The organism is Streptomyces sp. NPDC004721, from assembly GCF_053601495.1.
Genome location: NZ_JBSGBZ010000009.1, coordinates 128,596 through 185,237 on the forward strand (window position 1 = coordinate 128,596; position 56,642 = coordinate 185,237).

Annotated in this window: 50 protein-coding genes and 1 pseudogene (2 of these 51 only partly in view); 12 read left to right on the forward strand and 39 right to left on the reverse strand. The window is 71.9% G+C overall.

Annotated elements, in window-relative coordinates; all coding sequences use genetic code 11:
- The 6 genes from ACWEK3_RS10790 to ureA form a co-directional block, all read right to left on the reverse strand.
- Nucleotides 1–424: the 5' portion of a TolB family protein gene (locus tag ACWEK3_RS10790; RefSeq protein WP_453249508.1), read on the reverse strand. The gene continues 662 nt to the left of window position 1, outside the view; the window shows 424 of its 1,086 coding nt (coding positions 1–424); the start codon lies at nt 422–424; its stop codon lies beyond the left edge, outside the window.
- Nucleotides 425–539: 115 nt separating this feature from the next.
- Nucleotides 540–1,166, reverse strand: a complete 627-nt coding sequence (locus ACWEK3_RS10795; RefSeq protein WP_453249509.1) for a TetR/AcrR family transcriptional regulator — start codon at nt 1,164–1,166, stop codon at nt 540–542.
- Complete coding sequence (locus ACWEK3_RS10800; protein WP_453249510.1) at nt 1,163–1,657, reverse strand: hypothetical protein; 495 nt, start codon at nt 1,655–1,657, stop codon at nt 1,163–1,165. The genes ACWEK3_RS10795 and ACWEK3_RS10800 overlap by 4 nt, the downstream gene beginning before the upstream one ends.
- A gap of 9 nt (nt 1,658–1,666) precedes the next feature.
- Nucleotides 1,667–2,731: an agmatine deiminase family protein gene (locus ACWEK3_RS10805; protein WP_453249511.1), complete on the reverse strand. Its 1,065-nt coding sequence runs from the start codon at nt 2,729–2,731 to the stop codon at nt 1,667–1,669.
- A gap of 29 nt (nt 2,732–2,760) precedes the next feature.
- On the reverse strand, nt 2,761–4,449 hold the full coding sequence (locus ACWEK3_RS10810) for an urease subunit alpha (RefSeq protein WP_365422070.1): 1,689 nt from the start codon (nt 4,447–4,449) through the stop codon (nt 2,761–2,763).
- Nucleotides 4,446–5,129 carry an urease subunit gamma gene (gene ureA / locus ACWEK3_RS10815; protein WP_450544155.1) on the reverse strand — a complete coding sequence of 228 codons (684 nt, stop codon included), beginning with the start codon at nt 5,127–5,129 and terminating at the stop codon, nt 4,446–4,448. Before ureA ends, ACWEK3_RS10810 begins: the two co-directional genes overlap by 4 nt.
- A 142-nt stretch (nt 5,130–5,271) precedes the next feature.
- Between ureA and ACWEK3_RS10820 the strand changes: the two genes are divergently transcribed.
- Nucleotides 5,272–6,708 (forward strand): cytosine permease, encoded by a 1,437-nt coding sequence (locus tag ACWEK3_RS10820; RefSeq protein WP_450544153.1) that lies wholly within the window; start codon nt 5,272–5,274, stop codon nt 6,706–6,708.
- Between the two features lie 139 nt (nt 6,709–6,847).
- On the opposite strand, the gene ACWEK3_RS10825 is transcribed toward ACWEK3_RS10820, so the two are convergent.
- The 5 genes from ACWEK3_RS10825 to ACWEK3_RS10845 all read right to left on the reverse strand — a co-directional run bounded on the left by ACWEK3_RS10825 (nt 6,848) and on the right by ACWEK3_RS10845 (nt 12,419).
- On the reverse strand, nt 6,848–7,936 hold the full coding sequence (locus ACWEK3_RS10825; protein WP_390723579.1) for a branched-chain amino acid aminotransferase: 1,089 nt from the start codon (nt 7,934–7,936) through the stop codon (nt 6,848–6,850).
- Nucleotides 7,937–8,187: 251 nt separating this feature from the next.
- Nucleotides 8,188–9,231 (reverse strand): 3-isopropylmalate dehydrogenase, encoded by a 1,044-nt coding sequence (locus ACWEK3_RS10830; RefSeq protein WP_450544151.1) that lies wholly within the window; start codon nt 9,229–9,231, stop codon nt 8,188–8,190.
- A 77-nt stretch (nt 9,232–9,308) separates the two neighbouring features.
- Nucleotides 9,309–9,440 (reverse strand): hypothetical protein, encoded by a 132-nt coding sequence (locus ACWEK3_RS10835; protein ID WP_141358068.1) that lies wholly within the window; start codon nt 9,438–9,440, stop codon nt 9,309–9,311.
- A 361-nt stretch (nt 9,441–9,801) separates the two neighbouring features.
- Entirely contained in the window at nt 9,802–11,442 is a 1,641-nt protein-coding gene (gene pruA, locus ACWEK3_RS10840) for an L-glutamate gamma-semialdehyde dehydrogenase (RefSeq protein WP_453249512.1), read from the reverse strand.
- Between the two features lie 50 nt (nt 11,443–11,492).
- The gene (locus ACWEK3_RS10845) at nt 11,493–12,419 is read right to left on the reverse strand and encodes a proline dehydrogenase family protein (protein WP_365422088.1); all 927 of its coding nucleotides are present in this window, start codon (nt 12,417–12,419) and stop codon (nt 11,493–11,495) included.
- Nucleotides 12,420–12,584: 165 nt separating this feature from the next.
- On the opposite strand from ACWEK3_RS10845, the gene ACWEK3_RS10850 reads away from it, so the two are divergent.
- Nucleotides 12,585–13,883 (forward strand): PucR family transcriptional regulator, encoded by a 1,299-nt coding sequence (locus ACWEK3_RS10850; protein ID WP_453249513.1) that lies wholly within the window; start codon nt 12,585–12,587, stop codon nt 13,881–13,883.
- Here the strand turns inward: ACWEK3_RS10850 and ACWEK3_RS10855 are convergent.
- Nucleotides 13,880–14,473 (reverse strand): TetR/AcrR family transcriptional regulator, encoded by a 594-nt coding sequence (locus ACWEK3_RS10855; RefSeq protein WP_450544146.1) that lies wholly within the window; start codon nt 14,471–14,473, stop codon nt 13,880–13,882. The genes ACWEK3_RS10850 and ACWEK3_RS10855 overlap by 4 nt on opposite strands.
- A gap of 97 nt (nt 14,474–14,570) precedes the next feature.
- On the opposite strand from ACWEK3_RS10855, the gene ACWEK3_RS10860 reads away from it, so the two are divergent.
- Nucleotides 14,571–16,139: an MFS transporter gene (locus ACWEK3_RS10860; RefSeq protein WP_450544145.1), complete on the forward strand. Its 1,569-nt coding sequence runs from the start codon at nt 14,571–14,573 to the stop codon at nt 16,137–16,139.
- A 151-nt stretch (nt 16,140–16,290) separates the two neighbouring features.
- On the opposite strand, the gene serA is transcribed toward ACWEK3_RS10860, so the two are convergent.
- The 6 genes from serA to ACWEK3_RS10890 all read right to left on the reverse strand — a co-directional run bounded on the left by serA (nt 16,291) and on the right by ACWEK3_RS10890 (nt 26,388).
- Nucleotides 16,291–17,880, reverse strand: a complete 1,590-nt coding sequence (gene serA / locus ACWEK3_RS10865; RefSeq protein ID WP_450544143.1) for a phosphoglycerate dehydrogenase — start codon at nt 17,878–17,880, stop codon at nt 16,291–16,293.
- 316 nt (nt 17,881–18,196) lie between these two features.
- Nucleotides 18,197–19,195, reverse strand: a complete 999-nt coding sequence (ilvC, locus tag ACWEK3_RS10870; protein ID WP_453249514.1) for a ketol-acid reductoisomerase — start codon at nt 19,193–19,195, stop codon at nt 18,197–18,199.
- Between the two features lie 118 nt (nt 19,196–19,313).
- Complete coding sequence (ilvN, locus tag ACWEK3_RS10875) at nt 19,314–19,838, reverse strand: acetolactate synthase small subunit (RefSeq protein ID WP_361416262.1); 525 nt, start codon at nt 19,836–19,838, stop codon at nt 19,314–19,316.
- A 20-nt stretch (nt 19,839–19,858) separates the two neighbouring features.
- Nucleotides 19,859–21,706: an acetolactate synthase large subunit gene (locus tag ACWEK3_RS10880; protein WP_453249515.1), complete on the reverse strand. Its 1,848-nt coding sequence runs from the start codon at nt 21,704–21,706 to the stop codon at nt 19,859–19,861.
- A 242-nt stretch (nt 21,707–21,948) separates the two neighbouring features.
- On the reverse strand, nt 21,949–25,047 hold the full coding sequence (locus tag ACWEK3_RS10885; protein ID WP_453249546.1) for a putative bifunctional diguanylate cyclase/phosphodiesterase: 3,099 nt from the start codon (nt 25,045–25,047) through the stop codon (nt 21,949–21,951).
- Between the two features lie 390 nt (nt 25,048–25,437).
- The gene (locus ACWEK3_RS10890) at nt 25,438–26,388 is read right to left on the reverse strand and encodes a 2-hydroxyacid dehydrogenase (RefSeq protein WP_450543559.1); all 951 of its coding nucleotides are present in this window, start codon (nt 26,386–26,388) and stop codon (nt 25,438–25,440) included.
- 78 nt (nt 26,389–26,466) lie between these two features.
- On the opposite strand from ACWEK3_RS10890, the gene ACWEK3_RS10895 reads away from it, so the two are divergent.
- Both ACWEK3_RS10895 and ACWEK3_RS10900 read left to right on the forward strand, forming a co-directional pair.
- Nucleotides 26,467–27,465, forward strand: a complete 999-nt coding sequence (locus ACWEK3_RS10895; protein ID WP_453249516.1) for an aldo/keto reductase — start codon at nt 26,467–26,469, stop codon at nt 27,463–27,465.
- 1,098 nt (nt 27,466–28,563) lie between these two features.
- Nucleotides 28,564–29,721, forward strand: coding sequence for a PQQ-dependent sugar dehydrogenase (locus ACWEK3_RS10900; RefSeq protein WP_453249517.1), 1,158 nt, complete (start codon nt 28,564–28,566; stop codon nt 29,719–29,721).
- A 10-nt stretch (nt 29,722–29,731) separates the two neighbouring features.
- On the opposite strand, the gene ACWEK3_RS10905 is transcribed toward ACWEK3_RS10900, so the two are convergent.
- From ACWEK3_RS10905 to ACWEK3_RS10960, 12 genes and pseudogenes are all read right to left on the reverse strand, one after another.
- Nucleotides 29,732–29,926: a DUF6191 domain-containing protein gene (locus ACWEK3_RS10905; protein ID WP_453249518.1), complete on the reverse strand. Its 195-nt coding sequence runs from the start codon at nt 29,924–29,926 to the stop codon at nt 29,732–29,734.
- Nucleotides 29,927–29,953: 27 nt separating this feature from the next.
- Nucleotides 29,954–33,007, reverse strand: a complete 3,054-nt coding sequence (locus tag ACWEK3_RS10910) for a helix-turn-helix transcriptional regulator (RefSeq protein ID WP_450543553.1) — start codon at nt 33,005–33,007, stop codon at nt 29,954–29,956.
- Between the two features lie 125 nt (nt 33,008–33,132).
- Nucleotides 33,133–33,318, reverse strand: a complete 186-nt coding sequence (locus ACWEK3_RS10915; protein ID WP_450543551.1) for a hypothetical protein — start codon at nt 33,316–33,318, stop codon at nt 33,133–33,135.
- A gap of 241 nt (nt 33,319–33,559) precedes the next feature.
- The gene (locus ACWEK3_RS10920) at nt 33,560–34,126 is read right to left on the reverse strand and encodes a GNAT family N-acetyltransferase (RefSeq protein ID WP_450543549.1); all 567 of its coding nucleotides are present in this window, start codon (nt 34,124–34,126) and stop codon (nt 33,560–33,562) included.
- Nucleotides 34,104–36,341, reverse strand: coding sequence for an MMPL family transporter (locus tag ACWEK3_RS10925; RefSeq protein ID WP_453249519.1), 2,238 nt, complete (start codon nt 36,339–36,341; stop codon nt 34,104–34,106). Before ACWEK3_RS10925 ends, ACWEK3_RS10920 begins: the two co-directional genes overlap by 23 nt.
- A gap of 212 nt (nt 36,342–36,553) precedes the next feature.
- The gene (locus ACWEK3_RS10930) at nt 36,554–36,958 is read right to left on the reverse strand and encodes a hypothetical protein (protein ID WP_450543545.1); all 405 of its coding nucleotides are present in this window, start codon (nt 36,956–36,958) and stop codon (nt 36,554–36,556) included.
- Nucleotides 36,959–37,079: 121 nt separating this feature from the next.
- Complete coding sequence (gene gatB, locus ACWEK3_RS10935) at nt 37,080–38,591, reverse strand: Asp-tRNA(Asn)/Glu-tRNA(Gln) amidotransferase subunit GatB (protein ID WP_453249520.1); 1,512 nt, start codon at nt 38,589–38,591, stop codon at nt 37,080–37,082.
- A gap of 16 nt (nt 38,592–38,607) precedes the next feature.
- Nucleotides 38,608–38,850, reverse strand: a complete 243-nt coding sequence (locus ACWEK3_RS10940) for a hypothetical protein (protein WP_225079584.1) — start codon at nt 38,848–38,850, stop codon at nt 38,608–38,610.
- Nucleotides 38,847–40,349: an Asp-tRNA(Asn)/Glu-tRNA(Gln) amidotransferase subunit GatA gene (gene gatA / locus ACWEK3_RS10945; protein WP_453249521.1), complete on the reverse strand. Its 1,503-nt coding sequence runs from the start codon at nt 40,347–40,349 to the stop codon at nt 38,847–38,849. The genes ACWEK3_RS10940 and gatA overlap by 4 nt, the downstream gene beginning before the upstream one ends.
- Before the next feature lie 5 nt (nt 40,350–40,354).
- Nucleotides 40,355–40,651, reverse strand: a complete 297-nt coding sequence (gene gatC / locus ACWEK3_RS10950; RefSeq protein WP_100572135.1) for an Asp-tRNA(Asn)/Glu-tRNA(Gln) amidotransferase subunit GatC — start codon at nt 40,649–40,651, stop codon at nt 40,355–40,357.
- A 104-nt stretch (nt 40,652–40,755) separates the two neighbouring features.
- Nucleotides 40,756–41,285, reverse strand: a pseudogene (locus tag ACWEK3_RS10955) (cupin domain-containing protein).
- 34 nt (nt 41,286–41,319) lie between these two features.
- Nucleotides 41,320–41,691, reverse strand: coding sequence for a DUF4267 domain-containing protein (locus tag ACWEK3_RS10960; RefSeq protein WP_453249522.1), 372 nt, complete (start codon nt 41,689–41,691; stop codon nt 41,320–41,322).
- An 89-nt stretch (nt 41,692–41,780) separates the two neighbouring features.
- Here ACWEK3_RS10960 and ACWEK3_RS10965 point away from each other — a divergent pair, with 89 nt between their 5' ends.
- The gene (locus ACWEK3_RS10965) at nt 41,781–42,368 is read left to right on the forward strand and encodes a TetR/AcrR family transcriptional regulator (RefSeq protein WP_450543538.1); all 588 of its coding nucleotides are present in this window, start codon (nt 41,781–41,783) and stop codon (nt 42,366–42,368) included.
- Nucleotides 42,369–42,416: 48 nt separating this feature from the next.
- On the opposite strand, the gene ACWEK3_RS10970 is transcribed toward ACWEK3_RS10965, so the two are convergent.
- The 5 genes from ACWEK3_RS10970 to ACWEK3_RS10990 all read right to left on the reverse strand — a co-directional run bounded on the left by ACWEK3_RS10970 (nt 42,417) and on the right by ACWEK3_RS10990 (nt 49,478).
- Nucleotides 42,417–44,666 (reverse strand): putative bifunctional diguanylate cyclase/phosphodiesterase, encoded by a 2,250-nt coding sequence (locus tag ACWEK3_RS10970; RefSeq protein ID WP_453249523.1) that lies wholly within the window; start codon nt 44,664–44,666, stop codon nt 42,417–42,419.
- A 260-nt stretch (nt 44,667–44,926) separates the two neighbouring features.
- Nucleotides 44,927–47,122 carry an NAD-dependent DNA ligase LigA gene (ligA, locus tag ACWEK3_RS10975; protein WP_453249524.1) on the reverse strand — a complete coding sequence of 732 codons (2,196 nt, stop codon included), beginning with the start codon at nt 47,120–47,122 and terminating at the stop codon, nt 44,927–44,929.
- Between the two features lie 15 nt (nt 47,123–47,137).
- On the reverse strand, nt 47,138–48,145 hold the full coding sequence (locus tag ACWEK3_RS10980) for a methionine synthase (protein ID WP_450543532.1): 1,008 nt from the start codon (nt 48,143–48,145) through the stop codon (nt 47,138–47,140).
- A gap of 79 nt (nt 48,146–48,224) precedes the next feature.
- On the reverse strand, nt 48,225–48,923 hold the full coding sequence (locus ACWEK3_RS10985; protein ID WP_365418432.1) for an SDR family oxidoreductase: 699 nt from the start codon (nt 48,921–48,923) through the stop codon (nt 48,225–48,227).
- Nucleotides 48,924–48,938: 15 nt separating this feature from the next.
- A complete protein-coding gene (locus tag ACWEK3_RS10990; RefSeq protein WP_365418429.1) occupies nt 48,939–49,478 on the reverse strand; it encodes an LOG family protein in 540 nt (179 codons plus the stop codon).
- A gap of 74 nt (nt 49,479–49,552) precedes the next feature.
- On the opposite strand from ACWEK3_RS10990, the gene ACWEK3_RS10995 reads away from it, so the two are divergent.
- From ACWEK3_RS10995 to ACWEK3_RS11010, 4 genes are all read left to right on the forward strand, one after another.
- On the forward strand, nt 49,553–49,876 hold the full coding sequence (locus ACWEK3_RS10995) for a DUF427 domain-containing protein (RefSeq protein WP_384087435.1): 324 nt from the start codon (nt 49,553–49,555) through the stop codon (nt 49,874–49,876).
- Between the two features lie 56 nt (nt 49,877–49,932).
- On the forward strand, nt 49,933–50,712 hold the full coding sequence (locus ACWEK3_RS11000) for an alpha/beta fold hydrolase (protein WP_453249547.1): 780 nt from the start codon (nt 49,933–49,935) through the stop codon (nt 50,710–50,712).
- 309 nt (nt 50,713–51,021) lie between these two features.
- Nucleotides 51,022–51,960 (forward strand): ketopantoate reductase family protein, encoded by a 939-nt coding sequence (locus ACWEK3_RS11005; protein WP_453249525.1) that lies wholly within the window; start codon nt 51,022–51,024, stop codon nt 51,958–51,960.
- Nucleotides 51,961–52,047: 87 nt separating this feature from the next.
- Nucleotides 52,048–52,581 carry an SRPBCC family protein gene (locus tag ACWEK3_RS11010; protein WP_453249526.1) on the forward strand — a complete coding sequence of 178 codons (534 nt, stop codon included), beginning with the start codon at nt 52,048–52,050 and terminating at the stop codon, nt 52,579–52,581.
- A 15-nt stretch (nt 52,582–52,596) separates the two neighbouring features.
- Here the strand turns inward: ACWEK3_RS11010 and mnmA are convergent, their stop codons facing one another.
- Nucleotides 52,597–53,730, reverse strand: coding sequence for a tRNA 2-thiouridine(34) synthase MnmA (gene mnmA, locus ACWEK3_RS11015; protein WP_453249527.1), 1,134 nt, complete (start codon nt 53,728–53,730; stop codon nt 52,597–52,599).
- Between the two features lie 59 nt (nt 53,731–53,789).
- Here mnmA and ACWEK3_RS11020 point away from each other — a divergent pair, with 59 nt between their 5' ends.
- Nucleotides 53,790–54,494: an N-acetylmuramoyl-L-alanine amidase gene (locus ACWEK3_RS11020; RefSeq protein WP_450543524.1), complete on the forward strand. Its 705-nt coding sequence runs from the start codon at nt 53,790–53,792 to the stop codon at nt 54,492–54,494.
- A gap of 213 nt (nt 54,495–54,707) precedes the next feature.
- Here ACWEK3_RS11020 and ACWEK3_RS11025 read toward each other — a convergent pair whose 3' ends face one another.
- Genes ACWEK3_RS11025 through ACWEK3_RS11035 form a run of 3 tightly spaced genes read right to left on the reverse strand, consistent with a single transcriptional unit; the run spans nt 54,708 to nt 56,416 of the window.
- On the reverse strand, nt 54,708–55,877 hold the full coding sequence (locus ACWEK3_RS11025; RefSeq protein ID WP_450543522.1) for a cysteine desulfurase family protein: 1,170 nt from the start codon (nt 55,875–55,877) through the stop codon (nt 54,708–54,710).
- Between the two features lie 58 nt (nt 55,878–55,935).
- Nucleotides 55,936–56,202, reverse strand: coding sequence for a DUF4190 domain-containing protein (locus tag ACWEK3_RS11030; RefSeq protein ID WP_365418411.1), 267 nt, complete (start codon nt 56,200–56,202; stop codon nt 55,936–55,938).
- Nucleotides 56,203–56,251: 49 nt separating this feature from the next.
- Complete coding sequence (locus ACWEK3_RS11035) at nt 56,252–56,416, reverse strand: hypothetical protein (protein ID WP_453249528.1); 165 nt, start codon at nt 56,414–56,416, stop codon at nt 56,252–56,254.
- A gap of 113 nt (nt 56,417–56,529) precedes the next feature.
- Between ACWEK3_RS11035 and ACWEK3_RS11040 the strand changes: the two genes are divergently transcribed.
- A protein-coding gene (locus tag ACWEK3_RS11040) for a TetR family transcriptional regulator (protein ID WP_450543520.1) crosses the window boundary here: on the forward strand, nt 56,530–56,642 show its 5' end (the start). 514 nt of this gene lie beyond the right edge of the window; only the first 113 of its 627 coding nucleotides appear in the window; its start codon is at nt 56,530–56,532; its stop codon lies off the right edge, out of view.

Here is a 56,642-nt window from a genome sequence, read left to right on the forward strand (position 1 = left end):
TGTCCTGCGGCGGCTCCTCGGGCCACAGCAGCTCCGTGCGTCCCGTGACCCGGTCGTACACGTACGGCTTGGGGTAGCGGTTGCCGTTGGAGTAGGCGACGTAGCGGCCGTCGCCGCTGAGCATCGGTCCCGTGGTGTAGATCAGGTCCTCCGGGACCTGGGTGAGCCTGCCGGTGCGCAGGTCCTTGAGGTACAGGCGGGTGTCGATGCCGCCCTCGGGGTCCGCCGAGGAGAAGACGGCGTACCGGCCGTCGCCGCTGATGACGCCGCCGCCCGACGCCGCGGTCAGCTCGCTCCCGTCGGTGGCGGTGCTGATCCGCTCGACGCGGGGCGCAGGGGGCGCGGCGACGGCGGCCGGGCCGAGCGCGAGCAGCAGGGCCGCCGCCGATACGGTGCCGGAGACTCTGCGGACGTGTGCGGCCATCGCCATGGTTCCCCCCGAACCCGGTCCCCCGGTCCCGCACCGAGGACTCCCCGGAGTCAAACGCACCGGCCGGTCCGCGGCAATGCGCCGGTATACGTACAACCCCTGCGGCTGGTCAGACGTCCGCGAGCCCCGGCCGGTTCAGCGCGTCGTCGAGGAAGTCCCTTACATGGCATATGACTTGGGACCGGTCGGTGCCGCGCAGCCCGATCGCCACGTGGATGGAGAAGCCGTCGAGGAGAGCGCGCAGCCGGGCCGCGAAGCGGTCCGCGTCGACCGGGTGGAACTCGCCGCGCGAGACGCCCTCGGCGACCAGCGCGGCCAGGTCCCGGTGCCAGGCGCCCTCGATGGCGGCCTGCCGGTCGCGGGCGTCCTCGCCGGCGTTCAGCGAGCGGTTCCAGACCTCCAGCCACAGCGTCCAGTGCGGGTCGCGGTGACCGTCCGGCACGTACAGGTCGACGTAGGCGTCGAGGCGTTCGCGGACCGGGGCGGCACGGGTGAGCAGCCGGCCTCGCTCGGCCCCGAGCCGGCTCTCGCTCCACTCCAGCGTCTGCAGCAGCAGTTCGTCCTTGGAGCGGAAGTAGTACAGCAGATGGCCGCTGCTCATCCCGACCTCGCGGCCGAGCGCCGCCATGGTGAGCTGCTCCAGACCGCGCTCGGCGATCATCTCCATGGCGGCGGCGAGGACCTCCTCGCGCGGCGGCGCGGGGGTACGCCTGCGGGGCGCCGGGGCGGTGCTCATGCCGGCACCGTCCGTACGGCGCCGGGCAGGAAGTGGGTCTCGTAGGGGCCGTAGCACTCGCCGAACAGCGTCGCCACCACCGCTCCGCACCCGCCGCACACCTGGTTCGGGCCCTCCTGTCCGGTGGCCCCGCAGCACCCGTACCCCTGGCAGGCGGGGTTGTACGACAGGAAACCGGCCGTGTCCTCGGGGCCGACCACCAGGGTGTCGCGCGGCCCGGCCGACATCAGGCATCCCGGACCGTCCGGGTCTCCCACGCACACGCCGGGGACGGCGGCCCCCGCCCACTCCGGGTCCGGGTGCGGCACGAACGGCGCCCCGCACGGCTCGGGATCCACGGCGTACGTGCCCGGCAGCACGGTCGGCGGGGCGTGCCGCGAGCCGTCCGGGTTCTTCCGGCCGTCGTACTCCGGGCGGGGCGCCAGTTCGGGCAGCGGACGCAGCGGTTGGGTGAGGTGTCGGGCGCAGGCCGCGCAGACCAGTACGTTCACTCGTACGTTCTACCTGACTGCCCGCCGACTGACGACCGACTTCGGCTGCTGCTGGGTGATGCAGTGGATGCCACCGCCGCCGGCGAAGATGGCGCGGGCGTCGACCGGGGTCACCGTGCGGTCGGGGAAGAGCCGGCGGAAGATGCCGGCCGCCTGCTCGTCGCGCGGGTCGTCGAAGGCGCACAGGACGACGCCGCCGTTGCAGAGGTAGTGGTTGATGTAGGAGTAGTCGGCCCAGTGCCCGTCGGCCTCCAGGACGGTGGGGGCGGGGACTTCGACGACCTCCAAGGGGCGGCCGTCGGCGTCGGTGGCCGACTTCAGGATGCCGATGATCTCCTTGGTGACCTCGTGGTCGGGGTGGGCCGGGTCCGGCTGGTGGTGGGCGACGACGACGCCGGGGCGGGCGAAGGCGGCCACGATGTCGACGTGGCCGAGGGTGCCGTAGCCGTAGGGAGGGTAGTCGCCGGTCAGGCCGCGCGGCAGCCAGATCGCCTTGCGGGTGCCGAGGTGGGCGTGGATCTCCGCCTCGACCTGCTCCTTCGTCCAGTGCGGGTTGCGCTCGGGGCCGAGCTGCACGGTCTCGGTCAGCAGGACCGTGCCCTCGCCGTCGACGTGGATCCCGCCGCCCTCGTTGACGAGCGGGGAGGCGTACGTCTTCGCGCCCGCGAGGTCCGAGACATACGCGGCGATCTTCGCGTCGTGCTCCCAGCGTGCCCAGTCCTGGGCCCCCCAGCCGTTGAACGTCCAGTCGACGGCGGCGAGTCGACCCGCGCCGTCGGTCAGGAAGGTGGGGCCGATGTCGCGCATCCAGGCGTCGTCCAGATCGCGTTCGACGGTGTCGACGCCGTCGCCCAGGAGGGTGCGGGCCTCGGCCGACTGGCCGGGGCCGCAGACCACCGTCACCGGCTCGAAGCGGCGCACGGCACGGGCCACCGAGGCCCAGGCGGCGCGGGAGGCGGCGACATCGTCGGGGGTATCGAAGGTCGGGTTGGGACCCGGCCACGCCATCCAGGTGCGCTCGTGCGGCGCCCACTCGGCGGGCATGCGGAAGCCGTCGACGGCGGGGGTGTTCATGTCGGGGGTCCTCGCAGAGGTCACGGAGGTCACAGGAAGTACAGGCGGTTGAGGGAGACCGAGTCGGCGGGCTCGGAGCGGATCGGGTCGCCGTCCAGGGTGACCAGGCCGGTGCGCTGGTCGACGTCGACGGATCCGGTACGGGAGTTCAGGCGCAGGTCGGCGGGGCCGATACCGCGGGTGCCGCGCACGGCGACCCGGCGCCGCCGGGTGGGCATCGTGTCGTGGCCCTGGTCCACGGCGGCCTGGGCGACGAACGCGACCGAGATCTCGGCCGGGGTGGCGCCGTGCGCGCCGAACTGCGGTCCCAGCACGAGGGGTTCGCAGGTGTCGGTGGCCGCGTTGGGATCGCCCACCACGCCGTACGCGGGAAAGCCCGACTTCAGGACGAGTTGCGGCTTGGCGCCGAAGAACTCGGGCCGCCACAGCACGATGTCGGCCAGCTTCCCGGTCTCGATCGAGCCGACCTCGTGGGAGAGGCCGTGCGCGATGGACGGGTTGATCGTCAGCTTGGCGATGTAGCGCAGGACGCGCGCGTTGTCGTCGTCCGGGCCGTCCCCGTCGACCGGGCCCAGCTCGGCCTTCATCTTCCCGGCCATGGCGAAGGTGCGGCGCACGGTCTCGCCGGCCCGGCCCATGCCCTGGGCGTCGGAGGAGGTGATGCCGATCGCGCCCAGGTCGTGCAGCACGTCCTCGGCGCCCATGGTCCCGGCGCGGATGCGGTCGCGGGCCATGGCGGCGTCGCCGGGCAGGTCGGTCTTGAGGTCGTGGACGGAGACGATCATCCCGTAGTGCTCGGCGACCGCGTCCCGGCCGAAGGGCAGGGTGGGGTTGGTGGAGGAGCCGATGACGTTCGGGACCCCGGCCATCTTCAGCACGTTGGGGACGTGTCCGCCGCCGCAGCCCTCGATGTGGAAGGCGTGGATCGTGCGGCCCTCCAGGACGCGCAGAGTGTCCTCGACCGACAGGCACTCGTTCAGTCCGTCGCTGTGCAGGGCGACTTGTACGTCGTGCTCCTCGGCGACCCGCAGGGCGGTGTCGAGGGCGCGGGTGTGGGCGCCCATGTCCTCGTGCACCTTGAAGCCCAGGGCGCCGCCCTCGGCCAGCGCCTCGACGAGCGGGGCCGGGTGCGAGGACGAACCGCGGCCCAGGAAGCCGATGTTGACCGGCCAGGCGTCGAAGGCGCCGAACGCGTGCCGCAGCGCCCACGGCGAGTTGACGCCGACGCCCCACACCGGCCCGAACTCCTGGCCGATGATGGTGGTCACGCCGGAGGCGAGCGAGGCCTCCATGATGCGCGGCGACAGCAGGTGCACATGGGTGTCGACGGCGCCGGCGGTGGCGATCAGCCCCTCGCCGGACACGATCGTGGTGCCGGTGCCGACGACGACGTCGACGCCGTCGAGGGTGTCGGGGTTCCCGGCCCGCCCGATGGAGTGGATCCGGCCCTCGCGGATTCCTATGGAGACCTTGCGGATGCCCTGCACGGCATCGATGACGACGACGTTGCTGATCACCACGTCGCAGGTCTCGCGGACCGCCGCCGCCTTGAGGTGCAGTCCGTCCCGTGCGGTCTTGCCGAAGCCGGCGAGGAACTCGTCGCCGTACTCCTGCGCGTCGGACTCGACCCGGACCACAAGGCCGGAATCGCCGAGGCGGACGCGGTCGCCGGCCCGCGGGCCGTGGGTGGCCGCGTACGCGTACGGGTCGATGCTCATCGGTCGGCTCCCAGGTATCCGCAGGCGGCGGCCCGGCGCAGGGCCTCTTCCTTTGCCCCGGGCGCGTCCAGGGGCCCGTCGACGAGGCCGGCGAAGCCGATCGCGATCCGCTCGCCGCCGATCGGCACGAGGCCGACCTCAGCGCTCTCGCCCGGCCCGAACCGCACGGACGATCCGGCGGGCACCGCGAGCCGCATGCCGTAGGCCCGTTCACGCGGGAAGTCGAGGCGCGGGTTGGCCTCGAAGAAGTGGAAGTGCGAGGTGACGGAGACCGGCACGGCCGCGGTGTTGGTGACCGTGAGCCGTACGGCCGCCTCCGGCTCGGCGTGCTCCGGTCCCGGCAGCAGCGCGCCCGGGCCCAAGTCGCCCAGCCCGCCCCCGGCGATCGGGTCGGAGACCACCGCGAGCCGTGAGCCGTCGTCGAAGACGGCCTCGACGTGGACCTCGGTGACCACGTCCGCCACGCCGGGCAGGACGTCGTCCGGGCCGAGCACCGTGCGGGCGCGTTCGATCGCCTCGGCGAGCCGGGCGCCGTCGCGGGCTGCCTCGCACACCGTGTCGGCGATCAGGGCGGTGGCCTCCGGCACGTTGAGCCTCAGGCCGCGGGCCCTGCGGGCGCGGGCCAGTTCGGCGGCGGTGAACAGCAGCAGCCGGTCGCGCTCGGTGGGGGTCAGTCTCACGCCGCGGCACCTCCTTGATCGCCAAATTAGAACAACACTCTAAACGTGAAATTCGCAGAAAGGAACCGTTGACGGGTGAGCGATTCAACCGTCACATTGAACGTCGCTCTAACTCTCAGGCGGCCGTCGAAGGAGACCTGCCATGCCGATAGAACAGCGCGGAGTCGACACCATCCCCGAGGAGGAACGGACCAGTGGTCCGCGCGATCTGGTGTCGATCCTGCTGGGCTCCAATCTGTGTCTCGGCGTGATCATCTTCGGCTGGCTGCCGCCGTCGTTCGGGCTCGGCTGGTGGGCCTCGGTCAGCTCGATCGTGGTGGGCACGGTGGTCGGCACGCTGTTCACGGCCCCGCTGGCGCTGGTCTCCCTGCGCACCGGCACCAACCTGTCGACCTCCTCCGGTGCCCAGTTCGGCGTGCGCGGCCGGCTGGTCGGCTCGGTGGTCGGGCTGCTGCTCGCCCTCGGCTACACCGCCCTGACCGTGTGGATCGGCGGCGACGTGATGGTCTCCGTCCTGCACCGGCTGTTCGGACTGATGCCGAGCGCGGCCTCGTACGGCGTCGTCTACACCCTGCTCGCCGCGGCGACCGTCACGGGCGCGGTGTACGGCTACCGGGTGCTGCTCGCCATGTCCCGCGTGCTCGCGATCGGCATGACCGCCCTGCTGATCCTCGGCGTGATCGCCTACGCCCCGCACTTCACCACCGCCGCGCTGCCGGAGGCCGGCGGCTATCTGCTGGGCGGCTTCTGGCCGACCTGGTTCCTCGCGACGGTGGCCGCGGGACTGTCCGGACCGATCGCCTTCATCACCCTCCTCGGCGACTACACCCGCTACATCTCCCCCACCCGGTACTCCTCCCGCCGGGTGCTGCACGCCACCTGGCTCGGCCTGATCCTCGGCCTGCTGGTCCCGCAGCTGTTCGGCACCTTCACGGCCTACGGCGCCCGCGCCGCCCTCGACTACGCCGGGCCGCTGGTGGACGCCTCCCCCACCTGGTACCTGGTCCCGCTGCTGCTGTCCGCCTCGGCGGGCTCGGTCGGCAACGCGGGTCTGATGCTGTACTCGATGGGCCTCGACCTGGACGCCATCCTGCCGCGCGCCTCCCGCGCCCGCGCCACCTACACGGTCGCCGTCGTCGCCACGGCCTGCGTCTTCGCCGGCCACTTCGCCTGGGACGCGCAGTCGGCGATGACCTCCTTCGTCCTCCTGCTCACCGCGATCGGCACCCCGTGGGCGGTCATCACCCTCATCGGCTTCGCCCGCTGCCGCGGGGTGTACGACGCGGACGCCCTCCAGGTCTTCAACCGGCGCTCCCGGGGCGGCGTCTACTGGTACCGGTCCGGCTGGAACATCCAGGCGACCATCTCCTGGGCGGTGGGCGCCGGCGTCGGCCTGCTGGCGGTGTCCCTGCCGTCGTACGAGGGACCGCTGCTGTCCCTGACCGGCGGCGTGGACTGCAGCTTCCTGCTGTCGGGAGCCGTCGGCGGCCTGGTCTACCTGCTGCTCGCCCCGCGGCCCCAGCCGACGGCCCGCCTCGAGGCCGCGAAGGAACCGGCCCACGCCGACATCGGGGTCTAGGCCCTGTCGGAAGAGAGCGGGAAGCACACCGCCAACGGCCGTTCCCCGCCCGCCGGTTCGCGAAGCCGGCGAACGGCGGACGGGGAACGGGGAGGCGGGAAGCGGGCGGCGGCCGGTGAGGCGAAGGCCGGGCGGGCGATTACGCCAGCGCGTGCATCCAGCCGTGCTTGTCCTCGGTGACGCCGCGCTGGATGTCCAGCAGGGCCTGGCGGAGCTTCATCGTGACCTCGCCGGGCTCGCCGCCCGACTGCTTCCACTCGGCGCCCGTGCGCTTGACGGTGCCGACCGGGGTGATGACGGCGGCCGTGCCGCAGGCGAAGACCTCCGTCAGCGTGCCGTTCTCCGAGTCGCGCTGCCACTGGTCGATGGAGACGCGGGCCTCCTCGGACTCGTAGCCGAGATCGCGGGCGACCGTCAGCAGCGAGTCACGGGTGACGCCCTCCAGGATCGAACCGCTCAGGGACGGAGTGACGATCTTGTCGCCGTACACGAAGTACAGGTTCATGCCGCCGAGTTCCTCGACCCACTTGTGCTCCACGGCGTCGAGGTAGCAGACCTGGTCGCAGCCCTCGGCGGCGGCCTCGGCCTGGGCGAGCAGGGAGGCCGCGTAGTTGCCGCCCGTCTTGGCGTCGCCCATGCCTCCGGGGACGGCGCGGACGCGGTCCTCGGAGGCCCAGATGGAGACGGGCTTCACACCGCCCGGGAAGTACGCGCCCGCCGGGGAGGCGATCACGAGGAACAGGTACTCGTTGGCGGGCTTGACGCCCAGCCCGACCTCGGTGGCGATCATGAACGGGCGCAGGTACAGGGACTCCTCGCCGCCGTGCGCCGGGACCCACGCCTTGTCCTGCCGGACCAGGACGTCGCAGGCCTCGATGAACGTCTCGACGGGCAGCTCGGGCATGGCCAGGCGGCGGGAGGACGCCTGGAAGCGCCTGGCGTTCTTCTCCGGGCGGAACGTGGCGACCGAGCCGTCGGGCCGGCGGTAGGCCTTCAGGCCTTCGAAGATCTCCTGCGCGTAGTGCAGGACGTGCGTGGCGGGGTCGAGCGAGATCGGCGCGTACGGAACGAGCTGGCCGTCGTGCCAGCCCCGGCCCTCCGTCCACCTGATCGTCACCATGTGGTCGGTGAAGTGGCGGCCGAATCCGGGGTTGGCCAGGATCGCCTCCCGCTCCGCATCGGAGAGCGGGTTGGCCGAAGGCTTGAGCTCGATCGTGGGCGTCGTCATGAGTGAGTGTCCTTCACCGAGTTTGTTGTGACAGGCCGCGCTCACGCCCGTACGCCGGATGGCCTGTGCTAGGACGTCCGAGCATTCCCTCATACCGCGGCTCCGCGTTCGATTATCGCGCGGAGCCGACGGTGGAAGAAAACGGGGTGAATGCGGCCCAGGGACTGATGGTGGCACCCGACGGCGGACAGGGGGAAGCCGCCGGGCGCGGATGCGACCCGACGGCTTCGAAGTTTCGAGAGGCGGCCGGGTCAGCCCGCTACTCGTACGCGGAGCGCGTCGCCGATCTCGGCGGTGGTGCGCGCGGGCAGCGCGCCGCGCTCCGCGAGGTCGGCGGAGACGGCGTCCTCGATCCGGGCCGCCTCGGACTCGTAGCCGAGGTGGCGCAGCAGCAGGGCGACGGACAGGACCGTGGCGGTGGGGTCGGCCTTGCCCTGACCTGCGATGTCCGGGGCCGAGCCGTGGACCGGCTCGAACATGGACGGGAAGTCGCCGCTCGGGTTGATGTTGCCGGAGGCGGCGACGCCGATGCCGCCGGAGACGGCCGCGGCAAGGTCGGTGATGATGTCGCCGAAGAGGTTGTCGGTGACGATGACGTCGAACCGCTCGGGCTGGGTCACCAGGTAGATGGTGGCCGCGTCGACGTGGATGTACTCGGTGGCGACCTCGGGGTACTCCTCGGCCACCTCGTTGAAGATGTTCGTCCACAGGTGGCCCGCGAAGGTCAGCACGTTGTTCTTGTGGACCAGCGTGAGCTTCTTGCGCGGACGGGCCTGGGCGCGGGCGAAGGCGTCGCGGACCACGCGCTCGACACCGAAGGCCGTGTTGACGGAGACCTCGGTGGCGACCTCGTGCTCGGTGCCCTTGCGGATGGTGCCGCCGTTGCCCGTGTACGGGCCCTCGGTGCCCTCGCGGACGACGACGAAGTCGATCTGCGGGTCGCCGGCCAGCGGGGTGGCCACTCCGGGCAGGAGCTTGCTGGGGCGCAGGTTGACGTGGTGGTCGAAGGCGAAGCGGAGCTTGAGCAGGAAGCCGCGCTCCAGGACGCCGGAGGGCACCGACGGGTCGCCGATGGCGCCGAGCAGGATGGCGTCGTGCCGCCCCAGCTGCTCCAGGTCGGCGTCGGTGAGGGTCTCCCCGGTGGCGTGGTAGCGCCGGGCGCCGAAGTCGTACTCCTTGGTCTCCAGCTTCACATCCTGCGGTAGGGCGGCGGACAGGACCTTCAGGCCCTCGGCCACGACTTCCTGGCCGATTCCGTCACCGGGGATCACTGCGAGATCGATGCTGCGAGACATGCCGGCACCCTACTCCTCGTCCCATGAGTTGACATGGAGCGTCCGCGATCCGGACACCCCGGGGAGACTCCGGGACCTCAGTGACCCGTCTGGCCGCCGTTGTCGCGGCGGTCGAGGGCGCGCTGGAGGGCGGCGGCGGCGTTCTTGCGGTCGGATTCGCTGGTGCGCGGGATGTGGCGGACGCGGCGGCGGACGGTCGTCTCGGGCATGGGAATCGACTCCTTCGAGCAGCACGGAGTACGGAAAAGAAGACTGACGAGACTCCCCCACTGCCTAATGGGCGTGGGCGGCACCCCCGGAAGGGGCGGAAAGCCTGCCGCAGGGGTGACCTGCACGGGCCCGGCTCACGACCGCCATTCGCTGGATCAAGCGAGACGCTCGGTTCCTACAAAACTAAGTGAGGACCGGGCGCCTGTCTCCACAATTACTCGGACTTCCTACTATCTGAGACGGTGGATTGGGCCATGCCCCTCTGACCTGGGCTTTTTCCTCTGACCCGAATGGCTCCGCCCCCGGTCCGGAGGGGTGCTTCCGGAGCGGGGGCGGGGTTCAGGGGGTACCGCGCGGGCGTCAGCCCATGTGCGGGTAGGAGTAGTCGGTCGGCGCGACCAGGGTCTCCTTGATGGCGCGGGTCAGGGTCCAACGCATCAGGTTCTGCGGGGCGCCGGCCTTGTCGTTGGTGCCGGAGGCGCGGCCGCCGCCGAAGGGCTGCTGGCCGACCACGGCGCCGGTCGACTTGTCGTTGATGTAGAAGTTGCCGGCCGCGTAGCGCAGCTTCTCCATCGTGTACGCCGCGGCGGCGCGGTCGCCGGCGATGACCGAGCCGGTCAGGGCGTAGTCCGACACCGACTCCATCTGGGTCAGCATCTCGTCGTACTTCTCGGCCGAGCTGTCGTCGTAGACGTACACCGCGAGGATCGGGCCGAAGTACTCGGTCGTGAAGACCTCGTTCTCCGGGTCGGTGCACTCGATGACGGTCGGGCGGACGAAGTAGCCGACCGAGTCGTCGTAGGTGCCGCCCGCGACGATCGTGCAGGACGGGTCCTCCTGGGCCCGGTCGATCGCCGCCTTGTTCTTCGCGAAGGAGCGGTCGTCGATGACCGCGCCGATGAAGTGCGACAGGTCGGTGACGTCACCCATGGTCAGGGAGTCGACCTCGGCGGTGAACTCCTCCTTGAAGCCGGAGTTCCAGATCGACGCCGGGATGTAGGCGCGGGAGGTGGCGCTGCACTTCTGGCCCTGGTACTCGAAGGCACCGCGGGTCAGCGCGGTCTTCAGCACCGCGCGATCGGCCGACGGGTGGGCCACCACGAAGTCCTTGCCGCCGGTCTCACCGACCAGGCGCGGGTAGGCGCGGTACTTCTCGATGTTGTTGCCGACCGTCTTCCACAGGTACTGGAAGGTCTTGGTCGAACCGGTGAAGTGGATGCCGGCCAGGTCGCGGTGGTTCAGGGCGACCTCGGAGACCTCGATGCCGTCACCGGTGACGAGGTTGATGACGCCCTTGGGCAGGCCCGCCTCCTCCAGCAGCTGCATGAGCAGCACGGCGGCGTGCGTCTGGGTCGGGGACGGCTTCCAGATCACCACGTTGCCCATGAGGGCCGGCGCGGTGGGCAGGTTGGCCGCGATCGCCGAGAAGTTGAACGGCGTGATCGCGTAGACGAAGCCCTCCAGCGGACGGTGGTCCATGCGGTTCCACACGCCCGGGGAGTTGGCCGGGGGCTGCTCGGCGAGGATCTGGCGGGCGTAGTGGACGTTGAAGCGCCAGAAGTCCACCAGCTCGCAGGGGCTGTCGATCTCGGCCTGCTGCGCGGTCTTGGACTGACCGAGCATCGTGGAGGCGGCGATCGTCTCGCGCCACGGGCCGGACAGCAGCTCGGCGGCGCGCAGGATGATCGCGGCGCGGTCGTCGAAGGACATCGCGCGCCAGGCCGGGGCCGCGGCCAGGGCGGCGTCGATCGCGTCCTGGGCGTCGGCCTTCGTGGCGTTGCGGTAGGTGCCGATGACGGCCTTGTGGTTGTGCGGCTGGACGACCTCGGAGGACTCGCCCCCGCCCATGCGCTGGACACCGTCGATGGTGCAGGGCAGGTCGATCGGGTTCTCGGCCAGCTCCTTGAGCTTGGCCTCCAGGCGGGCGCGCTCGGGCGAGCCGGGGGCGTAGCCGTGCACCGGCTCGTTGACGGGCGTGGGGACCTGGGTCACAGCGTCCATGGGTTCCGAACTCCTTGACTTGAGCGGTGTTGCGAGCGGGGTGCGGAGGCTCAGCCCTTGCTGACCATCGAGCGGAGGAAGAAGCGCAGGTTGGCCGGCTTCTCCGCGAGGCGGCGCATGAAGTAGCCGTACCAGTCGGTGCCGAAGGCGGTGTAGACGCGCATGCGGTGGCCCTCGGCGGCCAGGCGCAGGTGCTCGTCGCTGCGGATGCCGTACAGCATCTGGAACTCGTACTCGTCGAGCTTACGGCCGGCGGTGCGGGCCAGTTCCTGCCCGATCGAGATCAGGCGCGGGTCGTGGGAGCCGATCATCGGGTATCCGTCGCCCTGCATCAGAACGCGCAGGATGCGGACGTACGCCTTGTCGATCTCGTGCTTGTTCTGGTAGGCGACCTCGGCGGGCTCCTTGTAGGCGCCCTTCACCAGGCGGACCCGGCTGCCGTTCGCGGCGAGGCGGCGGGCGTCGGCCTCGGTGCGGAAGAGGTAGGCCTGGATGACGCAGCCGGTCTGCGGGAAGTCCTTCCGCAGTTCCTCGTGGATGGCGAACATCGAGTCGAGGGTGGTGTGGTCCTCGGCGTCCAGGGTGACCGTCGTGCCGATGGCGGCGGCGGCCTCGACGACCGGGCGGACGTTCTTCAGCGCCAGCTCGTGGCCGTGCTCCAGGGCCTGGCCGAACATGGACAGCTTCACGGACATCTCGACCTTCGGACCGAGCTCCAGGTCCTTGATCCGGTCGATCAGCTCCAGGTACGCGTCCCGCGCGGCGGCGGCCTGCTCGGGGGTGGTGATGTCCTCACCGACCACGTCCATGGTCAGTTCCAGACCCCTGGCGGTGAGGTCGTCGATGATCGGGACGATGTCGCCCACGGTCTCGCCCGGGATGAAGCGGTCGACGACCTGCTTCGTCCCCGGGGCCGCCGAGATCAGGCGTCGCATCCGGTCGCTGCGCGACGCGGCGAGAATCACGGGACCCAGCACGGGGCACCTCCACACAAACAAGCAACACAAGGCCGCAGCCCGACGGTTCGGGGGCGGCACGGAGAACCACCGTGAAAGTAAAGGTTTCCTCAGATCGTCGGCCATCGACAGCTGTCACGCATCCGCGCCCGTGATCTCAGACAGATGTATGAAGGCCATGCGGAAATGCGGGAGAATGCCCGGGTGACATCCAGTTACAAGGGTGACTACCAGGAGCTGGTCGACGAGATCTCGGAGCTGCTCGGCGCGCCGGCCACCCTGGAGAACCGGAACTTCGAGCTGATCGCCTTCGGCGCCTACGACAGCGAGGGCGACCTGGATCCGTCCGCCCTGGACCCGGTGCGCACCCGATCGATCCTGACCCGCCGCTCCACGGCGGCCGTCCGCCACTGGTTCGAGGGCTTCGGCATCACCCGGGCGACCGGTCCGGTGCGGATCCCGCGGACCCCGGAGGCGGGCGTGTACCGGGGACGGATCTGCCTTCCGGTCCGCCATCGGGGTGTCGTCCTCGGCTACGTCTGGCTCCTGGACTACGACCCCGGGCCCACCGAGCGGCAGCTGGCCGCGGCCATGGTGGTGACCGGGCGGATCGGCGCGCTGCTGGCGGACGAGGCCCAGCACGGCGCGGACCTCACCCGGGAGCTGCGGGCGGTGCTGACCGCCGAGCCGGGCTGGCCGCGGGACATGGCGGTGGCGGAGCTGCGGACGGCCCTGGGGGTCCGCGCGGGCGGACCGCACACAGTGGTGTGCGTGGCCCCCTGGCCGTCGGCGGACCCGGACGACGCCCCCTCGGTGCGCACCCTGCCAGGTGCCAGGGCCCTGTGCGCGATCCCCTGGGGGACGAGTGGCCAGAGCCTGGTCCTGCTGGTCAGCCTGCGCTCCACGGACACGCTGACACCGGCGGTGTCGGCGGCGACCCGCCTGCTGGAGCAGGCGGCCGCGTCGGGGCCCGCCGGCGCGGGCCGCACCGGTGCCGGGACCGGAGGAGCCTCCGCCCAGGACGGGACGACCGGACGGCACGGCGGGTCGGGCCGGACCACCGCAGGTGGCGGCGGGGTGGCCGCGGGGATCGCCGCGGCGCGGACGGGGCTCGACGAGCTGGGGACCGCGTGGGCGGAGGCCTCGGCGGCGGCGCGGGCCGCGCTGGCGGAGCCGCGGCTGGGGCCGGTCGCGCGGTGGGCGGCCATCGGGCCGTACCGGCTGCTCACCGGACTGCCGCCGGAGGCCGCGCACGACCCCGCCCTGCACGGGCTGCTCTCCCCCGCCCACCAGGAACTGGCCCGCACCGCCGAGGCCTATCTCGACTGCGCGGGACAGGCCGGGCGCACCGCCGCCGAGCTGGGCATCCACCGCCAGACCCTGTACTACCGCCTGTCCCGGGTGGAGCAGCTCACGGGCCTCGACCTGGACGACGGCGAGGACCGGCTGCTGCTGCACATGGCGCTGAAGGCGGCGCGGCTCTAGGACTCCCGCCCGGTGCCCGCGATCACTCGGCGCAGTCCCTCGGTGAGCTGGTCGGCGTCGGTCGCCGAGTCCGGGTCGAAGAGCCACTGGAGCATGAGCCCGTTGAGGAGGGTCTGGTAGAAGCGACCCTCCGTCTCGAGGGCCTCCTTGTCGAGTTCGTTCTCCGGGATGCCGGTGAACAGGGACACCAGGCCCGAGCGTCCCTCCTGCTGAGCCTCGCCCAGCATGCGGCGCACCTCCGGAATCCGGTCTCCCTGGAGGACGAGCTCGAAGCTCAGCAGCCAGATCCCCCGTGACTCGGGGAGCGATCGGATGATGTTCGCCCACACCTTCTGGAAGCGCTCCAGCGACCCGAGGGGCGCCGTCACCGCGCCGCCCGCACCCCAGCCGACGCCCGAGGTCTCCCCCACGCCTTCGATCAACGAGACGTACGCCTGGACCAGCAGCGCGTCCTTCGACCCGTAGTGGTAGCCGATCGAGCCGAGGTTGGTTCCCGACTCCCTCACGATGTCGCGCGCGGTCGTGCGCACGAACCCCTTCTGCAGCAGGCAGCGCTTGGCGCCCTCGAGCAGATCCTCACGGTGTCCCATGCCCGCCACCCTACCCGCGATTCATACAGCCGTCCTAGACAAGCGACTTATACAAACGTTCTAGACAAGCGTTTAAGACGCTCGTACAGTACGGGGCATGACGAACTCGACGAGCACCACCACGACCCCGTCCGCGAACCCGCCGCGTGCCGGGCGGCGCGAATGGACCGCTCTCGGCGTGCTGATGCTGCCGCTGCTGCTGGTCTCGATGGACGTCTCGGTCCTGTACTTCGCCATCCCGGCGATCAGCGCGGACCTGGAGCCGAGCGGTACCCAGCAGCTGTGGATCTTCGACATCTACGCCTTCGTCCTGGCCGGCCTGCTGATGACGATGGGCTCGCTCGGCGACCGCATCGGCCGCCGCAAACTGCTGCTGATCGGCGCCGCCGCCTTCGGAGCCGCCTCGCTGGTGGCGGCGTACGCGGGCAGCGCCGAAACCCTGATCGCCGCCCGCGCGGTCCTCGGCATCGGCGGGGCGACCCTGATGCCGTCCACGATGGCGCTGGTCCGCACGATGTTCACCGACCCCGCCCAGCGCGCGAAGGCCATCGGCATCTGGTCCGGTGTGATGACCGCCGGGATCGCGCTCGGATCCGTGCTGAGCGGCGTGCTGGTCCAGTTCTTCTGGTGGGGCTCGGTGTTCCTGGTCAACCTGCCCGCGATGGTGCTGCTGCTGGCGCTCGGCCCGTTCCTGCTCCCCGAGTCGAAGAGCTCCGAGCCGGGCCGCTTCGACCTGCTGAGCGTGCCGCTGTCCATGGCGGCGGTGCTCCCCGTGATCTACGGCCTGAAGAAGATCCCGTCCGAGGGCGCGCACCCGCTCTACGTCGTCTCCGTCGCGGTCGGCCTGCTCTTCGCCGCCCTCTTCGTCCGCCGTCAGCGCACGGCGGCCTCGCCGATGATCTCGCCGGCCCTGTTCCGCGGCCGGGGCTTCGCGCCCGCGGTGGTCCTCAACCTCGTCTCGTCCTTCGCGATGATGGGCTCGGCGTTCTTCACCACGCAGTACCTCCAGTCGGTGCTCGGCAAGAGCGCGATGGAGGCGGCCCTGTGGGCGCTGCTGCCGTCCGTGCCGATCGGAATGGCCGCGCCGACGGCCGCCGCGCTGGTCCAGAAGGGCGTCAACCGGGCCTACGTCGTGACGGCGGGCTTCGCGATCGCCGCGGTGGGCTACGGCCTGCTGACCCTGGCCGGCACGGACTCGCTCTGGCTGGTGCTGGTCGCGGCCGGAGTCCTCGCCTCGGGCATCGTGACGGTGCTGTCCCAGATGACCGACCTGGCGCTGAGCGCGGCCCCGGTGGAGAAGGCGGGCGCGGCTTCCTCGCTGCTGGAGACCGGCGCGGAGTTCGGCGGCGCCCTGGGTATGGCGGTCCTCGGCTCGATCGGCACGGCGATCTACCGCCGTGGGATCCCGTCCTCCGCCCCGGCGGCGGCGCACGAGACCCTGGGTGGCGCGCTGGCCGTCGCCCGGCAGGTGCCGGGGCGCGCGGGAGACGCCCTGGCCACCGCCGCCCGGGAAGCCTTCACCAGCGGGATGCACGGCGCGGCGCTCACCGGGGCGGCGGTCCTGCTCCTCGCGGCGGCCGGTGCGGCGACGACACTGCGCCGGATCCACGTCAGGGAAGCGGCAGCGCCGGCCGCGGAGGCCGAGGTGGCGGAGGTGGCGGCCTGAGAGCCGTCCACAGCACAGGAAAACGCCGGACGGGCTCGAGCAGCCCGTCCGGCGTTTGAGGACGATCCCGTTCAGGGCGAACGGGGGGCCGGGGGCAGCGCCCCCGGGGACGGCGACCTCAACCGGGGGTCGCCTGAAACGAACGGCGACTTCAGACCAGGTTGACCGAGCGGGCGGACGTGGCTCCGATCTCCTGCGCAACCTCCGCCAGCACCCCGGAGGGCACCGTGTCGTCGACCGTCAGCACCGCCAGCGCCTCCCCGCCCGCGACCGCGCGGGCGACCTGCATACCGGCGATGTTGATGCCGGCCTCGCCGATGACACGGCCGACGGTGCCGACGACACCGGGACGGTCCTCGTAGCGCAGGACGACCATGTGGTCGGCGAGCGCGAGGTCGACGTCGTACTCACCGACCGCGACGATCTTCTGGAGGTGCTTGGGGCCGGCCAGCGTGCCGGAGACGGAGACCTCCTCGCCGTCCGCGAGCGTGCCGCGCACGGTGACGACGTTGCGGTGGTCGGCCGACTCCGAGCTGGTGGTCAGGCGCACCTCCACACCCCGCTCCTGGGCGAACAGCGGCGCGTTGACGTAGGACACCGTCTCGTCGACGACGTCCTCGAAGACGCCCTTGAGCGCGGAGAGTTCCAGCACCTTCACGTCGTGCTGGGTGATCTCGCCGTACACCTCGACGTCGAGGCGGACCGCGACCTCGCCCGCGAGCGCGGTGAAGATACGGCCGAGGCGCTCGGCGAGCGGCAGGCCCGGCTTGACGTCCTGGGCGATGACGCCGCCCTGGACGTTCACCGCGTCCGGGACGAGCTCGCCGGCGAGGGCGAGGCGGACGGACTTGGCGACGGCGATGCCGGCCTTCTCCTGGGCCTCGTCGGTGGAGGCGCCCAGGTGCGGGGTGGACACGACCTGGTCGAACTCGAACAGCGGCGAGTCCGTGCACGGCTCCTTGGCGTACACGTCCAGACCGGCGCCCGCCACGCGGCCTTCCTTGAGGGCCGAGTACAGCGCCTCCTCGTCGACGATCCCGCCGCGCGCGGCATTGACGATGCGCACGCTCGGCTTGACCTTGTGCAGCGCCTCCTCGCCGATCAGGCCGAGGGTCTCGGGCGTCTTGGGCAGGTGCACGGTGATGAAGTCGGAGACCTCGAGCAGCTCGTCCAGCGTCAGCACCTTGACGCCCATCTGCGCGGCCCGCGCGGGCTGCACGTACGGGTCGTAGGCGACGACCTTCATGCCGAAGGCCGACATGCGCTGGGCGACCAGGGCGCCGATGCGGCCGAGGCCGACGACGCCTAGGGTCTTCTCGGCGAGTTCCACGCCGGTGTACTTGCTGCGCTTCCACTCGCCGTTCTTCAACGCGGCGTTGGCCTGCGGGATGTTGCGGGCGGTGGCGAGGAGCAGACCGCAGGCCAGCTCGGCGGCGGTCACGATGTTGGAGGTCGGGGCGTTCACGACCATCACGCCGGCCTTGGTGGCGGCGGAGACGTCGACGTTGTCCAGGCCGACGCCGGCTCGTGCGACAACCTTGAGCTTGGTCGCCGCGGCGACGGCCTCGGCGTCGACCTTGGTCGCCGAGCGGATCAGGATCGCGTCCACGTCGGCGATGGCGGGGAGCAATTCGGCCCGGTCGGCGCCGTTGCAGTGCCGGATCTCGAAGTCCGGGCCGAGCGCGTCGACGGTCGCGGGCGACAGCTCTTCAGCAATGAGTACGACGGGTTTCGAGCTCACGTGAGTCCTCACAGATCTGGGGGCACCTCCCATGCCTTGAAAAGCTAGGGGGGAGCATGCGGACGGCCGTGTCCCGACGGCCGCAGGCTGAGGAGGGGGCTAGCCGCGTGGAAGACGCACGACGCTGTGGGCCTGACGCGTTGTAGTTCAGAAGTGTAGTGGCGCCGCATGCATCGTATTGCGCCACTGCGGAAGGATCACCCGTCCGTGGCTGGACGGGCGGGACAACACCGCGAACCGGCCACGGACCGGCGGCTTCGCCCGGGTGCGCCGAAGGGGCCGGAGCGGTATCGCCCCGGCCCCTTCGGCACGAGGCTCACGCCTCCTCGTTCACCCAGCTCATCAGCTTGCGCAGCTCCTTGCCGGTGGTCTCCAGCAGGTGCTCGGAGTCCTGCTTCTTGTACTCGTTGTACTTCTTCAGACCGCCGTGGTACTCGTCCATCCAGGTGCGCGCGAAGGAGCCGTCCTGGATCTCGGCGAGGACCTTCTTCATCTCGGCCTTGGTGGCGTCGGTGATGATGCGCGGGCCGGTGACGTAGTCGCCCCACTCGGCGGTCTCGGAGATCGACCAGCGCATCTTCTCCAGACCGCCCTCGTACATGAGGTCGACGATCAGCTTCAGCTCGTGCAGGCACTCGAAGTAGGCGATCTCCGGCTGGTAGCCCGCCTCGACCAGGGTCTCGAAGCCCGCCTTCACCAGCGCCGCGGTGCCACCGCACAGGACGGCCTGCTCACCGAACAGGTCGGTCTCGGTCTCCTCGGTGAAGGTCGTCTTGATGACGCCGGCGCGGGTGCCGCCGATGCCCTTGGCGTACGACAGGGCCAGCGCGAAGCCGTTGCCCGAGGCGTCCTGCTCGACGGCGACGATGCAGGGAACGCCGCGGCCCTCCTCGTACTGGCGGCGCACCAGGTGGCCCGGGCCCTTGGGGGCGACCATGCAGACGTCCACGCCGGCCGGGGGCTTGATGAAGCCGAAGCGGATGTTGAGGCCGTGGCCGAAGAACAGCGCGTCGCCGTCCTTCAGGTTCGGGGCGATGGACTCCTCGTAGACCTGGGCCTGGATCGGGTCCGGCACCAGGATCATGATGACGTCGGCCTCCGCGGCGGCCTCCGCCGGGGTGACCACGCGCAGGCCCTGCTCCTCGGCCTTGGCCTTGGACGTGGAGCCCTCGTGCAGACCGACCCGGACGTCGACACCGGAGTCGCGCAGCGACAGGGCGTGGGCGTGGCCCTGGCTGCCGTAGCCGATGACCGCGACCTTGCGGCCCTGGATGATGGACAGGTCGGCGTCAGCGTCGTAGAACAGCTCGGCCACTTTGGGTTCTCTCCTTGGTGTGCAGTTTGTGCTTCCCACCGTATGCCGGTGGGGGGACGGAAGGTCTCGGAGTCTCGGTATCCGGGCGGCCGGTGTCACCCGACCGCCCGGACCCGGATCATGCGGAACGGTCCAGGGCGCGCAGCGACCGGTCGGTGATCGAGCGGGCACCGCGTCCGATCGCGATCGTTCCGGACTGGACCAGCTCCTTGATGCCGAACGGCTCCAGCATCCTGAGCATGGCCGAGAGCTTGTCGCTGGAACCGGTGGCCTCGATGGTCACCGCCTCCGGGGAGACGTCGACGGTCTTGGCGCGGAACAACTGGACGATCTCGACGATCTGGGAGCGCGTCTCGTTGTCGGCGCGCACCTTCACCAGGACGAGTTCGCGCTGCACGGCATGCGACGGCTCCAGCTCGACGATCTTCAGCACGTTGACCAGCTTGTTGAGCTGCTTGGTCACCTGCTCCAGCGGGAAGTCCTCGACGCTGACCACGATGGTGATGCGGGAGATGTCGGGGTGTTCGGTGACGCCGACCGCGAGGGAGTCGATGTTGAAGCCGCGGCGGGAGAACAGTGCGGCGATCCGGGCGAGGATGCCGGGCGTGTTCTCGACGAGGACCGAGAGGGTGTGCTTGGACATGGTTCTCACTCAGCTCTCTGTCAGTCGTCTTCGTTGTCGCCGAAGTCGGGGCGGACGTCGCGGGCGGCCATGATCTCGTCGTTGGAGGTGCCGGCGGCGACCATCGGCCAGACCATCGCGTCCTCGTGGACGATGAAGTCGACGACGACCGGGCGGTCGTTGATGGAGTTCGCCTCCTCGATGACCTTGTCGAGGTCCTCCGGGGACTCGCAGCGGATGGCGTGGCAGCCCATGGCCTCCGACAGCTTCACGAAGTCGGGGACGCGGGTGCCCCTGGCCTCCGGGTTGACGTCGTCGGGGCCGGAGTGCAGCACCGTGTTGGAGTACCGCTGGTTGTAGAACAGGGTTTGCCACTGGCGGACCATCCCGAGGGCGCCGTTGTTGATGACGGCGACCTTGATCGGGATGTTGTTCAGCGCGCAGGTGGTGAGTTCCTGGTTGGTCATCTGGAAGCAGCCGTCGCCGTCGATCGCCCAGACGGTCTTCTGCGGCTGCCCGGCCTTGGCGCCCATCGCGGCCGGGACCGCGTAGCCCATGGTTCCGGCGCCGCCGGAGTTCAGCCAGGTGGCCGGCTTGTCGTACTGGATGAAGTGCGCGGCCCACATCTGGTGCTGGCCGACGCCCGCGGCGAAGACCGTGCCCTCCGGGGCGAGCTGCCCGATGCGCTCGATGACCTGCTGCGGGGAGAGCGAGCCGTCCGCGGGCTGCTCGTAGCCGAGCGGGTAGGTCTCGCGCCAGCGGGCCAGGTCGTTCCACCAGGCGGCGTAGTCGCCGCGGTGGCCCTCGCTGTGCTCCTTCTGGACGGCCTGGATCAGGTCGGCCAGGACCTCGCGGGCGTCCCCGACGATCGGCACGTCGGCTGCGCGGTTCTTGCCGATCTCGGCCGGGTCGACGTCGGCGTGGACGATCTTGGCGTACGGGGCGAAGCTGTCCAGCTTGCCGGTGACGCGGTCGTCGAAGCGGGCTCCGAGGGCGACGATCAGGTCGGCCTTCTGCAGCGCGGTGACGGCGGTGACCGCACCGTGCATGCCCGGCATTCCCACGTGCAGCGGGTGGCTGTCGGGGAATGCGCCGAGCGCCATCAGGGTGGTGGTGACGGGCGCTCCGGTGAGCTCCGCGAGGACCTTCAGCTCGGCCGTGGCGCCGGCCTTGATGACGCCGCCGCCGACGTAGAGCACGGGCCGCCGCGCGGAGGTGATGAGCTTGGCCGCCTCGCGGATCTGCTTGGCGTGCGGCTTGGTGACCGGACGGTAGCCGGGCAGGTCCATGACCGGCGGCCAGGAGAAGGTCGTCTGCGTCTGCAGCACGTCCTTCGGAATGTCGACGAGGACCGGACCGGGGCGACCGGTCGAGGCGATGTGGAACGCCTCTGCGATCGTCTTCGGGATGTCCTCGGCTTTGGTGACCAGGAAGCTGTGCTTGGTGATCGGCATCGTGATGCCGACGATGTCCGCCTCCTGGAAGGCGTCCGTGCCGATCGCCTTGGAGACGACCTGGCCGGTGATCGCGACCAGCGGCACCGAGTCCATGTTCGCGTCGGCGATCGGCGTCACCAGGTTGGTGGCACCGGGGCCCGAAGTGGCCATGCAGACGCCGACCTTGCCGGTCGCCTGTGCGTAGCCGGTGGCCGCGTGGCCCGCACCCTGCTCGTGACGGACGAGCACGTGGCGCACCCGGCTGGAGTCCATCATCGGGTCGTACGCGGGAAGGATCGTGCCGCCGGGAATGCCGAATACGGTGTCGACCCCGACCTCCTCAAGCGAGCGGATGAGGGACTTCGCACCCGTGACGTGCTCGGGCGCGGACGGGTGTCCTCCGGATCGGGGCCGCGGCTGCGGATGAGGGGCCCCGGTGGCCTGCTCGGTCATCGGCATTCTCTTCTCGATGCTGAGGGTTTTTGCGAGGTTTGGGCGGAGTTCGGACGCTGCACGCCAGGTGCTCGTGCAACAAAAAACCCCTCGTGCCGCAAGGCAAGCGAGGGGAAGCGCGCCGGTGTGGTCGCTGGGTTCCGGATCGTCGTCCGGTGGGTCCCAGCTCAGCCGACGCGCTGTCCAAGTACGAGAATTCGGGTGCGCATGGAAATGACCCTCCCTCCGGCACGCACCCGGTGTCAAGTGGGTGGGACGGGAGTCTCATTATGTGAGCGGAGGGCCGTCCCGCCTCCGAAGACGACGGGCACCGCCGCGGTGTAGGCCCCGGCGCTCCCCCCGGCGAACACCGGTTCGGCCGGACCGTGCGGCACCGGGTAGCGGCCGGAGGTGAGCGCCCGGCGCAGCCGGTACTCGTCCAGCGGCCCGGAGAACGCCATGCCCTGCCCGTGGGTGCAGCCCATCGCGCGCAGGGCCACGACCTGCTCCGGCAGGTCCACGCCGTCGGCCACGGACCGGAGCCCGAGGTCGGCGGCGATCCGGAGCAGACCGCTGGTGATCTTGTGCAGCCGGGCGGACTCGACGACGCCCTCGACCAGGCTGCGGTCGAGCCTCAGTGCGTCGACGGGAAGCCTTCTGAGGGCCGTGACGGCCCCGTGGCCGCTGCCGAAGCCGTCCAGCGCGATGCGCACACCGAGCCGCCGCAGCGCCGCCAGGCGCCGCTCCAGCTCGTCCAGCGGCACCCGCGGGTCGGTGTCGGACAGCTCGATCACCAGGGCACCGGACGGCAGCCCGTGCCGGGTCAGCATGGCCTCCACGGAGCCGGGCGGCAGCGAGCGGTCCACCAGACGGCGGGCGCCCATCCGGACCACCACGGACACGTTCGGGCCGGCCGTGGCGCGCTCGGCGGCCTGCGCGACGGCCTCCTCCAGCAGCCAGCGGCCCAGTTCGGCCGTCCTGTCGCTGTCCTCGGCCACCCGCAGGAACTCGGCGGGCGTGAAGAGCACGCCCTGCGATGACCGCCAGCGCGCCTGGGCGGCGACCGAGGTGATCCGGCCGTCGTCCAGGCGGACCACCGGCTGGTGCAGCAGGGTGAACTCGCCCTCGTGCAGGGCGTTTCTGAGCCGGGTGGCCAGCTCCGCCTTGCGGACGACGTCCTGCTGCATCTGCGGCTTGTACAGCTCGACGCGGCCCTTGCCGGCCGCCTTGGCGCGGTACATGGCGAGGTCGGCGTTGCGCAGCAGCTCCCCCGCGCCGAGGCCCTGTTCGGCGAAGGCCACGCCGATGGAGGCGGCCACGCGGACATCGTTGCCGTCGATGAGGTACGGCTGCGACAGCGTCACCCTGAGGCGGTCGGCGAGCTCCAGGATGTGCCGTTCACGGGCGGTGCGATCGCGGGTGCCGTCCCCGACGATCAGGGCCGCGAACTCGTCGCCGCCCAGTCTGGACGCGGTGTCCCCGTGCCGTACCGCCTCCTGGAGTCTGCGGGCGGCCTGGACGAGCAGCTCGTCCCCGGCCTGGTGCCCGATCGTGTCGTTGACGGCCTTGAAGCCGTCGAGGTCGATGAAGAGCACGGCCGTGCCGTGGTCGGTCGAGCGGCGGCCGGACAGGGCCTGCTGGACGCGCTTGGTGAACAGCGCCCGGTTGGGCAGGTCGGTCAGCGGGTCGTGCTCGGCGTTGTGCTGGAGCTGCGCCTGGAGGCGCACTCTCTCGGTCACGTCCCTGCTGTTGAAGATGAGGCCGCCGTGGTGGCGGTTGATGGTCGACTCCACGTTGAGCCAGCCGCCGTCGCCGGAGCGGAAGCGGCACTCGATGCGCGCGGTGGGCTCTCGGCGCGGGCTGGCGACCAGGAAGCGGCGCACCTCGTGCACCACGCAGCCCAGATCCTCCGGGTGGATGAGCCCGGCCAGTTCCGTGCCGACCAGTTCCTCCGCCGGCCGCCCGTACACCCCGGCGGCGGCCGGGGAGACGTACCGCAGGATCCCGTTGGGCGCGGCGATCATGATGACGTCGCTGGAGCCCTGCACCAGGGAGCGGAAGTGGTTCTCCTTCTGGGCCAGTTCCTGGGTGAGCGCGATGTTGTCGCGCAGCACGATGCCCTGGCGCACGACGAGCACCAGCACGACGGCGCCGGCGGTGATCAGCACCACGCGGTCGACACTGTGGCCGTTGAGCGCGTTGTACAGGACCCCCAGCGTGCACACGGCCGCGGCGAGGTACGGAGTGAGGGCGGCGAGGGAGCCCGCGAGGGGCCGGCCGGACGGGTACCGGCCGTGATCCGCGCCCTGAGCGGGCGGCCCGCCGTGCGCGGGGCGCACGGCGGGCGGCCGCCCGGGCACGTGGTCGGCCGGCACGCGGCCGTGGTCCTCGGGGATGTGCCCGTAGGCGTCGGCCACGCGCGCGTGCCCGTCGGCGGAGCGCGGGTCCGGCTCACGCCCGTCCAACTGGTGTCCCTCCGCCTGATACGGCGCTGCCTGGTACGGGTCCGTGTCGTAGTGCTCGGCGGTCGGCTGTCCCGGGCGGGGCGCCGCCCACGGGGCGTACGCCAGGAGCAGGGAGCCGGCGAACCAGCCGGCGTCGAGCAGTTGCCCCGAGCGGTAGTTGTTGTGCAGCAGCGGCGAGGTGAACAGGGCGTCGCACAGCACGGTCAGGGCGAGCGCGCCGATCGCCGTGTTCACCGCGGTGCGGTTGATCGAGGAACACCGGAAGTGCAGCACGAGCACCATGGAGACCAGGGCGATGTCCAGCAGCGGGTACGCCAGCGAGAGCGCGGTGTGCGCGACGCTCGACCCGTCGAACTTGGCCGCCTGGGCGAGTGCGAGGCTCCAGGACAACGTGAGCAGCGAGCCCCCGATCAACCACGAGTCCAGTGCCAGGCATACCCACCCCGCCCTGTTCACCGGCCGCTTGGCGAGCACGAGCAGACCGACGATCGCCGGTGGCGCGAAGCACAAGAAGAACAGGTCGGCGTAACTGGGACTGGGCACGGACGCGCCCAGGACGACCTCGTACCACCCCCAGACCGAGTTGCCCAGGGCCGCCATCGCCGAGGAGAGGGCGAACAGCAGCCAGGCGGTTCGAAAGCGGACGTGGCGGCCGCGGGCGTACAGCGCGCACGAGACGGCGGCGGTGCCGGCCGCGGCGCTCAGCCCGAAGTCGCCCATGAACAGCGCGACCTCGCTGGAACCCCAGCCGCACGCGGCACCGATGGCGTACCCCGCGCACACCAGGGCCAGCAGGAGCTGCGGCGCCAGTCTCGAACGGCCGTCGGCGGCCGACTGCCCCGGCAGCAGCGCCCCCGGCGCGGCCGGCGTCCGCAGGCCACCGTCGAACGCGGTCATGACGGGTGGTGGCGGGCTCACCGGGGCCTCCCGGTCCGTGCGACCGGGCCCCCCGGCTTCCGGTGCGCCGGGTGGGCGTGCCTCCGGCGACCGCCGGGCCTGCGGTGGTGCTGGCTGTGGTGGCCGCGTCTGCGCGCGGCCGTGCGCCAGGGCCGCCGGTGGCGGCCCCGCCGCGTCGGATCGTTCGTCCATAGGCCGTGCATCGCCCGTCGCCCCCCTCGCAGTTTGAAATGTCCATCCCCGGCGCCGAACGGTGCGCGGCGCAGCCCCTGTCGGGACGATACACCAGTCTCGTCACTCAGGGACATAGCTTCTCTACGCTCCGTGACGACCAGCGCGGATACGGGTACGGAACGCGTTCGTAGAGTCGCGGACCGTACCCGAAGCGGACTAGACGCTTGCCGTGCCCGTCGTGAGGACCACGTTGGCGAGCGGCTCCTGGTTCACGAAACGGCGCAACTGATCCGTCAGAAGCCGCTTGGCACGCGGCATGAAGGCGGATGTGGGGCCGCCGACATGGGGGCTTATCAGCACGCCCGGCGCGTGCCACAGGGGATGGCCCGGGGGCAGCGGCTCGGGGTCGGTGACGTCGAGGGCGGCGGTCAGACGGCCGCTGTCCAGCTCGGCGAGCAGCGCCTTGGTGTCGACCACGCCGCCGCGCGCGACGTTCACCAGCAGCGCGCCGTCCTTCATCCGCGCCAGGAAGTCCGCGTCCACCAGCCCGCGTGTGGCCTCCGTCAAGGGCGTGGACAGGACGACGACATCGGCCTGCGGGAGCAGGGAGTGAAGATCGGTGAGCGGATGCACCGGGCCGCGCTCCGTGGTGCGCGCGGAGCGCGCCACGCGCGCCACCCGCGCGACCTCGAAGGGCACGAGCCGGTCCTCGATGGCGGCCCCGATCGAGCCGTAGCCGACGATGAGGACGTTCTTGTCGGCGAGGGCGGGACGGAAGCCTCCGCCCCACTCACCCCGGTCCTGGGCCCGGACGAAGTCGGGGATGCCGCGCAGCGAGGCCAGGATGAGCGTCAGGGCGAGCTCGCTGGTGCTCGCCTCGTGCACCCCGCGCGCGTTGCACAGCCGTACGCCCGGCGGCAGGTGCCTCAGGCCCGGCTCCACGTGGTCAGTGCCGGCGGACAGCGTCTGCACGACCCGTACGGAGCTCATCCGGGGCATCGGGCGCAGACCGACGCCACCGGGCTTCATGTACGGCACGACGTAGAAGGCGCAGTCGGCGGGGTTCGCGGGGAACTCCTCGGCGCCGTCCCAGAAACGGTAGGTGGGCCCCTGCGGAAGCCCCGCGATCTCGTCCGGCGGAATGGGCAGCCATACGTCAGCAGTCATGCTCAGGAGGCTATGCCAGGGGCACGCGCGGCCAGAGGTTAGGTTGGTGGGCCCTGAGAGAGGGAGGGTTACGGCCAAGTGGAGCGCAGGACGATCGGCGCGGCGGCACTCGCGGTGGGGGCCGTAGGGCTGGGGTGCATGCCGATGAGCTGGGCGTACAGCGCGTCGCGGCAGCGGGGGACGGAGTCGCTCAGGGCTGTGCACCGGGCGCTGGACCTGGGCTCGACGCTGCTGGACACGGCCGACATGTACGGTCCGTTCACCAACGAGCTGCTGCTGGGGCGGGTGCTGAAGGAGCGGCGGTCCGACGCCTTCGTCTCGACGAAGGTCGGTCTGCTGGTGGGCGAGCAGCACATCGTGGCCAACGGGCGTCCCGGCTATGTGCGGCGGGCGTGCGACGCCTCGCTCAGGCGTCTCCAGACGGACGTGATCGACCTCTACCAGCTGCACCGCGCCGATCCCGAGGTCCCGGTCGAGGAGACCTGGGGGGCGATGGCGGACCTCGTGCGGGCCGGGAAGGTGCGGGCGCTCGGCCTGTGCGCGGTGGGCGCGCGCGGCCGGCGCCGGTCCGGTGCGCGGCTGCACGACGGAACGATCCGCCAGCTGGAGCGGGTGCAGCAGGTCTTCCCGGTCAGCGCGGTGCAGGCGGAGCTGTCGGTGTGGTCGCCGGAGGCGCTGGAGTCGTTGCTGCCGTGGTGCACGGACCGCGGGGTCGGCTTCCTGGCGGCGATGCCGCTGGGCAACGGCTTCCTGACCGGCACCCTCACCCCCGGCCAGGGGTTCGAGCCGGAAGACGTGCGGGCCCGGCATCCCCGTTTCACCGCCGAGATGATGGCCGCGAACCAGCCGATCGTGGCCGGCCTGCGGCGGACGGCCGCCCGGCACGGCGAGAACGTCACACCCGCCCAGGTGGCGCTGGCCTGGGTACTGGCCCAGGGCCGCCATGTGATCCCGGTACCCGGCACCAAGCAGGAGCACTGGGTGACGGAGAACGCGGACGCGGCGGGGTTGCGCCTGACGGCCGACGACCTGACGGAACTGGGCCACCTGCCCACGGCCCAGGGCTCGTGGGACTGAGCCACACCACGCCTCGACCGCGGCCGACCTGGCCCGGAGGCCCGGCCTGGAGACCAGACCCGGTCGCCCGGATGCCTGACCCAAAGGCCCAACCCGGACACCCGGCGCGGAAGCTCGCCCCGGAGGCCTGACTCACGCTGGAGCGCGCCCACGTGCGCGGCGCCGCATACCCGCGGCCCCGGTCTCCCAGAGCCCGGAAACCTGCCCCAAGGGTCCGGCCCGGAGGCCTGGCCCGGAAGTCCCGCCCGGAAGTCCGGATGCCTGGCCCAAAGGCCCAACCCGGACACCCGGCGCGGAAGCTCGCCCCGGAGGCCTGACTCACGCTGGAGCGCGCCCACGTGCGCGGCGCCGCATACCCGCGGCCCCGGTCTCCCAGAGCCCGGAAACCTGCCCCAAGGGTCCGGCCCGGAGGCCTGGCCCGGAAGTCCCGCCCGGAAGTCCGGATGCCTGGCCCAAAGGCCCAACCCGGACACCCGGCGCGGAAGCTCGCCCCGGAGGCCTGGCCCAGAACCCCGGCTCAGGGGGCCTTGGCCGGAGGCCTGGCCCGGACGCCCGGCCCCGAGGCCTGGCCCACGCCCGTCGCCACGCCGGGCACCCACGCGCGCCCCCGCCTCTGCGGCACCGCACACCCAGCACCACCGGCCTCGAATCCCTGGCCCGTACCCGCCACCACGCCCGACACCAACACGCGCCCCGCGTGTGCGCGGCACGCCCCGCGTCGCCGACCGCGTCCCAGCGCGGCAGCCGCTGGCAGGGCGGAACGTCAGGTGTCCGGAACCCGTTCTCGCGTGGGGCGTGCGCGGTGGTTCGTGGAGGGACGGCGACCAGCGGGGCCCCATCTCGCGGCTCGGCGCGGTGCCGTGGCGCCGGCGGCGGCCCGCAGCCGCATCTCCCGGTCGCGGGTCGCGGTGAGCCGCTCGGCGCAGGTGAGGGAACACCGCGCCCTTCCCCTCGCCGGCCAGGGCGGGGTGGCGGTTTCGCGGCGGCGGTTTCGCGGCGTCGGATTCGAGGTCGGCGTGGGATTCGGGTGATCGGGAACCTTGGAGGTGCGGGCGGTGTAAGACAAGTAGAACCCGCCGCGTCGAAGGGACGAAGATCGTGCAACGTCGAGCTGTGACGGGCGTGCTGGCCGCCGCCCTGCTGCTGACGGCCGGCTGCTCCTCCGGGGGCGCGTCGGCCGGTGGGGACGGCATGGCGCCCGGCCGTACGGCGGCGGTGGCCTCGCCCTCCGGGCAGGCACCCACGGAGACCGCGCCGCCGGCCAAGGGCGCGGTGAAGGTCCTGCGCACGGTCGCGGAGGGCCTGAACAGCCCCTGGGGACTGGCCCCGATCCCCGGCGGTGGTCTCCTCGTCTCCTCCCGTGACAAGGCGACGATCACGCGGGTCGACGAGAAGACCGGGCAGAAGACCGAACTGGGCAGGGTGTCGGGAGTCTCGCCGGAGGGCGAGGGCGGCCTGCTGGGCATAGCGCTGTCCCCCGACTACGCCTCCGACCACATGATCTACGCCTACTTCACCTCGGCCTCGGACAACCGCATCGTCCGGATGCTGTACGACGACAAGAAGCCCGCCGGTATGCAACTGGGCGCACCCGACACGATCTTCAAGGGCATCCCCAAGGGAGTCATCCACAACGGCGGCCGGATCGCCTTCGGCCCCGACAGGATGCTGTACGCGGGCACGGGCGAGACCGGTGACCGAGGCCTGGCCCAGGACAGGAAGTCCCTGGGCGGCAAGATCCTGCGGCTGACCCCGGACGGCCTGCCCGCCCCGGGCAACCCGTACCCCGACTCCCCCGTGTACTCGTACGGCCACCGCAATGTGCAGGGCCTGGCCTGGGACGACAAGCAGCGTCTGTTCGCCTCCGAGTTCGGCCAGGACACCTGGGACGAGCTGAACGCGATCAAACCGGGCGACAACTACGGCTGGCCGGACGCGGAGGGCAGGACGAACAACCCGAAGTTCCACAACCCGATAACCCAGTGGCACACGAACGTGGCCTCCCCCAGCGGCATCGCCTACGCCGAGGGCTCCATCTGGATGGCGGGCCTGAGGGGTCAGCGCCTGTGGCGGATCCCCTTGAGCGGCACCAAGCTCTCGGCGGCCCCCGAGGCGTTCCTCACCGGCACCTACGGCCGCCTGCGCACGGTGGTCTCGGCGGGCGGCGACAAGCTCTGGCTGGTCACCAGCAACACCGACGGCCGCGGCACTCCGAAGAAGGGCGACGACCGGATCCTGGAACTGGAGGTGAAGTAGCCCCCGGCGCTCACCCCCGCCCGGTTCCGGCCTCCTCCGCGGGAGGGTCGGGCGGCCGTACGACGACCTTCCCGGAGGCGAGATCGATCGGCCCGCGCCAGGGATCGTTGTCCCCGACGTCCTCCCGGGTCAGTTCCAGCCGCTTCTGCTCGTCCCGGGTGTGCTTGCGGCCGGGCGCGAACAGTTCCTCGAACACGTTGAACACGGCTTCCCCCCGGTCGGCGTCTTCCGGTCATCCCGCTGCCAGTCGGTCTTCGGTCCCCGGTGGGAACAGGCCCAGCCGGTGGGCCAGTGCCGCCGCCTCTCCGCGACCCGAGACACCCATTTTGGCCAGGATGTTCGAGACATGGACGCTGGCCGTCTTCGGCGAGATGAAGAGTTCCTCGGCTATCTGGCGGTTGGTGCGGCCGGCCGAGACCAGCCGCAGGACATCGCGTTCCCGGCTGGTCAGGCCCAGGGACTCGACCGGATCGGCGGAAGCGGAGGGTTGCTGCGGGGCGCCGGTCAGGGCGAGGCGGGCGCGGCGGGCCAGCAGGGCGACGGATTCGGCGAGCGGGCGGGCACGCAGGTGCTCGGCGACGGCGTGCGCCAGGCGCAGCAGCTCGGTGGCCCGGTCCCGCTGGTCCTCGTCGGTGCCGAGCAGGGCCTCGGCGAGGCGGCAGCGGACGCGGGCGAGGTCGTAGGGGCGCTCCAGCGTCTCGAAGGCGGCGACGATCCCGGCCCACTCCTCCGGGCAGCTACGCCCCTCGGCGCGCAGCAGTTCAGCGCGCACCCAGCGTTCGTACGCCTGCCAGACGGGCACGTTGGTGGCCAGCGACTTGGTGGCGTGCCGGATGCGTCGCAAGGTCTCGGCGCGCCCGGGGCCGGCGGCGGGCAGCCCGGCCGCGTGGGTCTCCACCGTGGCGGCGGTGAGCAGCAGCGGCCAGCCGTAGCGCTGCGTGCCGGGTGGGAAGCCGTCGTTCAGGACGCGTTCGAGTTCGGCGCGGGCGTCCAGCAGACGGCCCTCGCCCGCGGCGACCGCGATCGCGATGCGGGCGAGCGGCAGGGCGTGCTGGGGCGCGTTGTCGTGGGTGCCGAAGTTTTCCAGGGCGTCGGCCAGTTGGCCGGAGGCTTCGGTCAGGTCGCCTCGTTCGAGGGCGAGTTGGGCGCGGACGCGGGCGTGGAAGCCGCGTGGTTTGGCGCTCTGGCCGACACGCCGGGACCGGGAGGCCGCGTCGGCGGCTTCTTCCCAACGCCCCAGGGTGAACAGTGACTCGGCGAGGTTGCCCCACACCCAGGCCTCGCTGTCCAGCAGGCCGAAGCGTTGGGTGAAGGCGATCCCCTGCTCCATGAGCGGCACGGCCTCGCGGGAGCGGCCGACGGACTCCAGCTCGGAGGGCAGGTTGACGAAGGAGCGGCCGGCGACGGCGGCGATGCCGTCGCCGACCGTGCGCTTGTTGACCTCGTACATCTCGGCGAGGCCCGCCTCGACGTCGCCGGCCTGGACCATGAGGCCGCCCAGGGTGAGCCGCGCGGTCATCTCGATCTCGCAGGCGTCGACCATGCGCGCGTACTCCACGGCCCGTTCGGCGGCCGAGAGGGCATCAGGGCCCGGCACGTGCACCATGGACCACTGGGCGACGTTCGCCAGCACCTCCGCGTGCACCTCGGACGGCGGCAGCCCGCGCACCAGTTCCTGCGCGGTGCCCAGTTCCCACCAGCCGTCGCCATGGGCCTTCGCCTGGACCAGCTTGGAGCGCTGGATCCAGAACCAGGCGGCCCGGAGGGGGTCGTTGTCGTCCTCCAGGAGGCGCAGCGCCCGCTTGGTGATCTTCAAGGCGCGGTCCCGCTCCCCGCAGAAGCGGCCCGCGACGGCGGCCTCGGCCATCAGGTCGAGGAAGGTCAGCGGGGTGGTCGCCGGATCGCAGCCGCAGGGCGGGTAGATCTCGGTGTAGTCGACGGGCCTCAGCCGGGCCCGCACCTCTTCCGGCGCGGCGTCCCACAGCTCCATCGCCCGTTCCAGCAGCCGTAGTTGCTCGCTGTAGGCGTGCCGGGCGCGGGCCACGACGGAGGCGTCCAGGACTGCGGGCAGGGCCTTGGCCGGATCGTGGGCGTGGTACCAGTAGCTGGCCAGCCGCATGACGCGCTGGTCGGCGGGGACGAGGGTCGGGTCGGCCTCCAGGGCCTCTGCGTAGCGGCGGTTGAGGCGGGAGCGCTCGCCGGGCAGCAGGTCGTCGCTGACGGCCTCACGCACCAGGGAGTGCCGGAAGCGGTAGCCGTCGCCGGTGGGGGCGGCGATGAGGATGTTGGCGTTCACGGCGCCCCGCAGCGCCTCGATGAGGTCGTCCTCGGTGAGCCGGGCCACGGCCGCGAGCAGCCGGTGCTCGACGGTGGACCCGCCCTCGGCGGCGATCCTGGCGATCCGCTGGGCGGGCTCGGGCAACTTCTCGACCCGCACGAGCAGCAGGTCGCGCAGGGAGTCGCTGAGGCTGGTGCGGCAGCCCTCGTGGGCGGCGACAGCGAGTTCCTCGACGAAGAAGGCGTTGCCGTCGGAGCGTTCGAAGATCTCGTCGACCTGGACCGGGTCCGGTTCGGCGGCGAGGATGCCGGCGATCTGGCGGCCCGCCTCCTGCCGGGTGAAGCGGGCGAGTTCGAGGCGGCGGACCGTGCGCAGCCGGTCGAGTTCGGCGAGCAGCGGCCGTAGCGGGTGGCGGCGGTGGATGTCGTCGGAGCGGTAGGTGGCCAGGACGACGAGGCGGCCGGTGCGCAGGGTGCGCAGGAGGTAGGCGAGCAGGTGCCGGGTGGAGGCGTCGGCCCAGTGCAGGTCCTCCAGGGCGACGACGACGGTGTGGTCGGCGGCGACGCGCTCCAGCAGGCGGGCGGTGAGTTCGAAGAGGCGGGCCATGCCCTCCTCGTCGTGCCGGCCGGTGCCTCGCGAGGGGGCCGGTTCGCCGAATTCGGGCAGCAGCCGGGCGAGTTCCTCCTCCTGTCCGGCGGCCGCGGCGGCGAGTTCGCCGGGCAGTTCGCGGCGCAGGGCGCGCAGGGCGGCGGAGAAGGGGGCGAACGGCAGTCCGTCGGCGCCGATCTCCACGCAGCCGCCGAGCGCGACGACGGCGCCGGCGCGCACGGCGGCGGCGGTGAACTCCTCGACCAGGCGGGTCTTGCCGACGCCCGCCTCACCGCCGAGCAGCAGGGCCTGCGGCTCTCCCCGGGCCGCGCGGGCGAGCGCGTCGTGCAGAGTGCTCAACTCGTCGGCGCGGCCGACGAACACCGGACTGACGGACCTGGTCTCCACATGCCCGAGCATCGCACGAGGGTCCGACAGGGCGGCACTTGTTTTGCCCACGGCAGACGGACGGACATGCGGGAGGCCCCGGCCCACCCTCGTGGAGCCGGGGCCGTCCTGGCCGCCGGGGTCGCGCCGGCCCGTGTTCACGCCGCGCGGGTGAACCGCCGCCGGTGGGGGCCGTGGGTATGGGGCTCCGCCTCGGCGGTTCGCCCGCCGGCCGAGCGGCGGGCGGCACGGCGGGCGCGCAGGGCCTCGCGGACCAGGCGGTCCTGCGCGGCGCGGCGGCCGAGTTCGGCGGAGCGCAGCTGGTGCAGTTCGTAGTGGAACATGGTCTCTCCCCGGTGAGCGGTGGTTTCGGCGTCGCTTTCCGCGATGCCTCCACTGTCGTCTCCCAGGGGGTGCGGCCACATCGGGAGAGTTCCGCATCTTCCCCGTGCGGGGTGCCTTAGGCGCGTGGTGCGGGGCCGCGGGGCGGTCGTAAGGCACCGGGGGACGCGGGTAAGGCGGCGGCCAGTGCTCGCCAGGGGACCTCGCCCCATACGGAGACGGCGGCGACCCCGCCCGGCCGTCTCAACGACCGTCGCGCGCCCGTGCCTCACGCCACTCGGGGGCGAGCACCGCCCACACCTCCATGTCCTGGCGCACGCCCCGGTAGGGGAAGCTCTCGCGCAGGACGCCCTCGCGGGTCAGCCCCAGCCGTCGCGCCACGTTGATGCTCGCCTCGTTGGCGGAGGAGGCGTGCCACTCCACGCGGTGCATGTCCCGCTCGTCGAACGCCCAGTCGATGAGCACCCGCGCCCCGCGTGTGACGAGTCCGCGCCTGGTGCCGGCCGGCTCCAGCCAGCAGCCGATCTCGCAGGTGCCGGTGGCCGTGTCGAAGACGCGGAACAGCAGTCCGCCGACCAGCTTGCCCTCCAGCCACAGCCCGTGCAGGAAGCCGCTGTCGGCGGCGTGCTTGTCGGCGTACGACTGGAGGACGGCCCGCGCGGAGTCCACGTCCGTGGCGTTCGCGCCGAACGGGATGTGCCGCGTGACGAACTCCCGGCCCCGCTCCAGGTGCGCGAGGAACTCCTCGGCGTGCCACGGCTCCAGGGGCCGCAGTTCGGCTCCCTCGTCACCCAGAGGTATCGCGTACATCCCGCTGCGTCTCCTTCGCCAGAGCGTCCACGACGTCCGTGAGCCTCTCATGCGCCGCGCGGCACTCGGGCGGCTCGATGCTGATCCGGGGCAGCACGCGGTCGAGCCGGCGCGGCAGCCACCAGTTGGCGCGGCCCAGCATGTGCATCAGGGCGGGCACGAGCAGCGTGCGCAGCACGAAGGCGTCGAGGGCGACGGCGGAGGCGAGCGCGATGCCGAACATGGCGATCACGCGGTCGCCGCTGAGGACGAAGGCGAGGAAAACCGAGATCATGATGACCGCGGCGGAGTTGATCACCCGGCTGGTCTCGGCGAGCCCGACGCGGACGGCCCGCCGGTTGTCACCGGTCTCCAGCCACTCCTCGTACATCCGGCTGACCAGGAAGACCTGGTAGTCCATGGAGAGCCCGAAGAGCACCGAGACCATGATCACGGGCAGGAAGGGTTCGATCGGCCCCTCCCGGCCGAGGCCGAGGAACTCGCTGCCCCAGCCCCACTGGAAGATCGTGACGACGACGCCGAACGCGGCGGCGACGGCGGCGATGTTCATCGCGGCGGCCTTCAGGGGGATGCCGAGGGACCGGAAGGCGAGCAGCAGCAGTACGCAGCCCAGGCCGACCACCACGCCGACGAACAGCGGCAGTCTGCCGATGATCACGCCGGCGAAGTCGTCGTATCCGGCGGTCACCCCGCCGACGTGCACGTCCAGCGCGGTGCCGGTCTGGGCGCGCGGCAGCACGTCGGTGCGCAGCCGGTGGACGAGGTCGCTGGTGCGCTGGGACTGCGGCGCGGAGTCGGGGACCACGTTCAGGTAGGCCGTGGTGCCGCCGGAGTTGTAGGTCACCGGGGTCACCGCGACGACGCCCTCGGTGGCGCGCAGGGTGGTACCGAGGTTGTCCAGGGCGAGCCTGCCCTCGGCCCCGTCCACCCGGGTCACCAGGGTGAGCGGCCCGTTGACGCCCGGCCCGAAGCCCTCGGCGACGAGGTCGTACGCCTTCCGGGTGGTCGCCGTACTGGGGTCGTTGCCCTGGTCGGAGGTGCCGAGGCGGAGGGAGAGCGTGGGCAGGGCCAGCACGGTGACGACGGCGAGGGCGACGATGCCGAGTGCCTTGGGGTGGCGTTCGACGAAGGCCGACCAGCGGGCGGCGAACCCGGTGGGCACCTCGGGCTCGGGCCCGTGCTCGGCCAGGCGGCGCCGTTCGCGGCGGCTCAGGGCGCGCGGGCCGATGAAGGACAGCAGCGCGGGCAGCAGGGTCACCGAGGCGGCGACGGTGAGGACGACGGTCAGCGAGGCGGCGACCGCCACGCCGTTGAGGAAGCCCAGCCGCAGGATGAGCATGCCGAGCAGGGCGATGCACACCGTGGCACCCGCGAAGACGACGGCGCGTCCGGTGGTGGCGACGGCGTTCGTGACGGCCTCGGTGGGGCTGAGTCCGCGTTTCAGTCCGCGCCGGTGCCGGGTGACGATGAACAGCGCGTAGTCGATGCCGACGCCGAGTCCGATCAGCATGCCCAGCATGGGCGCGAAGTCGGCGACCGTCATGGCGTGGCCGAGGAGTCCGATGGCTGCGTGCGCGGTGCCCACGCTCAGGAGCGCGGTGGCGATGGGCAGCGCGGCGGCGGCGAGCGAGCCGAAGGCGACGAGCAGTACCCCGGCGGCGACGAGCACGCCGACGATCTCGGCGGTGTGGTCGCCGGAGGCCGCGGTGAGGCTGATCGCGCTGCCGCCGAGTTCCACCTGGAGCCCGCCGGTCTCGGCCGCCTTGGCCGCTTCGACCACGGCCGCGGCCTGGGGCTTGGTGATGTCCTGGGAGGGGCGGGTGAAGGTGACCGTGGCGTACGCGGTGTGCCCGTCGGGGCTGATCTGGTCGGAGCCCTGGGCGTCCGGGTCCTTGTAGGGGCTGGTCACGGACGCCACCTGGGGCAGGGCGGCGATCTTGTCCAGGGTGCGGGTCATCGTCTGCTCGACGTCCGGGGCGCGCACCGTGCCGGACGTGGTGTGCCAGACGACGGTGTCGCTGTCGCCGCCGAGTCCCGGGAAGCCCTCCTTGAGCAGCTGGGTGGCACGTGCCGAGTCGGTGCCGGGGACCTCGTAGTCGTTGGAGTAGGCCGAACCGGTGACCGAGGCGGCAGCGGTGACCCCGCCGAAGGCGAGGAGCCAGAGCAGTACGACGACGAGGCGGTGCCGGACACACCAGCGCGCTAGGGCTGCCACGAACGTGCTCCCAGGGGGGATTTGTGGATCTTTGACCGGGAACAGTCGTCCATGATCGGAACAGCCCGCAAAGAACGCATGAGCAATCTGAAGACACTCTTGCAGGCGAATCTGATCGTTTAGCCGGTTCGTGGGCTGATTCACATCAGTGCGACCCAATTCACAGGACACTCAGATGAAGTCTGTCGCCCCGCCGGACGTCCACCGCGCGATCAGTCGGGCCGGTCGCCGAGCGCCATCACCATCACCCCGGCGATCAGCAGCCACAGTGCCCGCCGGGTGCGTCCCCGGGAGCCGATGAAGGCCGCCACGGCGCAGACGGCGGCGCCGGCGGCGTAGGCGGCCGGGACGAGCGCGGAGGCCGAGCGGGACAGCCGCAGCAGCGAGGCGGCGAGTCCGGCGAGCGTCAGCAGGATTCCGGCCCCGGCCGCCGTCCACCGGGCGCGGCGTGCGACCTCCGCGGGGTCCTCCACCTCGTCCTCGGCGCCGTCGTCCTCGACGGCGCCGCCCTGGCCCACGTCGACGTCACCCTCGGCTTGGCCCTCCGCCCCGGCCGCCTCGACGTCGTCGGCCCCGGATATCTCGGGGTGCGTTTCGGAATCGGCGCGTCCACTCATGGCGCGCGAGCGTAGCGCCTCTGTCCGACGGCACCGACGGGGGGTCGGAGCCGTCCCCCCGCACCGGCATGCCTCGGGGGGTGCACCGGATCCGGTGCACCCCCCTAGACGGTTCGCGGGCTCAGCCCTCGACGCCGAGCTTCTCCAGGATCAGCTCCTTGACGCGGGCCGCGTCGGCCTGGCCGCGGGTGGCCTTCATGACCGCGCCGACCAGGGCGCCGGCCGCGGCCACCTTGCCGCCGCGGATCTTGTCCGCGATGGCCGGGTTCCCGGCGATGGCCTCGTCGACGGCGGCGGTCAGCGCGCCCTCGTCGGAGACCACCTTCAGGCCGCGCTTGTCGACGACCTCGTCCGGGGTGCCCTCACCGGCGAGGACGCCCTCGATGACCTGGCGGGCCAGCTTGTCGTTCAGATCGCCCTTGGCGACCAGCTCGGTGACCCGGGCGACCTGCGCCGGCGTGATCGACAGCTCGTCCGGCGCCTTGCCGGACTCGTTGGCGGCACGCGCCAGCTCGCCCATCCACCACTTGCGGGCGGAGGCGGCGTCGGCACCGGCGTCGATGGTGGCGACGATGAGGTCCAGGGCACCGGCGTTGAGGATCGCCTGCATCTCGGTGGCCGAGATGCCCCACTCCGTCAGGAGGCGGGTACGGCGGACCAGCGGCAGCTCGGGCAGGGCCGCCCGGATCTCCTCGACCCACTCGCGCGAGGGCGCCACCGGGACCAGGTCCGGCTCGGGGAAGTACCGGTAGTCCTCGGCCTCCTCCTTGATGCGGCCGGAGGTCGTGGACCCCGTGTCCTCGTGGAAGTGGCGGGTCTCCTGGATCACCGTGCCGCCGCCGTTCAGCACGGCGGCGTGGCGCTGGATCTCGAAGCGGGCCGCGCGCTCCACGGACCGCAGCGAATTGACGTTCTTCGTCTCGGAGCGGGTGCCGAACTTGTCGGCGTCCTTGCGCATCAGCGACAGGTTGACGTCGCAGCGCATCTGGCCCATCTCCATACGGGCCTCGGACACCCCGAGCGCCCGGATGAGCTCGCGCAGCTCACGGACGTAGGCCTTGGCCACCTCCGGAGCCCGCTCGCCGGCGCCGGTGATCGGCTTGGTGACGATCTCGATCAGCGGGATGCCGGCGCGGTTGTAGTCCAGCAGGGAGTGGGACGCGCCGTGGATGCGGCCGGTGGCGCCGCCGACGTGCGTCGACTTGCCGGTGTCCTCCTCCATGTGGGCGCGCTCGATCTCCACGCGGAAGGTCTCGCCGTCCTCCAGCTGCACGTCGAGGTAGCCGTTGAAGGCGATCGGCTCGTCGTACTGGGAGGTCTGGAAGTTCTTCGGCATGTCCGGATAGAAGTAGTTCTTCCGGGCGAAGCGGCACCACTCGGCGATCTCGCAGTGCAGCGCGAGGCCGATCTTGATGGCGGACTCCACGCCGGTCGCGTTGACGACCGGGAGCGCGCCGGGCATGCCGAGGCAGGTCGGGCAGGTCTGCGTGTTCGGCTCCGCGCCGAGCGCGGTCGAGCAGCCGCAGAACATCTTGGTGGCGGTGCCGAGTTCGACATGGACCTCGAGGCCCATGACGGGGTCGTACGACGCCAGCGCGTCCTCGTACGACTCCAGGTCGGTCGTGGTGGTCACGGTGAAAACTTCCCTCTCAGCCCAGCAGGACGTCGTCGTCGCCCAGCCGCTTCAGCTCGCGGCAGAGGATGGCGAGGCCGGTGACGATCGCTACGGCGGACACGGTGGCGTCGATCAGGCGCAGCGTGTCGTGCTCGGCGCGGGCCTTCTTGATCTGCTTGGCGACACCCACCGCGCCGAACGCGGTGGTGGCCATGGACAGGTACGTACCGGACTTGGACTTCTTGAAGCCCTTGGCCTTGGCGAGTGCCTTACTCACAGCGACGGAGCCTCCTCGAGCAGCGGGTGCCCCCACTTTTCCACGAAGGCGGCCTCGACGGCGGCACCCACCTTGTACAGGCGGTCGTCCTTCATCACCGGGGCGATGATCTGCAGGCCCACCGGGAGGTTGTCCTCCGGGGCGAGACCGCAGGGCAGCGACATGGCCGCGTTGCCCGCCAGGTTGGTCGGGATGGTGCACAGGTCGGCGAGGTACATCGCCATCGGGTCGTCGGCGCGCTCGCCGATCGCGAAGGCGGTGGTCGGGGTCGTCGGGGAGACGATCACGTCGACCTGCTCGAACGCCTTGTCGAAGTCCCGCTTGATCAGGGTGCGGACCTTCTGGGCGCTGCCGTAGTACGCGTCGTAGTAGCCGGAGCTGAGCGCGTACGTGCCGAGCATGATCCGGCGCTTGACCTCGGCGCCGAAGCCCTCCTCGCGGGTGAGGGAGGTGACGTCCTCGGCGGAGCGCGTGCCGTCGTCGCCGGTGCGCAGGCCGTAGCGCAGGCCGTCGAAGCGGGCCAGGTTGGACGAGCACTCGGACGGCGCGATCAGGTAGTACGCCGACAGGGCCAGGTCGAAGGACGGGCAGTCCAGCTCGACGATCTCGGCGCCCAGTTCCTTGAGCAGCTCGACGGACTCGTCGAACCGCTGGATGACGCCGGCCTGGTAGCCCTCGCCGCGGAACTGCTTGACGACGCCGACGCGCATGCCCGCGACGGTGCCGTTGCGGGCGGCCTCGACGACCGGCGGGACCGGCTCGTCGATGGAGGTGGAGTCGAGCGGGTCGTGCCCGGCGATCACCTCGTGCAGCAGGGCCGCGTCCAGGACCGTGCGGGCGCAGGGGCCGCCCTGGTCGAGGGAGGAGGAGAAGGCGACCATGCCGTAGCGGGAGACCGCGCCGTACGTCGGCTTGACGCCGACCGTGCCGGTGACGGCGGCCGGCTGGCGGATGGAGCCGCCGGTGTCGGTGCCGATGGCGAGCGGGGCCTGGTAGGAGGCGAGCGCGGCGCTCGACCCGCCGCCGGAGCCGCCGGGGATCCTGGTGAGGTCCCAGGGGTTGCCGGTGGGCCCGTAGGCGCTGTTCTCGGTGGAGGACCCCATGGCGAACTCGTCCATGTTGGTCTTGCCGAGGATCACCACGTCGGCGTCCTTCAGCCGCTTGGTGAGCGTCGCGTCGTACGGCGGGATCCAGCCTTCGAGGATCTTCGAACCGACGGTCGTGGGAATGCCCTCGGTGGTGAAGATGTCCTTGAGCGCGAGCGGCACGCCGGCCAGCGGGCCGAGCTTCTCGCCGCGCGCCCGCTTCTCGTCGACGGCGCGGGCCTGGGCGAGCGCGCCCTCGCGGTCGACGTACAGGAAGGCGTGCACCTTCTCGTCGACGGCCTCGATCCGGGCCAGGTGGGCCTCGGCGACCTCGACGGCCGTCAGCTCGCCAGAGGCGATCTTCTCGGCGGTCTCGGCGGCGGTGAGCCTGATGATGCTGTTCATGTCCGTCACGGCTGTCACTCCTCACCCAGGATCTGCGGCACCTTGAAACGCTGCTGCTCCTGGGCCGGGGCGCCGGAGAGCGCCTGCTCGGAGGTGAGCGACGGACGGACCTCGTCCGCGCGCATGACGTTCGTCAGCGGCAGCGGGTGGGAGGTCGGCGGTACGTCTTGGTCGGCGACCTCGCTGACGCGGGCCACCGCGCCGATGATGTCGTCGAGCTGTCCCGCGAGGTGGTCGAGTTCCTCGGGTTTCAGCTCCAGACGCGCCAGCCGGGCGAGGTGGGCGACCTCCTCGCGCGTGATGCCAGGCATGCAGCGATCCTCTGGGTGAGTGCGTGTGCTTTGGCCCAATCCTATGGGGCGGGGCGGGGTGGCCGTGAAACGGTTTGCCGGACCCCGCCCACGGGGGCCGGCGTTCAGCGGCGCGCGTCCCAGGCCCGGCTGCTCAGGAAGTGGTTGTCGTACAGGTCCTGCACCTCCAGCAGGCTCTCCGGGGTGACCTCGCCCAGGCGGATGCGCTGGAGGTGGCGGAAGTACGCGAAGAGTTCGACGCCCGGGGTGATGACGATGAGGAGGTCGGCCCCGCGGTCGGGGGCGGCGGCGATGGGGGTCCCCCCTGCTCGAGCGAAGTCGAGAGCTTGGGGGAGTGCGGCCGGCCAGGCGGGACGACGACCAGGTCACCGTGCTCGGCGGTGACCACGTCGTCGCCGGAGAGCAGCTCCGCGGTCCCGTCCAGGGCGAAGAACATCTCGGCGGAGTTGTCGTGCCGGTGGGGCCGGGCCCCGTCGGCGCCCTCGGCCAGGGTGACGCGCACGGTGGACAGCGCGCCCCCGGTCGCGCTGCTGTCGGCCAGCAGCTTCACACCGACGGGGTCCCCGCCGACCACCTCGGCCCCAGCGTCACGGACCAGCACGGTTTCGTCGAACTTCGGCACGAACAGCGACAATGACGAGACTCCACCTGCCGGATGTCGGATGTGCTCAGAGCGCGAAGAGCAGTGCGGCACTGAGCAGTACAACGAGCGCGGTGGCGAAATGGATCCCGAAGGCAACGGCCTTCGTGCCGCCGTTGCGCAGCACTATCAGGGTGTCGCCGAGCGGCACGAGGGCCACGGCGACCATGGCCCACACCGCGGCATGGGCTCCGGCGAAGGCCAGCAGGACGAGGCCCAGCAGCCCGAAGGTGCCGTCCCGCAGGCCCGTGATCGACAGATAGGCGCGGGCGTCGCCGCGCGGGTCGGCCGGTGCGCCGTAGCCGGCCGCCGCGGGGCCGGGCCGGAGCAGGAAGCGGTAGCCGAGGAACACGCAGAACAGATCGAGCAGGACGGCCGGCGTGTACGCGGTGACGGTCACGTCTCTCCTCCTGTTGCTAGCAACGCTAGGACTTGAAGCGAAGACAGCAGAGCTTCGGCAGGAGTTCTAGCGCTGCTAGAATCGGTGGCATGTCGATCCAGACGCGCCGGGAGCGCGAACGAGCGGAGCGCCGGCGGCTGATCGTGACGGCCGCACGGGAGCTGGCGGAGGCCGAGGGCTGGGACGCGGTGACCACTCGCCGGCTGGCCGCCGAGATCGAGTACAGCCAGCCGGTCCTCTACAGCCACTTCAAGGGCAAGGACGCGATCATGACGGCGGTCGCCGTCCAGGGTTTCGCGGAGCTTGCCGCCGAGGTGCACACGGCCCGTGTGGCGGCCAAGGGCGCGCGCGAGGCGCTGGCTGCGGTGGGCGAGGCGTACACCGCCTTCGCCCGGCGGCGGCCCGCCCTCTACGACGCGATGTTCACGCACAAGGTGGACCTGCCGTTCGCCACGCCGGAGGCGCCGGCGGCCCTGTGGGAGGCGTTCGGCGAACTGCTGCGGGCCGTGGAGCCCGTCGCGGCGGAGGGCGACGACCTGGGCCTGCTGACGGAGACGTACTGGGCCGGGCTGCACGGCCTGGTGACCCTGATGCGCAGCGGCCGGTTGCCGGAGGATGCCCACGAGCGCCGACTCGCGTTGCTGATCGGTCACTTCGTGCCGCACGGCACGCGCTGAGCAGGGCGGGCCCGGCCCGCTCTCAGCACCGGCGGACGGGCGGGAGGGTCACTCGTCGGCCGCCGCCGCGGGCAGCGCGGCGGCGGGTCGCTGCCAGCCGCGGGATCCGCGCGCCCGCAGCCACGCCGTCGTCTCCTCCGGCGGCATCGCGGCCGCGACGAGCCAGCCCTGTACGGCGTCGCAGCCCAGGTCCCGCAGCCGTTCCCAGGTCTCGTCGTCCTCGACGCCCTCCGCGACGACCAGCAGCCCCAGGGAGTGCGCGAGGTCGACGGTGCAGCGCACGATCTCGGCGTCCTCCGTGTCGACCGCCAGCCGGGCCACGAACGAGCGGTCGATCTTCAGCTCGCTCACCGGCAGCCGGCGCAGGTGCACCAGCGAGGAGTAGCCGGTGCCGAAGTCGTCCAGGGACATCTTCACGCCGTGCCCGGTCAGCGCGTGCAGGGTGTCGGCGGCCCGCTGCGGGTCCTCCAGCAGGACGTGCTCGGTGATCTCCAATTGGAGCGCTCCCGCCGGCACGCCGTGCCGGGCCAGCCGGGCGGCCACCGAACCGGCGAACCCGGGGATGTGCACATCGCGCGGGGAGACGTTGACCGCGACCGGGACGTACAGGCCCTGAGCCCGCCACCGGGCGACCTGCGCGAGCGCGGTCTCCAGCACGTACTCCGTCAGATGGGGCATCAGACCCGAGGACTCGGCGATCGCTATGAACTCGTCCGGCGGTACCTTGCCGCGCTCGGGGTGCACCCAGCGGACCAGTGCCTCCAGGCCCGCGACCTGCCCGTCGAAGCGGACCTTCGGCTGGTAGTGCAGCTGGACCTCGTGGGCGTCGAGGGCCCGGCGCAGATCACCCAGCAGCCCCAGCCGGTCGGGGGTGTTGGAGTCCCGCTTGGACTCGTAGACCTCCACGCCCGTGCGGTCCCGCTTGGCCTGGTACATCGCCACATCCGCCCGGCGCAGCATGCCTTCGGCGTCCAGTGCGTGGTCGGGGAAGACGGCGACTCCGGCGCTGGCCTCCAGGACCAGGGTGAGCCCGTCGAGGTCGAGCGGGGAGCTGAGGACGGTGACCAGGGCGCGGGCGATACGGGTCGCGGACGTCGTGGAGTCGGCGACCGGCAGCAGCACGGCGAACTCGTCGCCGCCGAGCCGCGCCGCCTCCGCCCCGCGCGGCAGCGCCTGCCGCAGCCGGTCGGCGATCTGCAACAGCAGCCGGTCCCCTGCGAGATGACCGAGTGTGTCGTTGACCGAACGGAACCGGTCCAGGTCGATCAGCATCAGCGCGGACCGGGCGCCGATGCGTTCGGCGTCGTCCAGGGCGGTCCAGATGCGCTCCAGGAGCCACTGCCGGTTGGGCAGTCCGGTCAGCGGGTCGCGCAACTGCTCCTCGGCCCGGGCGCGGGCCATCCACAGGGTGGAGTCGAGGGCGATCAGCGGGACGGCGAACAGCGGCAGCAGCACCGGTTTGGCCACGGCGACGACGCAGACCAGCGGGGAGATGCCGAGCAGGGCGACGGCGACCAGGCCCTGTCTGATCACGGCGGTGCGGGCGACGGTGGGCACTCCGGCGTTGCGGGAGTGGTGCACGAACCACAGCAGGCCGCGGGTGACCAGGAGGTAGGCGCCGGCCGCCAGCACCACCTGGGGCAGGGCGGAGGCGGTCCAACCGCCCGGGCTCCAGGGGCTCTCCACGGTCGGTACGCGGCCGAAGGCGCCCAGCATCAGGCCGCCGGCGCCGATGCCGAGGATGTCCACCGACCCGTGCAGCACGCCCTGCCGCCAGTCGTGGCGCCGGGCTATGCCGACCAGGACGACGACGGTGAGGCTGACCATGCCGGCGGGCACCCAGCCGTAGAGCAGCAGCACGGCGACGGTGAGGGTGGCGCCGGAGCCGGTGCCGCCCCACCAGCGGGCCCGGCCGAGCATGACCAGGTGACCGACGATGACGCCGGTGAGCAGGGCCAGGGACCAGCCGGCCGTGCCGGACGGGAAGAGCGCGTGGTGGTCGGTGAACGCCTGGTACAGGCCGGCGCTCAGCGCGGACCCGGCCACCGCGACGATCGCCATGGGCAACACGGAGCGGACCCGGTGCCGTTCGGGTTCGTCGCCGGGCAATCCGGAGAAACGTTCGACGGCCGTATGTGCGGAGGCGCGGGCGCGGGCGACGGTGTACTGTCCGGCGGCAACGCGTCCGGCGCGCTCCGTCGCGCCCGGACGCTCCGGCGTCCGCCCCCGTCTCCCCTGCCATGCGCCGGCCATCCGGCACAGCCGTGAGTGCGGGGCGGCGCTCTCGGTCGGTTCCATTCCCGTCCCTCTCACAGCCGGCGGTGCCCACGCCACGCGGCCCGATGCCCCACAACCCCTGGACGGCACCGCGCTGGAAAACCCTTCCACGTACTCCTGACGAGCACGGGGATGCCCCGACCGCGGTTGGGCACGGCGGGCGCACAGCTCAACAGTAGGCCGCAGAAGGCTTCCACGGGCAGCGGTCGCCGACGGTTGCCCGAATGCGCCCCGGCCACCCGTATGCATCTGGTATGCGCCGAACGGGCGGAGTTCAACCCCTACTCGCCGGTCGGAAGCGCGACTTCGGCCGCCGCGTCCGGCCCGCGCTCCAGAAGGACGCCGAAACCGTCCTCGTTCAGAACGGGCACCTTCAGTTGCATCGCCTTGTCGTACTTCGAACCGGGGTTGTCACCCACGACCACGAAGGAGGTCTTCTTCGACACCGAGCCGGTCACCTTCGCTCCCCGGCTCTGCAGCGCCTCCTTGGCGCCGTCGCGGGTGAACTGTTCGAGGGTTCCGGTCACCACGACCGTCAATCCCTCGAGCGGGCGCGGGCCTTCGTCCTCGCCGGAGCCCTCCTCCTCCATGCGGACGCCGGCCTCCCGCCACTTGCGCAGGATCTCCTGGTGCCACTCCTCGGCGAACCACTCCTTGAGCGAGGCGGCGATGATCGCGCCGACGCCCTCCGTGTTCGCCAACTCCTCCTCACCGGCCCGCTCGATGCGGTCGATGGAGCGGAACTCCCGGGCCAGCGCCTGGGCCGCGACCGGCCCGACATGACGGATCGACAGGCCGGTGAGCACACGGGCGAGCGGGCGCTGCTTGGCGGCCCGGATGTTCTCCAGCATCGCGAGCGCGTTCTTCTTCGGCTCGCCCTGCTGGTTGGCGAAGACCGTGACGACCTTCTCCTCGCCGGTCTTCGGGTCGCGCTTGGGCAGACCGCTGTCCTGGTCGAGAACGTAGGCCTTGATGGGGAGCAGTTGCTCGACCGTCAGGTCGAACAGGTCGCCCTCGTCCTTCAGCGGCGGCTCAGAGGGCTCCAGCGGCTTGGTGAGGGCGGCCGCGGCGACATAGCCGAAGTGCTCGATGTCCAGCGCCTTGCGGCCCGCCAGGTAGAACAGGCGCTCGCGCAACTGGGCCGGGCACGCCCGCGCGTTGGGGCAGCGCAGATCGACGTCGCCCTCTTTCATCGGCCTGAGCGGCGTACCGCACTCGGGGCACTCGGCCGGCATCACGAACTCCCGCTCGCTGCCGTCGCGCAGGTCGACGACCGGCCCGAGGATCTCCGGGATGACGTCACCGGCCTTGCGCAGCACGACCGTGTCGCCGATGAGCACGCCCTTGGCCTTGACGACGTCCTGGTTGTGCAGGGTGGCGAACTCGACCTCGGAACCGGCCACCGTGACCGGCTCGACCTGCGCGTACGGCGTGACCCGGCCGGTCCGGCCCACGCCCACCCGGATGTTGACGAGCTTGGTGTTGACCTCCTCCGGCGCGTACTTGTACGCGATCGCCCAGCGCGGGGCGCGGGAGGTCGAGCCCAGGCGGCCCTGGAGCGGGATCTCGTCGAGCTTGACGACGACACCGTCGATCTCGTGCTCCACGGAGTGGCGGTTCTCGCCGTAGTGGGCGATGAACGCGCGGACGCCGTCGAGGTCGTCGACGACCCTGTTGTGCCGGGAGGTGGGCAGGCCCCAGGACCTCAGCAGTTCGTAGGCCTCGGAGAGGCGGGTGAGGCCCTCATAACCCTCCAGGGCGCCGATGCCGTGGACCACCATGTGCAGCGGCAGCGTCGCGGTGACCTTGGGATCCTTCTGGCGCAGCGAACCGGAGGCGGAGTTGCGGGGGTTGGCGTACGGCTTCTCGCCGGCCGCGACCCGGCGGGCGTTGAGGTCCTGGAAGGCCTCCATGGGGAAGTAGACCTCCCCGCGGATCTCCACCAGACGCGGCACGCGCTCGCCGTTCAGCCGGTGCGGGATCTCGGCGATCGTCATGACGTTGGGCGTGATGTCCTCGCCGACGCGGCCGTCGCCGCGGGTGGCCGCGCGGGTGAGCCTGCCGTCCTCGTAGGTCAGGTTGACCGCGAGGCCGTCGACCTTGAGCTCGCACAGGAAGTGATGGCCGGTGGTGCCGACGTCCTTGGCGACGCGGTCCGCCCAGGCGGCGAGCCCCTCGTCGTCGAAGACGTTGTCGAGGGAGAGCATCCGCTGGCGGTGCTCGACCTCGGCGAGGTCGGTCTCGTACGCCACGGCGACCTTCTGGGTCGGCGAGTCGGGCGTGCGCAGCTCCGGGTACTCCTCCTCCAGCGCCTCCAGCGAGCGCAGGAGCTGGTCGAACTCGGCGTCGCTGATGACGGGAGCGTCTTTGACGTAGTACCGGAAGCGGTGCTCCTCGACCTGCTCCGCGAGCCGCGCGTGCTTCTCCCGTGCCTCGACGGGCACCGCTGTTTCCGCTTGCTGCTTGTCGCCGGCCACCGTGTTGTCCTCCCGTTACTCTGGGTTGTCCGCGAGCGATCTCGCCGCCCGGACGCAGTGGGCGAGCGCCTGGCGCGCGTACGCGGGGGAAGCGCCCGCGAGTCCGCACGCCGGGGTGACCGTGACCGCCTCGGCGAGAAGCTCCGGCCGCAGCCCCAGCCTGCGCCACATCGTCCTGACACCCATGACGCTACCGGCAGGGTCCGACAACGGGCCGTCCGTGCCGGGGACGACACCGGCGAAGAGCCGGGTGCCCGCCTCGACCGCTTCTCCGATCGCCTCGTCGTCCCGCTCGGTGAGGAGCGAGACGTCCAGGGAGACCGCCGTCGCGCCCGCGCGGCGCAGCAGGGCGAGCGGGACGTCCGGAGCGCACGAGTGGACCACGACAGGTCCCTGGTCGTGCGCCCCAAGGACGTCCCGGAGCGTGGCCTCCACGATCTGCCGGTCGGCGGCGCGGTGGGTCCGGTAGCCGCTGGCGGTCCGCACCTGCCCGCGCAGGACGGCGGTCAGGGACGGCTCGTCGAGCTGGAGGACGAGCCCGGCGCCGGGAACGCGCCGGCGCACCTCCGCGAGATGGAGCCGCAGCCCCTCGGCGAGCGAGGCGGCCAGGTCCCGGCAGGCGCCGGGGTCGGACAGGACCGCCTCGCCGTTCCTGAGCTCCAGGGCGGCGGCGAGCGTCCACGGCCCGACCGCCTGCACCTTCAGCGCGCCCTCGTACCCCTGGGTGAACTCCTCCAGGGCGTCGAGGTCCTCCCCGAGCCAGGACCGCGCCCGCCTGGTGTCCCGGCCCGGCCGGTCGCCGAGCCGCCAGCCGCTGGGCTCCACGCGCGCGTACAGCTCGACGAGCATCCCCGCGCTGCGCCCGATCATGTCGGCGCCGGGCCCGCGTGCGGGCAGCTCGGGCAGGAAGGGGAAATCCTCGAAGGTGCCCGTGACCGTCCTGACGGCCTCCCGGGCGTCCCCACCGGGCATGGACCCGACGCCGGTGGCGGCACCGAACCTGAACTGGCTGTTCTCGTTCACCCGGGAAGACTACGCAACCCCGCGGGGACAGGACCGCCTCAGGGGGCGGCGGTCTTCGGGGACCGCCCCCCGCCGTCCGTCACAGGCCCGGGCGGACCGTCAGGTCGTTGACCTCCGCGTCCCGCGGCAGGTCGAGCGCCATGACGATGGTCGTGGCGACGGAGTCGGGGGCGATCCACTTCCCGGGGTCGTACTCCTTGCCCTCCTGCTGGTGCACCTTGGCCTGCATACGGCTGGCGGTGCGGCCCGGGTAGACCGAGGTGACCCGGACGCCGTTGGCGTGCTCCTCGTGGCGCAGCGAGTCCGCCAGCGCCTTCAGGCCGTGCTTGGAGGCGGCGTACGCGGACCAGTCGGCGTGGGCGCTCAGGCCCGCGCCCGAGTTGACGAACACCACGTGGCCGCGCGAGGCACGCAGCTGGGGCAGGAAGTGGCGGGTCAGTTCGGCGGGGGCGATCAGATTGACGTCGAGCTGGTGGCGCCAGGTCTTCGGGGTGAGCTCGCCGACCGGGCCGAGGTCGACCACGCCCGCGATGTGGAGCAGGGAGTCCACCCGGTCGGGCAGCGTCTGGTGCGAGAACGCCCAGCTCAGCCGGTCGGGGTCGGCCAGGTCGCCGACGAGCGTCCGGGCCCCGGGGAACGCGGCGGCCAGTTCCTTGGCCCGCCCGGCGTCGCGCGCGTGCAGCACGAGTTCGTCCCCGCGCGCGTACAGGCGGCGGGCGACGGCCGCGCCGATGCCGGAGCCGGCACCGGTGATCAGATGAGTAGCCATGCCCGCCATGCTCGCACCACCGGCTCAGCTGCCGCCGAGCGCCTCGTCCAGATACGCCATCGCGCCCGCCGGCTCCTCGGCGAAGAACACCAGCTCGGCGAGCGGCCGGGGCAGGAACCCGTCCTCCTCCATGCGGCGGAACTGCTGCTTGAGGCCGTCGTAGAAGCCGTCGGAGTTCAGCAGCACCACTGGCTTGCCGGTCCGGCCGTGCTTCTTCAGCTCCAGGATCTCGGTGGCCTCGTCGAGCGTCCCGGTACCACCCACCATGATCACGACCGCGTCGGCCTTCTCCAGGAGCAGCTTCTTGCGCTCGGCGAGGTCCTTGGCGATCACCATCTCGTCCGCGCCGGGCCGCGCCTTCGCCGACAGGAAGTCGACCGACACGCCGACGAGCCGGCCGCCCGCCTCCTGCACACCGTCCGCGACCACCTTCATCAGCCCGGTGTCCGATCCGCCCCAGACCAGGCTGTGCCCGCCCTTGCCGATCAGCCGGGCGAAGTCCCGCGCGGGGCGGGTGTAGCGGTCGTCGAGATCGGCGGCGGAGAGGAAGACGCAGATGTTCATGCGCCCACGGTACGCGGCGGGGCAACCGGCCCCGCGGGCGGGAAGAAGCGGGAGCCGGCGGGTGCTGTACCGGTATGACCCAAGGACACACGATCACGATCGACAAGAGCGATGAGCACGTGCGTGTGGTGCGCGGCGGCCAGGTCCTCGCGGAGAGCGACCGCGCCCTGGTACTGCGCGAGACGGGATGCCCCCCGCGCTACTACCTGCCGCCCGAGGACGTACGCCTCGACCTTCTGACGGCGTCCGACACGCACACGTACTGCCCCTTCAAGGGCACGGCGTCCTACTGGTCCCTGCCCGACGCGGCGGACCTGGTGTGGGCCTACCCCGCCCCGAAGCCGGACGTCGCCGAGATCAAGGACCACCTGTGCTTCTACGACCTGGAAGTGTTGTGACCCGGTGAGGCCGCCGCGGCGTGGCAGTCTTCACTGGCATGACTGGCATGACTGGGATGGACAAGAAGACCGTCTCGCGTGACGGCACACCCCTCGCCTACCACCGCACCGGGCAGGGCCCGGTGGTCGTCCTCGTCAGCGGTGCGATGTCGACGGGGGCCACGCTGGCGCCGCTGGCGGCGGCGTTGCCGGACCGCTTCGACGCCGTCGTCTACGACCGCCGGGGCCGCGGCGGGAGCGGGGACACGGCGCCCTACGCGGTGGAACGCGAGGTCGAGGACCTGGCCGTGCTGATCGACGCGGTGGGCGGCGAGGCGGCGCTGTACGGCGTCTCCTCCGGCGGCGCGCTGGCCCTCCGGGCGGCGGCGAGCGGACTGCCGGTCCGTCAGGTCGCCGTCTACGAACCGCCGTTCGCGGTGTACCAGGGCGGCGAGCGGGAGCGCGCCGAGTACACCGGCAAGCTGACCGCGGCGCTCGCCGAGGGCCGGCGCGGGGACGCGGTGGAGCTGTTCCTGCTCCTGACCGGGCTGGCCCCGCAGATGATCGCCAGCGCCCGCCAGTCCCCCATGTGGGCGGGCATGGAGGCGATCGCGCCCACGCTCGCCCACGACGACGCCGTGATGGGGGACGGACTGGTCCCCCGCGACCTGCTGGCCTCGGTCACCGTGCCGGTCCTGTCCGTGGCGGGCAGCGCGAGCCCGGCCTGGCTGCGCGAGGCGGCCAGAGCGGTCGCGGAGGCCGCGCCCCGGGGCACGTACCGGGCCCTGGAGGGCCAGACCCACGCGGTGGAGCCGGAGGCGCTGGCGCCGGTGCTGGCGGAGTTCTTCGCGTCCTGAGCAGGACGGTGCCGCACGTCCTCACGCCCGCCTGGCCCCGGGCCGTCGCGGCCGTGCGGTGTTTTCGTGCCCGACAGCCCGACAGCCGGGCGTCGGCCAGGACGACCGTGTGCCCGGTCGCGGCCGGCCTCCGCGTCCGCGCGCGGCCCGGCCCTCTCACTCTGCCCCGGCACGCTCCCCCTCGGCGGCGCGACGGGCCGGGGCCGGAAATGCGCCGCGCCTCGTCATTGTTGGCCCCCACCGGGACGGCGGCCCGCCCAACGGCTGCCGCCCCGCGACCGGACCGCCACCGGAAGGGACACCGCAGCCATGCCCAGCACCACTCCCGACGCCACCGAAGCCACTTCCGCGAAGAACGCTCCCCGCCCCTGGACCGTGGCCGTGCTCGGCCCCGGCGGCGTCGGCGGACTGCTCGCCGCGCTGCTGTCCCGGGCGGGTCACCGGGTGATCTGCCTGGCCGGGGACGCGACGGCGCGGTCCCTGCGTGAGGGCGGGGTACGGGTGCACAGCGCCCAGTTCGGGGACTTCACCGCCAAGGTCGAGGCGGACACCGAGCTGCGGGAACGGGTCGACCTGTGCGTGGTGGCCGTCAAGCACACCAGCCTGGACGCCGCGCTGGACCGGGTCCCGCCGGCCATGCTCGGCACGGACGGCCTCATCCTGCCGCTCCTCAACGGCGTGGAGCACCCCGAGACCCTGCGCCGCCGCTACGGCGACGACCGGGTGGCCGCGGGCGTCATCCGCGTCGAGTCGACCCGCGTCGCGCCCGGTGTCATCGAGCACGGCAGCCCGTTCACCGAGATCGATCTGGCCGGGACGACCGCGCGCCCGCTCACCGGCCTGGCCGCCGTGCTGGAGTCCGCCGGGGTACGGACCCGCCTGGCCGAGTCCGAGACCGCCGCCCTCTGGGCGAAGCTGGCCTTCCTCGCCCCCTTCGCCCTCCTCACCACCCGCTACGACGCCCCCATCGGCACGGTCCGCACCGGCCACCGCGAGGAACTGCTCACCCTCGTCGCCGAGATCACCGCCATCGGCCGCGCCGCCGGGGCGCCGCTCGACGCGGACCGGACCCTGGCGATGTACGACACGCTTCCGGCCGGGATGAAGTCCTCGATGCAGCGCGACGCCGAGGCGGGCCGCACCCTGGAACTCGACGCGATCGGCGGCGCCGTGCTGCGCGCCGCGAAGCGGTACGGCGTTCCGGCGCCGACGGCTGCCCGGCTGGTGTCCGAACTGACACCCGTGTGACCAACCCAACGTATTTCAGGAAGAGTTGGCGACCCTAGACTCCCTGCGCGGGGGCGGCGAACGACCGCACCCGCATGGGGAGCAGCCATGCGTTACGCCGACCAGCCCGGCACCGACCGCGAGGTGCACATCGCGGCGGAACCCTCGCGGGTGTGGGAAGTCGTCACCGACGTCGAGGCGATGGCCGGATGGAGTCCGGAGCTGGTGCGCGTGGAGTGGCAGGACGGTGCCGACCGGCCGGCGCCGGGCGCCCGTTACGTCGGGCACAACCAGAATCCGTTCGTGGGCGAGTGGCGGACCCTCGCCCACATCACGGAGGCGGTCCCGGAGCGCAGCCTGAGCTGGTGCGTGCTGGACCCCGACGGACGCTACGGCAGGCCCTCCGAGGACGAGAAGGACCGGATGGCCACCTGGTCCTTCGCCCTCACCCCGGCGCCGGAGGGGGGCACCGTGCTGCGCCAGTCGGTCACGATCGGGCCCGGCCGCTCCGGCCTGAGCGCGTACATCGACCGCGCCCCCGACCAGGAGGAGGCGATCATCGCCTACCGCCTGGACCAGCTCGGCCAGGGCATGGACGCCACTCTGACCGGCATCAAGGAGACGGCGGAACGCCGGTCCTAGGGCGTCTCGTCCGGATCATGCCGTGCTCGGCTCCTTCGCCCGGGCCGTCGCGGCGATGGTCGCCGAGCCCACCACGCGCGTGCCGTCGTACAGCACGACCGCCTGGCCGGGGGCCACGCCGCGGACCGGCTCGGTGAAGGCGACCCGGAGTTCGTCGCCGACGAGTTCGGCGGTGACCTCGGTCTCGCCGCCGTGGGCGCGCAGTTGGGCGGTGTAGGTGCCGGGGCCGGACGGGGCCGTGCCGCACCACCGGGGCTTGATCGCGGTGAGGCCGGTGACGTCCAGGGCGGAGGCCGGGCCGACCGTCACCGTGTTGGTGACCGGGGAGATGTCCAGGACGTAGCGCGGCTTGCCGTCGGGTGCCGGGGTGCCGATGCGCAGGCCCTTGCGCTGGCCGATGGTGAAGCCGTACGCGCCCTCGTGGCTGCCGACGACCGCTCCCGACTCGTCGACGATGTCGCCCTCGACCTTGCCCAGGCGGCGGGCCAGGAAGCCCTGGGTGTCGCCGTCGGCGATGAAGCAGATGTCGTGCGAGTCGGGCTTCTTGGCGACGGCCAGGCCCCGCCGCTCGGCCTCCGCGCGGATCTCGTCCTTGGTGGTGAGCGTGTCCCCGAGCGGGAACATGGCGTGTGCGAGCTGCTGGTCGTCGAGGACCCCTAGGACGTACGACTGGTCCTTGGCCATGTCGGAGGCGCGGTGCAGCTCGCGGGTGCCGTCGTCGTTCACGATCACCTTGGCGTAGTGGCCGGTGCAGACCGCGTCGAAGCCGAGGGCCAGCGCCTTGTCCAGCAGCGCGGCGAACTTGATCTTCTCGTTGCAGCGCAGGCACGGGTTCGGGGTGCGGCCGGCCTCGTACTCGGCGACGAAGTCCTCCACGACGTCCTCGCGGAAGCGCTCGGCGAGGTCCCACACGTAGAAGGGGATGCCGATGACGTCCGCGGCGCGGCGGGCGTCGCGCGAGTCCTCGATGGTGCAGCAGCCCCGCGCGCCCGTACGGAAGGACTGCGGGTTCGCGGAGAGCGCGAGGTGGACGCCGGTGACGTCGTGGCCGGCTTCCGCGGCGCGCGCGGCGGCGACGGCGGAGTCGACCCCGCCCGACATGGCGGCGAGGACGCGGAGGGGGCGGGAGCGCTGCGAGGTGTCAGTCATAGCCCTTCCAGGGTACGGGGCGCGGGAACCGGGGCCGTCCGAGATGCGTTGAAGATCGCATGGGGGCGAAGAAAACGGACGCGACGGATGCGCGGGGGCGGCGGCTGGGGCGGCGGGCCCTGCTGGTCGGCGGGGCCGCGGTGGTGGTGGGCGGGGCGGCGCTGGAGCGCAGCGGGCTGGCCCGGCTGTGGTGGCGGCTGCCCGGCGCGCAGAAGCCGCGGGTGGCGGGCGCGGTCGACTTCGTGGGCGCGCGGTGGGTGGCGGCCTCCCCGGCGAACTACCGGGCGGCGGACCGCCCGGACGACTACCGGATAGACCGGGTCGTCATCCACGTCACGCAGGGCAGCTACGCGAGCGCGGTGAAGGTCTTCCAGGACCCGGGGCACGGTGCCGCCGCGCACTACATCGTCGGCGCGGACGGGCATGTCACGCAGATGATCCGCGAGCTGGACGTGGCCTTCCACGCGGGCAACCGGGCGTACAACGAGCGGAGCGTCGGCATCGAGCACGCGGGCTTCGTCGACGACGCCTCGTCGTTCACCGACGCGATGTACGCCGCCTCGGCGCGGCTGACGGCCGGGATCTGCGGCCGGTACGGCATATCCGTCGACCGGGAGCACATCATCGGCCACGTGGAGGTACCGGGCGCCGACCACACGGACCCGGGCCCCCACTGGGACTGGGACCGCTACATACGCCTGGTCCGCGCGGCCCGAACCACACGAACCGGAACTGCTGGGGCCACGCCCGCCACACGGGCCTGAACCACCGGAGTGCGGCCCGCGGCCCCAAAGCACCGGGGCCCCGCCACGGGACCTGGACCGCTGGGCCCGCCCCGCCGCACCGACCCGAACCTCTGGGACCATCGCCCGCGCAAACCTGAACCGCCGGGGCCCTCCGGGCGGCACGGACCCGAGGTTCTGAGCCCGCCCGCCGCACCGACCCGAACCTGGGGCCCGTCCCGTCGTCCCGTCCCGTTACGTCAGGCCGGCCGCGCGGGCCCGTTCCACCGCCGGGCCGATGGCCTTCGCGACCGCGTCGATGTCGGACTGGGTGGAGGTGTGGCCGAGGGAGAAGCGGAGGGTGCCGCGGGCCAGGTCCGGGTCGGTGCCGGTGGCGAGCAGTACGTGGCTGGGCTGGGCGACGCCCGCGGTGCAGGCGGAGCCGGTCGAGCACTCGATGCCCTGGGCGTCCAGCAGGAGCAGCAGGGAGTCGCCCTCGCAGCCGGGGAAGGTGAAGTGGGCGTTGGCCGGGAGGCGGCCCTCCGGTGCCGGGTCGCCGCCGAGGATCGCGTCCGGGACCGCCGAGCGCACGGCGGCGATCAACTCGTCGCGCAGCGCGCCGATCTCGCGGGCGAACCACTCGCGCCGCTCGGCGGCGAGCCGGCCGGCCACGGCGAAGGAGGCGATCGCGGGCACGTCGAGGGTGCCGGAGCGGACGTGCCGTTCCTGGCCGCCGCCGTGCAGGACGGGTACGGGGGCGTACTCGCGGCCCAGGATCAGCGCGCCGACGCCGTACGGGCCGCCGATCTTGTGGCCGGAGACCGTCATCGCGGCCAGTCCGGAGGCGGCGAAGTCGACCGGGACCTGCCCGAAGGCCTGCACCGCGTCGGCATGCAGCGGGACACCGTACTCGGCGGCCACAGTGGCCAGTTCGCGCACCGGCAGCAGCGTGCCGATCTCGTTGTTGGCCCACATGGCGGTGGCCAGGGCCACATCGTCGGGGTTGCGGGCGACGGCCTCGCGCAGCGCCTCGGGGTGGACGCGGCCGTAGGAGTCGACCGGAAGGTACTCGACGGTGGCGCCCTCGTGCTCGCCGAGCCAGTGCACGGCGTCGAGGACGGCATGGTGCTCGACGGGGCTGGAGAGGACGCGGGTGCGGGCCGGGTCGGCGGCGCGGCGGGCCCAGTACAGGCCCTTGACGGCGAGGTTGTCCGCCTCGGTGCCACCGGAGGTGAAGACGACCTCACTGGGACGGGCGCCGAGGGCCTCGGCGAGGGTTTCGCGGGCCTCCTCGACCCTGCGGCGGGCCGCGCGCCCGGACGCGTGGAGGGAGGAGGCGTTGCCGGTGACACCCAGTGCCGCGGTCAGCGCCTCTGCCGCCTCCGGGAGCATCGGGGTGGTCGCGGCGTGGTCGAGGTAAGCCATGGTGAGGCCGATTCTACGGGCGCCCGCGGCCGGGCCGGAGATCAGGATGGGCCAGGTGTCACAAGCTCCAGGACAGTGTGTTGTCCGCCTGCACGAAGGCCAGCAGGACCACGAGGTCGGCGATGCCCAGGGTCAGGCCGAGCCAGGCGCGGCCGCGGCGGCCGGTGCCGCGCCACAGGGCGACGCCGGCCAGGACGATGGCGACGGGGCCGAGGAACAGGTTGAGGACGAGCAGGCCGAGCAGGCCGAGGACGAAGGACGCGACGGCCATGCCGTCGGCGTCCTGCGTACCGGTGCGGCGTGTGGCCGGTGCGGTGAGTTGCATGGCGGATCTGCTCCAGACGGTCGTGGGAACGGGCCGAGCGGATGAGGCGTCAGCGGGACGTGCCGCGCCTGCGGCCGTGGCGCTCGCGGAGCGCGAAGACGCCGAGCCAGACGGCGATCACCACGGCCGCGGCGACCGTGAAGTCGAGCGGCGCGTGGGCCACCGCGCCCAGGACGACGCCGAGCAGCAGCAGTGCGGCGACGAGGAACAGCATGAGATCGGATCCCCCTTCTCGGTGAACGCTTGTAGTTACACTTGTTCACTGACTAGCCAGTCTAGCGCGCCGCCGGCTTTGACAATCCGGAGAACACTTGTTGACTGAATGGCATGAGTCACACTCCCGGCGTCCGGCAGGCCCAGAAGCAGAAGACCCGACAGGCCCTGATGGACGCGGCGTTGCGGCTGCTGGAGGAGCAGAGCCTGAGCAGCCTCGGCCTGCG

Coding starts and splice junctions, on each gene's coding strand:
- ACWEK3_RS10795 (WP_453249509.1), bottom strand. CDS start 1,166: ATGAGCACCGCCCCGGCGCCCCGCAGGCGTACCCCCGCGCCGCCGCGC.
- ACWEK3_RS10805 (WP_453249511.1), bottom strand. CDS start 2,731: ATGAACACCCCCGCCGTCGACGGCTTCCGCATGCCCGCCGAGTGGGCG.
- ACWEK3_RS10810 (WP_365422070.1), bottom strand. CDS start 4,449: ATGAGCATCGACCCGTACGCGTACGCGGCCACCCACGGCCCGCGGGCC.
- ACWEK3_RS10820 (WP_450544153.1), top strand. CDS start 5,272: ATGCCGATAGAACAGCGCGGAGTCGACACCATCCCCGAGGAGGAACGG.
- ACWEK3_RS10825 (WP_390723579.1), bottom strand. CDS start 7,936: ATGACGACGCCCACGATCGAGCTCAAGCCTTCGGCCAACCCGCTCTCC.
- ACWEK3_RS10830 (WP_450544151.1), bottom strand. CDS start 9,231: ATGTCTCGCAGCATCGATCTCGCAGTGATCCCCGGTGACGGAATCGGC.
- ACWEK3_RS10835 (WP_141358068.1), bottom strand. CDS start 9,440: ATGCCCGAGACGACCGTCCGCCGCCGCGTCCGCCACATCCCGCGCACC.
- pruA (WP_453249512.1), bottom strand. CDS start 11,442: ATGGACGCTGTGACCCAGGTCCCCACGCCCGTCAACGAGCCGGTGCAC.
- ACWEK3_RS10850 (WP_453249513.1), top strand. CDS start 12,585: ATGCGGGAGAATGCCCGGGTGACATCCAGTTACAAGGGTGACTACCAG.
- ACWEK3_RS10855 (WP_450544146.1), bottom strand. CDS start 14,473: ATGGGACACCGTGAGGATCTGCTCGAGGGCGCCAAGCGCTGCCTGCTG.
- ACWEK3_RS10860 (WP_450544145.1), top strand. CDS start 14,571: ATGACGAACTCGACGAGCACCACCACGACCCCGTCCGCGAACCCGCCG.
- ilvN (WP_361416262.1), bottom strand. CDS start 19,838: ATGTCCAAGCACACCCTCTCGGTCCTCGTCGAGAACACGCCCGGCATC.
- ACWEK3_RS10880 (WP_453249515.1), bottom strand. CDS start 21,706: ATGACCGAGCAGGCCACCGGGGCCCCTCATCCGCAGCCGCGGCCCCGA.
- ACWEK3_RS10885 (WP_453249546.1), bottom strand. CDS start 25,047: ATGACCGCGTTCGACGGTGGCCTGCGGACGCCGGCCGCGCCGGGGGCG.
- ACWEK3_RS10890 (WP_450543559.1), bottom strand. CDS start 26,388: ATGACTGCTGACGTATGGCTGCCCATTCCGCCGGACGAGATCGCGGGG.
- ACWEK3_RS10910 (WP_450543553.1), bottom strand. CDS start 33,007: ATGCTCGGGCATGTGGAGACCAGGTCCGTCAGTCCGGTGTTCGTCGGC.
- ACWEK3_RS10915 (WP_450543551.1), bottom strand. CDS start 33,318: ATGTTCCACTACGAACTGCACCAGCTGCGCTCCGCCGAACTCGGCCGC.
- ACWEK3_RS10920 (WP_450543549.1), bottom strand. CDS start 34,126: ATGTACGCGATACCTCTGGGTGACGAGGGAGCCGAACTGCGGCCCCTG.
- ACWEK3_RS10930 (WP_450543545.1), bottom strand. CDS start 36,958: ATGAGTGGACGCGCCGATTCCGAAACGCACCCCGAGATATCCGGGGCC.
- gatC (WP_100572135.1), bottom strand. CDS start 40,651: ATGCCTGGCATCACGCGCGAGGAGGTCGCCCACCTCGCCCGGCTGGCG.
- ACWEK3_RS10965 (WP_450543538.1), top strand. CDS start 41,781: ATGTCGATCCAGACGCGCCGGGAGCGCGAACGAGCGGAGCGCCGGCGG.
- ACWEK3_RS10970 (WP_453249523.1), bottom strand. CDS start 44,666: ATGGAACCGACCGAGAGCGCCGCCCCGCACTCACGGCTGTGCCGGATG.
- ACWEK3_RS10985 (WP_365418432.1), bottom strand. CDS start 48,923: ATGGCGGGCATGGCTACTCATCTGATCACCGGTGCCGGCTCCGGCATC.
- ACWEK3_RS10990 (WP_365418429.1), bottom strand. CDS start 49,478: ATGAACATCTGCGTCTTCCTCTCCGCCGCCGATCTCGACGACCGCTAC.
- ACWEK3_RS10995 (WP_384087435.1), top strand. CDS start 49,553: ATGACCCAAGGACACACGATCACGATCGACAAGAGCGATGAGCACGTG.
- ACWEK3_RS11000 (WP_453249547.1), top strand. CDS start 49,933: ATGGACAAGAAGACCGTCTCGCGTGACGGCACACCCCTCGCCTACCAC.
- ACWEK3_RS11005 (WP_453249525.1), top strand. CDS start 51,022: ATGCCCAGCACCACTCCCGACGCCACCGAAGCCACTTCCGCGAAGAAC.
- ACWEK3_RS11010 (WP_453249526.1), top strand. CDS start 52,048: ATGCGTTACGCCGACCAGCCCGGCACCGACCGCGAGGTGCACATCGCG.
- mnmA (WP_453249527.1), bottom strand. CDS start 53,730: ATGACTGACACCTCGCAGCGCTCCCGCCCCCTCCGCGTCCTCGCCGCC.
- ACWEK3_RS11020 (WP_450543524.1), top strand. CDS start 53,790: ATGGGGGCGAAGAAAACGGACGCGACGGATGCGCGGGGGCGGCGGCTG.
- ACWEK3_RS11025 (WP_450543522.1), bottom strand. CDS start 55,877: ATGGCTTACCTCGACCACGCCGCGACCACCCCGATGCTCCCGGAGGCG.
- ACWEK3_RS11030 (WP_365418411.1), bottom strand. CDS start 56,202: ATGCAACTCACCGCACCGGCCACACGCCGCACCGGTACGCAGGACGCC.
- ACWEK3_RS11035 (WP_453249528.1), bottom strand. CDS start 56,416: ATGCTGTTCCTCGTCGCCGCACTGCTGCTGCTCGGCGTCGTCCTGGGC.